The organism is Rhodobacter sp. P2_H5 (assembly GCF_056403335.1).
This window is the reverse complement of the sequence record NZ_JBFUFS010000026.1, coordinates 1-44,148: the sequence shown is the minus strand read 5'-3', so window position 1 is coordinate 44,148 and position 44,148 is coordinate 1. Positions and strand designations below refer to the sequence as shown.

The following is a 44,148-nucleotide window of genomic DNA, read 5'->3' as shown; positions in this document are numbered from 1 at the left end:
CTTCTGGGGCTACGCCAAAACCCGCCTCGCCCGCTTCCGCGGCCTAAGCCCCAAAACCTTCCCCTTGCACCTCAAGGAATGCGAGTTCAGATACAACAATCGCGGCAAGAACCTGACCAGGATCCTGCTCAAAATCTGCCGCGAAAACCCGCTCTCCTAGTCAAGACCCTCTGCGAAAATTCTGAAGGGTTCTTCGCAGAAGAACCGATCTTCCGATTTTTCGCAGAAAAATCGTGCGTCAGAACCGACTCGGCAGATAGGTGGTGATATCCAGCTCCGGCGCGCGCCCCTGGATCAGGTCGGTGACGATCCTTGCCGTGATCGGGGCGAGCGTCAGCCCGATATGGCCGTGGCCATAGGCATGGATGATGTCCGGCCCCGACTTCGAAGGTCCGATCACCGGCAGGCTGTCGGGCATCGAGGGGCGGAACCCCATCCAGCTGGCGGAAGGCTCCGGCAGGTCCGGAAAGATCGCCCGCGCGCCCTGCAAGAGCTTGTCCAACCGATGTTGCGAGGGCGGGGCGGTCAAGCCGCCGAGCTCCACCGTGCCTGCCACCCGCAAGCGGCCGGTCATCGGGCAGAGGTAGAACCCGCGCGAGGTCGGGCAACAAGGCCGGTGCAGCATCGGCGCCGCCATGTCCCATTCCAGGTGATAGCCCCGCTCGGTATCGAGCGGCACCTCATCCCCCGCCATCCTGGCCAGCGGCTTCGAATGGGCACCGGCGGCGAGGATCACCCGCTTGCAATGCATCCGGAACCCCTCGCCATCGAGGATGATCCCGTCGAACTGCCGGGTCAGAGAATCCACCCTCGCGGTCAGATGCCCGGCATATTGCAGCGCCGATTGCGCCAGCCGGTGGACCATGTCGCCCGGATCGGACAGGAAGGACGCGCCGGGGAAGAAGGCAGCGCCCGGCATCTCGGGCAGGTTCGGCTCCAGATGGGCCAGGTCGCGGGTTCCGATCAGATCAACCTCGACCCCGAGGCTGCGGCGGAAGGTGATGTCGGCCTCGGCGGCGCGGAAGGCCTTTTCGGTCTCGTAGATGTAAAGGCAACCGTCCTGCTCCATCAGGTCGAGCCCGCCGATCCGCGTGGCCAGATCATGCCAAAGGTCGCGGGCGCCCGACAGCAGCGCCGCGATGGCGCGGGCATTGCGCTCGGCCGGGCCGGGGAGGGACTGGCGGGCAAAGCGGGTGAGCCAGGGCGCCATGGCCATCATCGCCCCGGGCCGGATCGCCAGCGGCGAATTGCGGTTGAACAGAAGCGAGGGCAGGTTTTTCAGGACAGCGGGCGTGCCGACCGGCAGAACGGCATAATCGGCAATCGTGCCTGCATTGCCGTAACTCGCCCCCGAACCGGGCGCGTTGGGGTCGATGAGGACGACCTCCAGCCCCTCGGCCACAAGGCTCTCGGCAATGGCCAGACCGACGACCCCGGCCCCAATAATCGCGATGTCACTGGAAATATGTTGAATCATTGCGCCTCTTGGTCCTGCTGACCCCCGGTTTCGGGGGGCAGCAGGGTCAGCTTACATGCAGGCGTCAAACAGCGCACGGGTGTTTTCGCGCGTCATCACAATCGGGTTGCCGCCGCAGGAGGGGTCCTCCAGCGCCATCTCGGTCAGCATGTCGAGGTCCTTGAAGAGGACGCCCATATCCTCCAGCCGCGCCGGGATCGCCAGCTTGGCGCGCAGTTCCAGGATCGCCTCGTGGAAGCCCTGGAACCCGCCTTCGATGCCGATATAGGCGGCGGCGGCCTTGATGCGGTCCTCGATCGCGGGGCGGTTGAATTCCAGCACCATGGGCATGACGACGGCATTGGTGGTGCCGTGGTGGGTGCCATAGACAGCACCAATCGGGTGCGACAGCGAATGGATCGCGCCCAGACCCTTCTGGAAGGCGGTCGCGCCCATGGCGGCGGCGGCCATCATATGGGCGCGGGCGTCGAGGTCGTTCGGATTGTCATAGACCTTGGGCAGGTTTTCGAACACCAACCGCATGCCTTCAAGTGCTATGCCCTGCGACATCGGGTGGTAGAAGGGCGAGCAATAGGCTTCGAGGCAGTGGGCGAGGGCATCCATCCCGGTCCCGGCGGTGATGAAACGCGGCATCCCCACGGTCAGGGCCGGGTCGCAGATGGTGACGACCGGCATCAGCTTGGGGTGGAAGATGATCTTCTTCTTGTGGGTGGCCGAGTTGGTCAGAACCCCGGCGCGACCCACTTCCGACCCCGTGCCCGCCGTGGTCGGCACGGCGACGATGGGGGCGATCTTGTCGGCATCGGCGCGGGTGTACCAGTCGTCGATATCCTCAAGGTCCCAGACGCTCAGGTCCTTCTTCTGATGCGCCATCAGCGCGATCATCTTGCCAAGGTCAAGGCCCGAGCCGCCGCCGAACGCGATGACGCCATCATGCCCGCCGGCCAGATAGACGGCGATGCCGTCGGCCATGTTCTTCTCGTTCGGATTGGGGTCCACTTCCGAGAAGATCGCGCGGCCAAGGCCTGCGGCCTCCAGAATGTCCAGGGCCTGCACCGTGATCGGCAGGGAGGCGAGGGCCTTGTCGGTCACGAGCAGCGGCTTTTTCAGGCCGGCGGCTTTGACATGGTCAGCCAGTTCGGCGATGCGACCGACGCCGAATTTGATCGGGGTCGGGTAGCTCCAGTTGCGGTTCGGAACGCTATGGGTGGTCATGGGTCACACCTTCTTGAGATGGTAGGATTTCGGGCGGGTCACCGAATGGAACCCGAGGAAGGAGAGCGAGCCGCCGCGGCCGGTGTCCTTGCAGCCGGTCCAGCAGAGCGCGGGGTCAAGGTAATCGGCGCGGTTCATGAAGACGGTGCCGGTTTCGATCTGCGCGCCGAGGGCGGCCGCGGTGTCGTAATCCTGCGTCCAGATGGAAGCGGTCAGGCCATAGGGGCTGTCGTTCATCAGCGCCAAAGCCTCGGCATCGTCCTTCACCTTCATGATGCCAACGACCGGGCCGAACGATTCCTCGGTCATCACCCGCATGGAGTGATCGACGTTGACGAGGATCTGCGGGGCGAGGTAGGCGCCGCCGTCATCGGCGGGGAAGTTTGCCGGGTCGATCAGCGGCTTGGCACCAGCGGCGACGGCCTCGGCGATCTGGTCGCGCACCACCTTGGCAAAACGCTTGTTGGCCATCGGGCCGAGGGTGCTGTCAGCCTCGAACGGGTTGCCGAGCTTCAGGGCGTTGACCCAGGCCACGGCCTTTTCGACGAAGGCGTCGTAAAGGCTTTCGTGGACATAGATCCGCTCGATCCCGCAGCAGCACTGGCCGGCGTTGAACATCGCGCCATCCATCAGCGTGTCGACGGCGGCATCGAGGTTGGCATCGGCGCGGACATAGCCCGGGTCCTTGCCGCCGAGTTCGAGGCCAAGCGGCGTGAAAGTGCCCGCCGCCGCCCGCTCCATCGCCTGACCGCCGCCGACCGAGCCGGTGAAGTTGACGAAGTTGAAAGCGCGCGACGCGATCAGGCTTTCGGTCGTGGCATGGTCGAGGACGACGTTCTGGAAGACGTCGGCGGGGATGCCCGCGGCATGGAAAGCCTCGGCCAGACGCTCGCCCACCAGCATGGTTTGCGAGGCGTGTTTCAGGACCACGGTGTTACCGGCGATCAGGGCAGGAACCAGGGTGTTGATCGTGGTGAGGTAAGGATAGTTCCAGGGGGCGACGATGAAGACGACGCCGAGCGCTTCGCGGGCGATATAGCGGCGGAACTTGTCGCTGTCCTCGATCACCACCGAGGCGAGGGTCTTGGCCGCGATCTCGGCCATGTAGTCGGTGCGGGCGTTGACGCCGCCGAATTCGCCGCCAAAGCGGGTCGGGCGGCCCATTTGCCAGGCCAGCTCCTCGACCACGCGGGCCGACATCGCGTTGAGGTTGGCGACGCCCTGTTTAACAAGGGCGATGCGTTCGGAAAGCGGGCGGGCGGCCCAGTCCTTCTGGGCGGCTTTCGCCGCGGCGGCCATGGCGCGGGCGGCTTCGGGGGGCAGCGGCATGCGTTCGGCAAAGACCGAGCCGTCGACCGGGGAAATCAGTTGGATGGGTTTCATCACGGGGTCCTCAAAGCTGGGGCAGGCGCCCCTGTCTGGTCTGGCAAGATGGGCAGATTGCTCATCCTACCGTCTGATGTCGCGCAAGGTGGGCAAGACGCCCATCTTCGGCTCAGGAGCGTTCAAAACCGCGTTGCAGTTCGAAATCGGTGACCACGCGGTCGGTCTCCGAAATCTCCCATTCGCAGGCGTGGTGGTAGTGATCGACCACCTCGTCGCCAAAGGCCGCCCGCAGCATGGCGGAGTTCTTCAACAGCTCTGCCGCGTCGCGCAGGTTCTTCGGGATCTCGCGGATGCCGGCGGCCATGTACATGTCGCCCTTCATCTCGGGTTCCAGCTCCATCTTCTGTTCGATCCCGTCCAGACCGGCGGCCAGAAGGGCGGCGCAGGCGAGGTAGGGGTTCACATCCGAGCCCGGGATGCGGCATTCGACGCGGACGGCCTTGGTATGCTCGCCGCAGACGCGGAAACCGGCGGTGCGGTTGTCGGCGCTCCACACCGCTTTCGTGGGCGCGAACATGCCGACGGTGAAGCGTTTGTAGCTGTTGACGTAGGGGGCGAGGAAGGCCGTCAGGTCGCGGGCATGGGCGAGCTGGCCTGCGATATAGTGCTTCATCACCTCGGACATGCCGTGCTTGTCCTTGTCGTCGGCGAAGGAGGGCTTGCCGTCCAGGCTCCACAGGCTTTGGTGGATGTGGGAGGACGAGCCGGCTTTCTTGTGATCATACTTCGCCATGAAGGTGACCGAGCGGCCCTTGGTCCAGGCGATTTCCTTGATGCCGTTCTTGATGATCGTGTGGTTGTCCGCCGTATCCAGCGCGTCGGAGTATTTGTAGTTCAGCTCCTCTTGCCCCGCGTCAGCCTCGCCCTTGGAATTCTCCACCGGGATGCCCGCGCCGTAAAGCCCGTTCCTGACGGCACGCATCACGTCCTCTTCCTTGGTGGTCTGGAAGATGTGGTAATCCTCGTTATAGGCCGAGACCGGGTGCAGCGCCTTGAGCCCGCCATCGCGCAGGTTTTCGTAGGAGTTCTCGAAGAGGTAGAATTCGAGTTCCGAGGCCATCATCGGTTCGAACCCCAGTGCCCGGGCGCGGGCGACTTGTTTCTTGAGGATCGCGCGGGGCGAGATCGCCACTTCCTCATGCGTATGGTGGTCAAGAAGATCGGCCAGAACCAGCGCCGTGCCCGGCAGCCAGGGGATATGGCGCAGCGTCGCCATGTCGGGCTTCATCACGTAATCGCCATAGCCGGTCTGCCAGGAAGAGCTTTTGTAGCCCTGGACCGTGTTCATGTCCTGGTCGACGGTCAGCAGGTAATCGCAGCAATGGGTTTCGTGCCAGCCGCTTTTCACGAAAAAGGCGGAGTGGAAGCGCTTGCCCATCAGGCGGCCCCACATGTCCACCGCGGCCACCAGAACGGTGTCGATGCTGCCGGCGTCCACGGCGCGTTTCAGTTCGTCAAATGTCATATTGCCGGGCATGTCCGGTCTCCCTTGATCTGTTGCGCCCCTTGGGGCTTTGCGCGCGGGGTTGGCCCCGCTTGAGCTTGTGATTGGGGCGTCAGCTGGCCTTGGCCTGCTTCTGGATCTCGACCAGACCCATGTTCAGCACCGGCGCCAGGCTTTCGGCCATGGCCTCGCAGGCCTCGTCCGAGGCGATCAAGTCGTTGCGAATCTCCAGCATCGCGTTGGGCAGGCCGTAGGGTGTCGCGTGCAGGCGGAGCGTGTGGGTCACGTCATCGGCGGCGGAATAGGGGGCGTTGAGTTCGGCTTGCAGTTTGGTCAGCTTGCGGGCGGCGGCGTGGATCGCCACGGCAAGGCCCGGATCGGCGTCATGGATCACGCCGAATTCGACCGCGCGCGGCGCACCGAAATAGACCGGGGTGAAGGAATGGATCGTCACCACCACCGGCCGCAGACCCAGGGCGATGCGGCGGGCAAGCAGGCCATGCAGGGCACTGGCCCAGGGCAGATAGACGGCCTCGGTCCGCGCCAGACGTTCTTCGGGCGTGATCGCGGCATTGCCGGGGATATCAAAGACCTCGGACTTCGCGGGCATGGCGCCCTTCATGTCGGGGGCGCGGTTGCAGTCATAGACCAGACGGCTGACCGGCGCATGGATCAGCACGGCATCAAGGCGTTTCATCAGCCCGCGCGCCACGGCCAGGGCGCCGGGGTCCCAGGCGATATGGGCGCGGCGTTGATCCTCGGTGAGGCCCAGGTCGCCCCAGCGTTCGGGGATCTGGTGTGAGGCATGTTCGCAGACCAACACCAGCCGCCCGCGCGCGGTGGCGTTTTCCACGAAGGGCGCGAACCCGGTTCCGGTCGCTGTTTCGGTCTCTGCCTTCTGGGCCCGCATCTGCGAGTCATCTCCCCTGTTTTCATGACGCTGGCGCTTCGCCGGAAAACTGTCAAGAATGTTTCTGACAGGTATTTCCTGTTACGATGTTTTCTGTTTGGCTGACGTCAGAGTGTGGGCGGTGGAGGAACGATTGGGCGGAGCCATCAAGATGACGCTGGACGATCAGTTGCGCACCGCACTGCCGGACCTGACTCGGGCCGAGCGGCAACTGGCCACGCATATCCTGTCGCATTACCCGGTAGCGGCGCTGGGCTCGATCACCGTGCTGGCCAAGGCGGCGCTGGTCTCGACCCCGACGGTGGTGCGGCTGGCGCAGAAGCTGGGGTACAAGGGCTACCCGGACTTTCAGGCCTCGCTGCGCGGTGAGGTCGAGGCGATGCTGGTCACGCCGCTGACCAAACACGCGACACGCGCCGGGGCGATGCCCGATGGCCATATCCTGACCCGCTTTGCCGAGGCGGTGGTGGCCAACATGCAGGCGACGCTGAACCAGATCGACCCAGCGGAGTTTGACGCCGCCGTCGCCCTGCTGGCCGACCCGGCGCGGCGGGTGTTCACGCTCGGCGGGCGGATCACCCATGCGATGGCGGATTATTTCGCCTCGCTGATGACGGTGATCCGGCCCGATGTGACCCTGCTGTCGGACAATCCGGCGACCTGGCCGCCGGTGCTGCTCGACCTGGGGCCGGGTGATGTGCTGTTGGTCTTTGACATCCGGCGCTATGAAAACGCGGTGTTGCAGGTGGCCGAGATGGCGCGCGAGCAGGGGGCCGAGATCATCCTGATCACCGACCGCTGGGTCTCGCCGGCGGCGACCCATGCCCGCTACACGCTCTGCTGCCATGTCGAGGCGCCTTCGGCCTGGGACAGCAACGCGGTCCTGATGGTGCTGGTCGAGACCCTGCTGGCGGCGGTGCAGAACGCGGCTTTCGCGGTGACCGAGCCGCGGTTGCGGCGGCTGGAAGAGCTTTACGCAAGGACGCGGTTCTTTCGCAGGCACAGGTAGGCTTGCGGCATTCAGGCTGGGAGGGCTGCCCTCCCTTACGAAAAATTGGCCCTCCCAGACCCTCCCGGGGATATTTTCGTCTGGATGAAGGGGGAGGGTCAGTGCGGCTGGCTGGCCGCGGGCTTTGATTTGGGAGCGATGCCGGCCAGGGCGTTCAGGATGACGGCGGTCAGCAGCACCGTGCCGCCGAGGGCGGTGTTGGGCGAGAGGGTCTCGGACAGGACGGCCCAGGCCCAGACCGGGGCGAGGAGCACCTCGACGAGGGAGAGGAGCGTGGCCTGCGCGGCGGGCACCACGCGGCTGCCGCTGGTATAAAGCAGCATGCCGCCGGTCAGGGTCAGGGCGCCCATGGCGAAGGCCAGCGCCGCCTCTTGCGGCGGGATGGCGAGGGTTTGGCCGCTGGCCAGCGCTAGGATGCCGCCCGCCACGGCGGCAAAGACAGCGCCCAGAAGGACGGCGGGCAGCATGTCGGTCAGATGGCCCCAGCGCAGCGCCACGGTGAAGCTGGCAAAGCCCGCCGCCGAGATCAGCGCCGCCGCACTGCCAAAGGCGGTGCCGCCGCCGATCTGACCCACGCCGCCGACCATGATCACGATGCCCACCACCGCCAGCAGGATCGCACCCCAGACCGGCCAGGACACCGGCTCTTTCAAAAGAACCATGCCGAGAAGGGCGGCGAGGAAGGGTGAGGCGGAAAACAGCAGCACCGCATTGGCCACCGTGGTCGATTGCAGCGCCACGATGGCGCCGCCGAAGGCCAGGACAAGGCCGAGGCCGCCGATCGCCCCGGCAAGCCCGGTGCTGCGGACGGCGGGACTGACCCGGCGCGGGCCAAGCCAGAGCGCCAGCACCGGCAACATGCCGAGCGAGCGCCAGAACAGCACGGCCCAGCTGCCAGATTCCTCGATCTGGCGGATCAGTACGCCCTGGACCGACCAGAGCACACCCGCCAGCACGATCAGCCCGGCTCCGGTCAGATATTTCATGGTGGCCCCGATTCCCTGCCCACGGCGCCACGCGCGCCGCCCCGGTTCCGGATGTGCCGGGCGGCGCGGGCTTGCGCTGTTCTGGAAGCGACCGGCGAGGTCGGAGGCGGCGGGCGCGCCGGCTTTCGCGGGCTCAATAGCCCAGGGTGCGGTCGACCAGATGGCGCAGAGGGCGTCCCGCCTCGGCCCGGCGGATGTTGTCGACCAGCACGCGGGCGGCGGAATGCGGGCGGGTGTCGGCGGCGATATGGGGGGTGACGGTGACGCCGGGGTGGCGCCAGAAGGGGTGATCCTGCGGCAGGGGTTCGATGCGGAACACATCCAGCGTCGCATGGGCGACCTGGCCGCTGTCGAGTGCGGCCAGAAGGGCGGTGTCGTCGATCAGGGGCCCGCGTCCGGGGTTCAGAATGAAAGCCCCGTTCGGCAGGTAACCCAGGGTGCGGGCATTCAGGATGTTCTCGGTCTCGGGCGTCCGGGGCAAGAGGGTGACGACGATGCCTGCCGTCGACAGGGCCTCGCGCAGCCCGTCGGCGCCTGAGAGGCAGGGCAGATCATCGAGCGTCTTGGGCGTGCGGCTCCAGCCGGTGACCGGGAAGTTCAGCGCCTGCAACGCGCGGGCGGCGGCGAGGCCGAGGGCGCCCAAACCCAGCATCGCGACCCGGCGTTGCCGGGCCAGCGGCGGGCAGGTCGGGTCCCAGACATGGCCGGGATTGACGATATGGCGGTCCATTCCGAGGTGATGGCGCAGGGCATGGCCCACCACCCATTCCACCATGCCCTCGGTCAGGCCGGGGTCGACCATCCGGGTCAGGGGTTGGGTCAGGGTCTTGTTGCCCACGATCCGCTCTACCCCGGCCCAGAGGCTGAGGACCGCCTTGCAATGGGTGAAGGGGGTGAAGTCCTGCAAGGGGGCCGAGGGCGCGTAGATGATGTAGTCGACGAGGGCAGGATCGGCGGCCTCGGTCACGATGCGGGCGGTGATGCCGGCCTCGGCCAGGGCCTCGGGCAGGATGGTCTCGTATTCCGGCCAGAGGGCGGGCGCCGCGAACAGGATCAGCATGTTACCTCGCATTCATTTCGACAGGGCGTCATTTCGAGAGGGCCAGCGCGGCATTGACCGCGAGCGCCAGGATCACGGTGTTGAAGAAGAAGGAGCCGACCGAATGCACCAGTACCACGCGGCGCAGGCGAGATTCGGTCACCTGCACATCCGACACCTGCGCCGTCATGCCGACGACATATGAAAAATACATGAAATCGCCGATGATCGGCTTGGTGGTCCCGGGAAACTCCAGCCCCGAATCCGGGTCGGGCGCGTAGTAGAGATGCGCATAGCGGAAGGCCGCCAGGGCATGGATCATCGCCCAGCCGAGGGGGGCGGAGGCCAGGGCGAACAGCGCCTCGGGCAAGGCCAGGCTCGGCCGGTTCAGCACCATGAAGATCGCGCCCAGGCTGATGCCGATTGCGGCAACGGCCATCGTGAGGATCACGGCGGCGCCCTCGTCATCGGCCTCGGCATGGCGGCGCAGCGCATCGGGGGTAGAGCCGCGCACGGTGTGCCAGGCCAGCACCAGATAGCAGATGAAGAAGCCGTTCACCCCGGCCAGCGACCGCATCACCCAATCGAGCGGGGTCAGCGAGGTCACGCCGAACAGGACCAGCCCGAAGAGGAAGGCCAAGAGGAACTTGATATGGCGCCGCCAGTTCCGGATCATCAGCGCAACCTGTGTACGATGGCGCTTTGCGCCAGACCAAAAGCCAGAAGCAGAACCAGCGTCGCCGAGCCGCCATAGCTGAGGAAGGGCAGGGGCACGCCGACGACCGGGGCCATCCCCATCACCATGGCCAGATTGACGGCGAGGTACAGGAAGAAATTCGCGGCGATCCCGATCAGGAGGAGCGAGGAGAAGCGGTCCTTGTTCTGCATCGCGGCCCAGAACAGGAAGATCAGGATCATCGCATAAAGCGCCAGAAGCGAGACGGCGCCGACAAAGCCGAACTCCTCGCCCAATGTGGTGAAGATGAAGTCGGTGTGCTTTTCGGGCAGGAAGTTCAGCCGGCTCTGCGTGCCCTGCATGAAACCCTTGCCGGCAAAGCCGCCCGAGCCAAGCGCGATCTTGGCCTGCAGGATGTTGTAACCGGCGCCCAGGGGGTCGGCGGAGGGGTCGAGGAACGTGTCGATCCGCTTGTATTGATAATCGTGGATCAGCTGCCAGGGCGTGCCGCGCAACAGGAAGATCCCCGCCACCCCCGCGCCGATCAACCCGATCACGGCGGCAAAATACCAGAGCGACACCCCGGCCGCGAACATCACCGAGGCGCCGGCAATCACCAGCATCAGGGTGGTGCCGAGGTTCGGCTCCAAGAGCACCAGCACGGCGGGGGTGATGATCAGGAAGACCGGGATCAGCACCCAGAGCGGGCGCGAGACGCGTTTGTCATCGAGCCAGTCGTAATAGGTCGCCAGCATCATGATCAAGCTGACCTTCATGAACTCCGACGGCTGGATGCGGATGAAGCCGAGGTCGATCCAGCGCTGCGCCCCCATGCCGACGGCGCCGAAGAAGTGCACCACGATCAGCAAAAAGAAGGTCAGCACATAGGCCGCCGCCGACATGCTGCGCCAGAACCAGATCGGGGTGAAGCAGATGCCCAGCGACAAGAGCATGCCGACGCCATAACGCTTCATCTGCGGTTCGGCCCAGATGCCGATATTGCCGCCCGCGATCGAATAAAGCATCAGCCAGCCAATCGCCGCCGCCGCCGAGATCAAAAGGTACAGCCCCCAGTTGACGTAGAAGACCTTGGCAAAGCCAGAGGGGGCGAATTTGACGCGGTACTCCAGAAAGCTCATCGCGATCAGGCCTTTATCTCGGGGGGCTGGCTGCCGTCCGGGTTGCGCAGGCGCAATTCGTTCAGCATGGTCTGGATGCGGGCGCGCTGGTTGGCGGGATAATCCTTGGGGTCGGGCAGCTTGCCCGTCATCACCCGCAACAGGGCATCGCGCGCGATGGGCGCCGCCGCGGTCGATCCGCCGCCGCCATGTTCCACCACCACCGCCACCGCATAGCGCGGCGCGTCAAAGGGCGCGAAGGCCACAAACAGCGCATGGTCGCGCTGCTTCCACGGCAGGTCGTTGTTGGAAACCACCCCGGTCTCGCGTTCGGAGGCCGAGATGTTGCGGACCTGGCTGGTGCCGGACTTGCCCGCCATCATCATGCTGTCGGTGACGATGCGCGCCGTGACCGAGGTGCCATGCGCGCCGTTGACCACCTGCTGCATGCCGGACCGGACGGAGTCCAGCTGCGTCGTTTCCATCCCGAGGGGCGGGGCGTCGGGGACCGGAACCTCTTTGCCGCCGATGGCGCGGATCAGGCGGGGCGCCACCAGCCGTCCGGTGGCCACCCGCGCCGTCATCACCGCCAGCTGCAGCGGCGTCGCCAGCACATAGCCCTGGCCGATGGCCGCGTTGATCGTGTCGCCGATCCGCCAATCCTGCTTGTAGCGGGTCTGCTTCCATTCCTTGGTCGGCAGGTTTCCTTCCGAGATCGCCGACATCGGCAGATCGTGGCGCTGGCCCAGCCCCATGGTCTTGCCCATCTCGGCCATCTTGTCGATGCCCACACGCTGGGCCACGTCATAGAAGAAGACGTCGCAGCTTTGCGCCAAAGCATGGGCCAGATCGACCCTGCCATGACCGCCCGATTTCCAGCAGTGGAACTTGCGCCCGCCGAAGTCGAGGTAGCCGGGGCAGTTCACGGTGGTGTTCACATCGATCTTGCCATCGGCCAGCGCCGCCAGCGCCGTGACGATCTTGAAGGTTGAACCGGGCGGATAGGCGCCCTGCACCACCTTGTTGGCCAGCGGGCGGTGGTCGTTCTCGGTCAGGATCGTGTAATCGGCGTTCGAGATGCCGCGCACGAAGAGGTTGGGGTTGAAGCTCGGGGCCGAGGCCGCGCCGATGATGTCGCCGTTCTGCACATCCATCACGATACAGGCCGCCGACTGGTCGCCCAGCCGGACTTGCAGGAAGTTCTGCACATCGGCATCCAGCGTCAGGGTCAGATCGGAGCCGGCCTGACCCTCGGTCCGGTCCAGCTCGCGCATCACGCGGCCGACATGGTTGACCTCGATCTTGCGGTTCCCGGCCGCGCCGCGCAGGATGTCTTCTTCCCACTTCTCGACCCCGATCTTGCCGATCTGGAATTTCGGGATGCGCAGCAGAGGATCAGGGTTCTCCAGTCCGGCGAGGTCCTTTTCGGACACCGGACCGACGTAGCCGACGATATGGGCGAAATCGGTGTCGCGCGGATAGACGCGGCTCAGGCCCACATCCGGCGTAACCCCGGGCAGGGCGGGGGCATTGACCGAGATCCGGCTGAAATCCTCCCAGCTCAGCCGGTCGGCCACCGGGATCGGCACGAAAGAGGGGTTGCGGTCGACATCCTTCATCACGCGCTGCAGATCGGAATCGGCGAGCGGGATCAGGTGGCTCAGCCGGTTCAGCACCATCTGCACATCGCCCGCCCCCTCGCGGGTGATGACGACGCGGTAGTTCTGCTCGTTGCCCGCGATCAGCTTGCCGTTGCGGTCCAGGATCAGCCCGCGTCCCGGCGGGATCAGCTGGATATTGACCCGGTTCTGCTCGGCCAGAAGCGCATATTCGTCGGACTGGTCGACGCCCAGATAGCGCATCCGCCCGGCCAGCACCGCCATGGTCGCGGCCATGCAGCCGCCCATGAACAGAGCGCGCCGGTTGATCTTGCGGGCGGAATCCTCGTTCTCGCGGGCGGGACGTTTCACATCTTCCTCCCATAGGCGTCAATCTCGCCCATCGCGGGCTTGTGCAGATCCAGACCATAGCGCGAGAAGGCCACGACGAAAGGATAGGCCAGCACCGACCAGATGATCTGCACCAGAGCATAGCCGAAAACCGGCTGCGGCAGGAAGGCCAGACCCATGATCAGCCGGTTGCCGAGAAAGACCGCGAACATCACGCCGGCGACCAGCAGCCATTCGACGCCAAAAGACAATTCCCGCGTCAGCGCCGCCCGGGCACGCACGAACTCCGCCCCCATCAGGACCATCGCCGTCCACAGGCCCGGCGGCCGCATCAGGAGAAAGTCCTCGACCAGAACAACGGCCGCAATCATCGGCACCGGCAGATACTCCGGCCGCCGCACGATCCAGGCGAGGATCAGACACAACAGGATATCCGGCCCCGGCAGATGGCCGGCGGTGGTGTCCAAGGGCAGAAGCCGCACGATCGTCAGAAGCACGACCACGCCGAGAAAGATCAGACGGTGCAGCCACAGCGATCCGATCCAGGCCCTAATCACTGCGGCCCCCCGTGGTGCCATCGGGCACGCTCTGGTCGGTGGTGGTATCGGCCCCCGTCACCGGCGCATCACCGCTGACCGGCGGCAGGCCACCGGCGGGCAGAAGCGGGCCCTGAAAGCCCGGCGGCAGCGGGCGCGGCGGTTCGGGCACCAGAAGTGCTCCGGGGTCGCTGATCGGCTGGCTTTCGTAGGAGCGCAGCACGCGCAGGAACTCCAGCCGCTGGTAATCGGCGGCGAGCACCACGCGCAGGCGCTTGTCCGGGCCAAGGGCGACCTGGCCGACCAGCAGACCCGCCGGAAAGACCTCCCCGTCGCCGGTGGTCACCACGCGGTCGCCGGGCTGGACCTGATCGGGATGTTCCAGAAAATCCAGCGGCGGCAGCATCGAGTTGTCGCCCGACAGGATCGCCTTTTGCCCCGAGGGCTGCACCGCCACCGGAATCCGGCTGGAACTGTCGGTCAGCAGGATCACCCGCGCGGTCCGCGCGCCGACGCCCGAGATGCGCCCGACAAGCCCGATGCCGTCCATCGTGGCCCAGCCGTCATGGATGCCGTCGCGGGTGCCGACGTTCAGCAGAACCGATTGCCGGAACGGGCTGCCGCTGTCGGCCAGCACCACGCCGGTGACATGGGTCAGCATCGGGTCAAGCCGCACGTTGTTCAGATCCAGAAGCCGGGCGTTCTTCTGTTCCAGCTGCAGGGCGGCCTCTTTCCAGGCCTTCATCTGCTGCAACTCATCCCGCAGCTGCTGGTTCTGCTGGTAAAGCCGCGTGTAGGACTGAAAGTTCGCGATCATCCCCGAGACGGTCGTCACCGGCACCGTGGCCCAGCTGAGGTCGGGCACCACGCGGTCCACCAAAGCGGTGCGGAACCGCTCGACCCGCGGGCTGTCGATGCGCCACAGGAGGAACAGCCCCAGCATGGCCAAGACCAGAAGTCCCACCAGCACCCGGCGCAGCGGGCGTGAGAAATCGTCAGGCGTATAGGAACGTGACTTGGCCATGGGGCCGCCTTGAGCCGGGATCAGCTATCGTAGTCGATGACGTGACGCAGTTGCTTCTCGTACTCCAAGGCTTTGCCGGTGCCCAGTGCCACGCAGTTCAAAGGTTCGTTGGCCACCGAGATCGACAGCCCGGTCTGTTCCCGCAAGGACAGGTCCAGATCGCCCAGCAAAGCACCACCGCCGGTCAGCATCACGCCGCGGTCGACGATATCGGCGGCGAGGTCGGGGGGCGTCGTCTCGAGCGCCTGCATCACCGCGTCGCAGATCTGCTGGACCGGTTCGGACAGGGCCTCGGCCACCTGGGCCTGGTTGATCTCGGTTTCCTTGGGCACGCCGTTCAGAAGGTCGCGGCCGCGGATCTGGATCGAGGCGCCACGGCCATCGTCGGGCATCCGTGCGGTGCCGATCGTGGTCTTGATGCGCTCGGCGGTGGATTCACCGATCAGCAGGTTCTGATGGCGGCGCAGGTAGTTGATGATCGCCTCGTCCATGCGATCCCCGCCAACGCGGACCGAACGGGCGTAGACGATATCACCCAGGCTCAGGACCGCGACTTCCGTGGTGCCGCCGCCGATATCGACGACCATGTTGCCGGTAGGATCAGTGATCGGCATGCCTGCGCCAATCGCCGCTGCAATCGGTTCGGCGATCAGACCGGCGCGGCGGGCGCCAGCCGAGAGGACCGACTGACGGATGGCGCGCTTTTCCACCGGGGTGGCACCGTAAGGCACGCAGACGATGATCTTGGGTTTGGAGAAGGTCGAGCGTTTGTGGACCTTGCGGATGAAATGTTTGATCATTTCTTCCGCCGTGTCGAAGTCGGCGATGACACCGTCGCGCATCGGGCGGATCGCCTCGATGCTGCCGGGTGTGCGGCCCAGCATCAGCTTGGCATCCTCGCCCACGGCCAGAACCTGCTTCTTGCCGTCCTTGACGTGGTAGGCCACGACCGAGGGTTCATTCAGGATGATGCCCCGGCCTTTGACATAGACCAGAGTATTGGCTGTCCCAAGGTCGATCGCCATGTCTGAAGAAAACAGACCGGAGAAGATGCTGGAGAGTATCGACATGCTGTGGCGCCCCGCTGGCCCGAAAAAGAAAACAGACCCGCGACTCAGGCGAGAAGCGGGCGTCTTCCTATAGGGTCTGGCACAAATGGGCGAAAGGCCCAAGGTCTTTTGACCGCACCTTTCCGCCAAGCCTAGGTCGGTTTTAGATTATGCGATACTTGGTCGGTACTGAGGTCCAATTGCAGCCAATTCCTTTACATTTTCCGATATTTTGCCCTGTTGCCACGGGCAGGCCTATCCTGATGCCTGCCTCTGGCCCTATGCTTTCGATCACCGAGACGTGCGGGGAGCGCAGCAAAAATGGGCGGTTTTGACGGAAGGGTGGCCTTGGTCACCGGGGCGGGCAGCGAGACGGGAATCGGTTTTGCCATCGCGTCCGCGCTGCAAAAGGCCGGGGCGCGGGTTTGCGTGACCTCGACCACCGGGCGGATTTTCGACCGGGCGGCGGAATTGGGCTGCATGGGCCATGTGGCCGACCTGACCGATCCGGGCCAGGTCGCCGGGCTTTTTGCGGCTGTGGCCGCCGCTCTGGGGCCGGTGGAGGTGCTGATCAACAATGCCGGCATGGTGCAAAGCGGCAAGAAGGTGAAACGGTCGAAACTCGGCGGGATTGGCGATGCCGACTGGGCGCATCACATGGCGCTGAACGTGGGCGTGACCTTCCACTGCATCCGCGCGGCCTTGCCCGCGATGCAGGCGGCGGGTTTCGGGCGGATCGTCAACATCGCCTCGGTCACCGGGCCGATGGTCACCATCGACGGATCCTCGGGCTACTCCACCGCCAAGGCCGCGATCACCGGCATGACCCGCTCGGTTGCTTTGGAATACGGGCGCGAGGGGATCACCTGCAACGCGGTCTTGCCGGGCTGGATTGGCACGGCCTCGTCAAGCCCGAAGGAGATCAAGGCGGGAAAAGCCACACCCGCAGGGCGCCCCGGCACGGCGGAGGAGGTGGCGGCCTGTGCGGTCTTCCTCGCCTCGGACGGGGCCTCTTACGTCAACGGGTCGATGCTGGTGGTGGACGGCGGCAATACGCTGGTCGAGATGAAGGGCGCGGGATTCTGACGCAATTGCCGGGTGCAAACCGACTTCGCCCGTGACTCCACAGTCCTGCGGTCTATCGCCCCGTGTCCTCCAAAGCGTGGAGCAGGACGGGGTCAAATCCCAATTCCCGCATCTGCTTCAAGGGAAGGACTACGATATCTCCGCAGTCCTGTGCGACATGCGGCAGACCGAAAGGCATCAGGCCGATACCGCGCTCGGGCTGGTTTAGCCAGACTGCGAACCAGTTGTCTTGCGCACGGATCACCTCTCGACAGTCTTGCGGGAGAGAGGTGGCCAGCGACAGATAAAGCCGGGTTAGCGCTGGGCCGAAATGGAAAGCGTCGGGGAAGGAAGCATCACGCGGGCCTTTAAATTCGGTGGGAAAAAGTGATTGAAGGTCAACTTCTTCGCCCGATGTCAGATCGAAGGTAATGGGCATCAGACTCTCTTCCGGGTGGGCAGAGCCGGTACAGGAGACATCTTCCATTACGAGCAGCGACAAAAAGCGCGGTCCGGCGAAGGCGACCTCGACCCAGCGCGCGAAATCGGAACGCGGCGGATCAGTATTGCAGGCGGCTGCATCCGAGACCGCCTCCTGGTCGAGCGCGGTCAGCCGGTCATTGATGCGAAGGCTGGCCGAATCCGAAGCAGCGAGTCGCGGAAGCGCGGCGATGCCAGATGCCAGATCCGGCGGGAAGATCAGTCCCCTATGCCGGTCCTGAGCCGAGGCGGGCAGGGCAAGCGCGACGAAAATCGCGATCCCTGCCCTTACCATTCTTAATGGTGGTCTTTGTAGGACACGAACTTGGTATCCGCATCCGGCGCCATCTTCTGCCGCCGCACGATCAGCCGGTTCAGTGCGTTCACATAGGCCTTCACCGAAGCCACGACCGTATCGGTATCGGCCGACTGGCCGGTGGCGATGCGGCCGTCTTCCGACAGGCGGACCGAAACCGTGGCCTGCGCATCGGTGCCCTCGGTCACGGCGGAGACCTGGTACAGTTCCAGCGTGGCCTTGTGCGGGAAGAGCTCGTCCACCGCGTTGAAGGCAGCATCGACCGGGCCGTCGCCGGTGGTGTCGGTCGATTTCTCGACGCCGTCGATCAGCAGGGTCAGCTCCGCCTCGCGCGGGCCCTCGGTGCCGCAGACGACGCGCAGGCGCTTGACCTGCAGGAAGTCGTTCTCGTCATTGGTGGCCTCTTCCTTGACCAGGGCGACCAGGTCCTCGTCGTAGACCTCTTTCTTCTGGTCGGCCAAGGTCTTGAAGCGGACGAAGACGTCGTTCAGCTGGTTCTCGGCCAGATCGAAGCCCAGATCCTTCAGCTTGGACCGCAGCGCAGCGCGGCCGGAATGCTTGCCCATCTGGATATTGGTGGCGTTCAGCCCGATATCCTCGGGGCGCATGATCTCGAAGGTCTGGACGTTCTTCAGGACGCCATCCTGATGGATTCCGCTTTCATGCAGAAAAGCGTTCTTGCCGACGATGGCCTTGTTGAACTGGACCGGAAAGCCCGAGACGGCGCTGACGCGGCGCGACAGGTTCATGATCTTGGTGGTGTCGATCTTGGTCTGGTAGGGCAGGATGTCGTTGCGCACGCGCATCGCCATCACGACCTCTTCCAGCGCCGTGTTGCCGGCACGTTCGCCCAACCCGTTGATCGTGCATTCGATCTGGCGCGCCCCCGCCTCGACCGCGGCCAAGGAGTTCGCGGTCGCCATGCCCAGGTCGTTATGGCAATGGGTCGCGAAGATGATCTCATCCGCACCCGGCACGCGTTCCAGCAGCATCGCGATCAGCTTGGCGGATTCAAAGGGATAGGTGTAGCCCACGGTGTCGGGAATGTTGATCGTGGTGGCACCGGCCTTGATGGCAATCTCGACCACCCGGCACAGGTAATCATGCTCGGTCCGCGTCGCATCCATCGGGCTCCACTGGATATTGTCGCAGAGGTTGCGGGCATGGGTCACGGTGTCGTGGATCCGCTCAGCCATCTGGTCCATGTCCAGATTGGGGATGGCGCGGTGCAGGGGCGAGGTGCCGATGAAGGTGTGGATCCGCGGCGAGGGCGCGTATTTCACCGCCTCCCAGCAACGGTCGATATCCTTGAAATTGGCGCGCGCCAGACCGCAGATGGTGGAGTTCTTCGAGCGGCGGGCAATCTCGCTCACGGCCTGAAAGTCGCCATCCGAGGCGATCGGGAAACCGGCCTCGATGATGTCGACGCCCATCTCGTCCAGGAGGCCGGCGATTTCCAGCTTTTCCTCGTGGGTCATGGTGGCGCCGGGGGATTGTTCCCCGTCACGCAGCGTGGTGTCGAAAATCAAGACGCGGGGTTGGGCGTTTTTGTCGGTCATGTCGCTGATCCTTGGGAGAGTTTCTTAGCTGTAGCTTCGGGCGCTGATCACCTCCGAGCGGTCGCACCCAAGGGGCACGCTCAGAGGCGGCTAAGAAGAAGCAGACCCAAGGCAAGGTCGTGCGACGGCAGGGGGTGGGCCCCCGTTGCAGCGCTGGACATGATGCGTTCCTTGGTCATGGGGCGAGACTATAAGGAGGATTGCGGAAAAGGAAAGGGGGCGCGGGGTATTTTTGCGCGCCCGTCCGGCCGGGCCTTTTTCCCGGCGAAAGCGGCGCGGACAGGCCGAATCGTGGTGGTGCGGGGCCACGGCCTGCGCCTTTTCCGCACGGCCCCGACCAAAGTCCGAAAACGGCAGGGCCAAAGGTCGTAAACTGGGGTTTAGGCGGTGTTTTGGCCGGTTTAGGACCACGATCTTAAACCTCAGGTCCATTTCCCTCTGGTGCCGGTGCCGTCATGGTCAGGACATCGCCACCTCGGGCTCTTGCCTTCTTGGGTGGCTTTCCCAACCGACAGGAACCAGACCCAGACACGAGACACCAGAGCAGCGGTATCGCACCTGTTCATCCCCCATATGCCAGGGATGCGATGCGACGCCTGTCCCCAGGCGGCTGCCCTGTTCCACCCTGCCCGCGCCCGCGCTTCCCCCAAGCCTGTCCCACTTGGGGGCGCTACTTCGCGGCGATGATCCCGGGCGTTGGCCGGGCAGGGTGGCTTGATCTTTAAGTCTGGTTCCTGCGGCGGATCTCCCTGTCCCCTTCAAGGAAATAACCATGAAACGCATTCTTCTTCTGTCCGCAGGACTTGTCCTGACCGCCAACATGGCGCTGGCCAGCGTCACCCCCGCGGCACTTGCCGCCGCCTATCAGGCCGAGGGCTATTCCGACGTGCATGTCACCCAGGGTCCGAGCCAGATCAAGGTCGAGGCGGTGCGCGACCATGCGCGGGTCGAGGTCGTCTATGACGCGACCTCGGGTGCCATCCTGAAGCAGGAGGATTCCGTGGCGCGCGGCGCAGGCTCCGGCGTCACGAAAATCGCCGCGACCGACAAGGATTTTCTCGATGACTCGGGGAGCGACCCCGAGGATCTGAACGACGACGCCGGGGACGACAACGGCACCGGCGGCGAGACCGAGCACGAATCGGAGCACGAGTCCGAACATGACGGCGGCGATCATGGCGGTTCAGGCCATGATGGCGGCGAAGGCGGCGGTGAAGACTGAGCCCGCCACCGCCCTAAAATCCGGCGGGCCCGTCAGCGGGGGCCCGCCGTCCCGCGCTTCCCTATCCACAGACAGCCCTTGCCGCAGGAACGTGGATAGCTGATACAGTTCCCAACAGCCGGCAAGACCGGGGTGGACCATGCAAAGACGCCAATTTCTGAGCCAAATCTCCGCGACCCTTGCCCTGTCTGCAGGCGGGCTTGCCGCAGGCCGGGCCTCCGCCTCGCCTTTCGGCGACGAGGTTGCGGCCCAGTTGAAAAGGCAGGGTTTTTCCACCATCTCCAAGGAAACCACCTGGCTCGGGCGCGAGCGCATCCTGGCGGACCGCAAGGATGGCCAGCGCGAGATCATCCTGAACCCGCGCACCGGAGAGATCCTGCGCGACACCTGGATCACCCGCAACGGCGTCGCCTCCGGCCGGCCGATCGTCGATGACGTGGAAGACAGTTCCTCCGGTTCCGGGTCTGGATCCGGCTCTGGCTCGGATGACGGTTCGAGCGGCAATTCCGGTTCGGGCGGTGGGTCTGACGATGGCTCCGGAGACGATTCCGGCGGTGACTCTGGTGGTGATTCTGGCGGCGACTCGGGGGGAGACTCCGGAGGCGGATCTGGCGGCAAGGGCGGCGACAAGGGTGGCGGCAAGGGCAAGGAAGATTGAGCATTTTGCGGCGTGAAGGTTTCGGGGGCAAGGCAATGGCGTGCGGTCATCTCGGCGGCGCGCCTGTCGGCTGCGCATGTGACATTCCCTGCCGCGGAGCGTTTTGATGGGGCGGCTTGCGATCGTCGCCCTGGTGTTTCTGGCGCAGGCGCTCTGCGCGATCCTGTTCGTCTCGGATGTCTTCTCCTCGCTTCTTGGCTTTGAAGCCGCGCCGCTGTCCTGGGAAACCCGCGAACTGCTGGAGATGGGGGCCGCCCTTGGCCTGATCATCGGCGCGGTTCTGGGCGGGCTTGCGATGCGCCGCGCGGTGCAGGACCGCAACAAGGCGCAGGAACGGCTGCGCCGTGCCTCGGGCGCCTTTCTGGATCTGCTGGAGGAGCGTTTCACCGAATGGGGCCTGACCCCCGCCGAACGCGACGTGGCGCTTTTCGCGATCAAGGGCATGTCGACGGCCGAGATTTCGTTGCTGCGCTCCACCTCCGAAGGGACGGTCAAGGCGCAGACCAATGCGATCTACCGCAAGGCCGGCGTCTCGGGGCGCTCGCAGCTCCTCAGCCTGTTCATCGACGACCTGATGCGCGACGACAATACCGTGCGCCCGCCCCTTAAGGCCGTGGCCAACGGCTAGCGCGCGCCCTTTTCCGGCACCGCATTGGCCTGCAAAACCTCCAGCGGCACCACGTCGAGCGTGCGGCGGTGGGTGGCCTTGAGGTTGACCTGCGGCGCCGCCCCCTCGTCATGCGCCTGCAGGAAGCGGTCGGCACACAGACACCAGCAATCTCCCGGCTTCAGCCCGGCAAAGCCGTATTCCGGCCGGGGCGTCGACAGGTCGTTGCCGAGGTATTTCGACATGGCCAGAAATTCCGCCGTCATCACCGCGCAGACCGTGTGCTGGCCGCGATCCGCCGGCCCGGTGTCACAGCAGCCATTGCGGAAAAACCCGGTCAGCGGCTTGGTCGAGCAGGGGGCCAGCGCCTCGCCCAGCACATTGATGGATGGCTCTTTCATCGCGCGTCCTTTGCCCGCTTGATCGGGCAAGATGCCCGACGCAGGTGCAATCTAGCGCGAATTCCAAATTTGAACAGCCAAGGCGCGCGCTTGACAGGTGCAATCGCGCCGTTGCCGGCTATCATCGGCGGCAAACCCCCTTGCCCCACGGACCCAGCATGACGCTCGCCCCCGCCGACCTGACTGCCGCCACCGCCCCCCTGCCGCAGGCCCGGTCGATGCCTGCAGGGTTCTACACCGACCCCGCCCATTTTGCCCGCGAGCGTGAGGCCCTGTTCCTGCGCCACTGGTTCTTTCTCTGCCGCGAGGAGATGCTGCCCGAGCCCGGCGACTACCGCGCCTTCGACAGCCCCGGCGGCCCGATCGTCGCCCTGCGCGGGTCGGACGGCGTCCTGCGCTGCTTTGCCAATTACTGCCGCCACCGCGGCTCGATCCTTCTGGAAGGGCAGGGCAACACTGGCGGCAAGGTCATGTGCCCCTATCACGGCTGGAGCTACCTCGCAGATGGCCGCCTCTACGGCTGCCCCGACATGAAGGACGCCGAAGGCTTTGACCGCCGCGAAAACGGCATGGTGCCGCTGGCGGTGGACAGCTGGGCCGGCTTCGTCTTCGCCCGTTTCGCGGCCGATGGYCCGACGCTCGCCGAACATCTGGGCGACCTGCCGGACCGCTTCGCCTCGCATCGGCCGGAAGAAATGCGATGCACCTGGACCGTGACGCTGGAACCGCAGTGCAACTGGAAACTGATCCTCGAGAACGCGATGGAGACCTATCACACCGGTATCGTCCACCGCGACACCGTGGGGGCGCAGACCTCGCGCACCCTGCCGACCCAGGGCAACTGGATCTGCATCCAGGTGATTTCGGGCCGTTCCATCGCCACCCTGTCCGACACGGTTCCGCCCTTCGATCCGATCCCCGGCCTCGATGATGACGCCCGCTTGGGCACCTATTTCACCGTGGCCCTGCCCACGATGCAATTCGCTGTGGCGCAGGATTGCCTCTGGTGGCTGAACGTCACCCCCATTTCCGCCGACAAATCCCGGCTGGAGATTGGCGGCTGTTTCCCCGCTTCCCGGCTGGAGCAGCCCGATTTCGAGACCCGCGCCGCACCCTATTACGACCGCTGGGAAAGGGTCGGGCGCGAGGATGTCGGTATCCTGGAAAAGCAGCAAAGGGCGCTTTCCTCCGCGCTCTACCGTCCCGGGCCGCTTTCGGGCCGTGATGACATGGTGCAGGCCCTGGGCATCTGGGTGCTGGATCAGATGGGCCTGCATGCCGGGAGTTGAGGTTTTATCTGCACCGCTTCCCCTTTACCGTGCCTCCGGCCTTTTCTATAAGGCCGGCATGGAATTCCTCCGCGTGATCATCGCCCGAATTATCGGCCCGGCGTCCTGACCCCAGACGCCGGGATTTTGGCGCATGCCGCCTGACCGAACCACGCCCCCTTTCAGGCCCTCCTTGAGGGCCCACCCCCCAAAGGACCGCCCCGATGTGCGCTGACACGCCTGCGACCGCCCCCGACTACCGCGACACCGTCTTCCTGCCCGAAACCGACTTTCCGATGCGCGCAGGCCTGCCGCAGCGCGAGCCCGACTGGCTGGCCCGGTGGGAGCGGATCGGCGTCTACGACCGGTTGCGCGCCAAAAAGGCCGCCGATGGCGGCAAGCGCGCCGATTTCACCCTGCACGACGGCCCGCCCTACGCCAACGGCCACCTCCACATCGGCCATGCACTGAACAAGGTGTTGAAGGACATGGTGGTGCGCAGCCAGCAGATGATGGGCAAGGACGCCCGCTATGTGCCGGGCTGGGATTGCCACGGGTTGCCGATCGAATGGAAGATCGAGGAGCAATACCGCGCCAAGGGTCTGAACAAGGACGACGTGGACGTCGTGGCCTTCCGCCAGGAATGCCGCAAGTTCGCCGAGGGCTGGATCGACGTGCAGCGCGCCGAGTTCAAGCGGCTCGGCATCACCGGCAACTGGGACAACCCCTACCTCACGATGAACTTCCACGCCGAGGCGGTCATCGCCGACGAGTTCATGAAGTTCCTGATGAACGGCAGCCTGTATCAGGGCAGCAAGCCGGTGATGTGGTCACCGGTGGAGAAGACCGCGCTGGCCGAAGCGGAGGTCGAGTATCACGACCTGACCAGCCATACGATCTGGGTTAGGTTTAAGGTTTTGGGCCAAGGCGAATTCACTGAGAACGTTGCCGAAATTGGCGAGGAGGAATTCAATAAGGGCGATGTGGAAGGTTTTCATGCAATTGCACAGGCGCTGCACAACGAAGTGCCGCTGTCGGTTGTAATCTGGACCACGACCCCATGGACCATCCCGCAAAACCGCGCCGTCTCATTCAATCCGACGATTGCTTACGGTCTCTATGAAGTCACGCGCACGGCAGAGGACGGCTCCACTTCTCTTGAGCGGGTCATCGTTGCAGATAAGCTGTCTGAGGCGGTCTTTGCGGCAGCAAAGCTCGAACCCTCCGCCGTTCGTCGCCTGTCGCGCTTCAACCCTGAAGCGCTCATCCTCGCTCACCCCTACCGCGGCATCGAAGGCGGCAACGGCGAATGGGACTATGACGTTCCCTTGCTTCCCGGCGACCATGTGACCGACGATACGGGCACCGGTTTTGTCCACACGGCCCCCTCCCACGGCGATGACGACTATCAGATGGGGCTGAAGTTCCAGTTGCCGATGACCTACAACGTCGAGGCCGACGGCAGCTATCGCAAGGATCTGCCGGTCTTCGGCGGTCAGGCGATCCTGACGCCGGAAGGCAAGGAAGGTCCCGCCAATGTCAGCAATATCAAGGCACTGGCGGCGACGGGCACTCTCTTCGCCAAGGGCAAGCTGAAGCACTCCTACCCGCATTCCTGGCGCTCCAAGGCGCCCTTGATCTACCGCAACACGCCGCAATGGTTTGTGGCGATCGACAAGCCGCTGGAAGATGGCCTCTCGACCTATGGCGACACGATCCGCAAGCGGGCGCTGAACTCGATCAACCAGCTGGTGACCTGGACGCCGCAGACCGGGCGCAACCGCCTGCATTCGATGATCGAAGCGCGGCCGGATTGGGTTCTGTCGCGCCAGCGCGCCTGGGGCGTGCCGCTGACCTGCTTCACCAAGGTCGGTGCCAAGCCGACCGACGCCGACTTCCTCTTGCGCAATCCCGACGTGAACGCCCGCATCCGCGAGGCTTTTGAGGCCGAGGGCGCCGATGTCTGGTATGTGGAGGGCTTCAAGGAAAAGATGCTGCATGGCATCGTCGATCCTGCGGCCTACCAACAGGTCTTCGACGTGCTGGACGTCTGGTTTGATAGCGGCTCCACCCATGCTTTCGTGCTGCGCGACCGTGAGGATGGCAGTTCGGACGGCATCGCCGACCTCTATCTGGAGGGCACCGACCAGCACCGCGGCTGGTTCCACTCCTCGATGCTGCAGGCCTGCGGCACCAAGGGGCGCGCACCCTATCGCGGTGTGCTGACCCATGGCTTCACGCTGGACGAGAAGGGCATGAAGATGTCCAAATCGCTTGGCAATACCGTGGCGCCGCAAGCGGTGATCGACGAATACGGCGCCGATATCCTGCGGCTTTGGGTGGCGCAGGCCGATTACACGGTCGATCTGCGCATCGGGAAAGAGATCCTGAAAGGCGTCGCCGACAGCTACCGCCGCCTGCGCAACACGATGCGCTTCCTTCTGGGCAACCTCAAGGACTTCTCGGAAGCCGAGCGGGTCGAGGCCAACGAGATGCCCGAACTGGAGCAATGGGTGCTGCACCGTCTGGCCGAGCTGGATACCGAAGTCCGCGAAGGCTATGCCAAGTACGACTTCCAGGGCGTGTTCCAGAAGCTTTTCACCTTCGCCACCACCGATCTTTCGGCGGTCTATTTCGACATCCGCAAGGACAGCCTCTACTGCGATGCGCCCTCGGCCCTGACCCGGCGGTCGGCGCGGACCGTGCTGGATATCCTGTTCCACCGGTTGACGACCTGGCTGGCGCCGATCCTCGTCTTCACGATGGAGGAGGTCTGGCTCTGCCGCTTCCCCGGCGAGGACTCCTCCCTGCACCTGCAAGACATGCCCGAGACGCCAAAGGCCTGGCTGAACCCGGGACTTGCCGCGAAGTGGGAGGGCATCCGCACCGCTCGCCGCGTGGTCACCGGCGCTTTGGAGGTGCAGCGCACCGCCAAGGTGATCGGCGCGAGCCTGGAGGCGGCCCCGGTGGTCCATGTTGCCGAAACCGCGATCCTTGCGGCGCTGAAATCGGTGGATTTCGCCCAGCTTTGCATCACCTCCGCCATCCAGATGACCGGCGACGACGAACCGCCGGAAGCCTTCCGCTTGCCGGAAGTGCCGGGCATCGGGGTGGTCTTCGAGAAGGCGGATGGGCAGAAATGCGAGCGCTGCTGGCGGGTTCTGCCCGATGTCGGCAGCCACAAGCACCCCGGTACCTGTGAACGGTGCAACGCCGCTTTGGGCTGATCCGGCTCCGGCAAGATGGGCAGATTGCCCATCCTACGGACACGTGCGGGGCGCGGCTTCTGTCGCGAGAAGCTGTTCAAGCTCGTGCCGCGTCAGGCCGATGTCGGCAAGATAGCGGTCATCGGCGCGGCGCAAGAGCCAGCCCATCGAGGCGCGTCTTGCCCGGCGTTGCCGGAGGTTTGTGAGGAATGTCATCAGCATGGCCCCGGTTTGGGCTTTGGATTGACATAAGACAAACGAATATCCATTATGCCTGCTATCGCCCCGATTGATGGCAGACATGATCCCGCTCGACAGTGACCTGATGCGCAGCTTTCTGGAAGTGGCCGAGACCGGATCGGTCACCGCCGCAGCCGATCGGCTGGGGCGGACGCAATCGGCAGTCTCGATGCAGATACGCCGGTTGGAGGACAGCCTCGGCCAGCCCCTGTTCGACCGCCTGCCAAGGGGCGTCGCGCTGACCGCGCGCGGTGCGCAGCTTTTGCCCTATGCGCGGCGGGTCACCGGGTTGTTGGAGGAAGCCGCCACCGCGCTGCGGGAAAAGCCGCTGGATGGGCCGGTGCGGATCGGCATCCCGGATGAATATATCGAAACCGTGCTGCCACGCGCCCTTGCGGCCTTTGGCGCCCGCCATCCGGCGGTGGAGGTGACGGTGCGCTGCGATTTCACCGCCCCGCAACTCCGCGCTTTGGAGGCTGACGAGATCGACCTCGCCGTGGTGTTTGACAGCAGCCACACCGCGGACGGCGAGGTTCTGGGCATCGACCCCACGGTCTGGGTTGCCTCGGTCTCGCATGGGCTGCATCTGCAACGGCCGGTGCCGGTGGCGCTCTATTTCCGCGGCGATTGGTGTCGGGACTTCGCCCTGCGCTCGCTGGACCAGCAGGGGATCGGCTGGCGCAAGGCCTTTGAATGCGACACGGCGGGGTCCTTGCGGATCGCGGCGCGCACCGGACTTGCGATTGCGCCGATCTCGCGCAGCACGATCCCGCCGGATTGCCGGGAGCTGACCGAGGCGGACGGTTTCCCCGTCATCGACCGGTCGCGCGTGGTGCTGCGGCGCAACCCGCGTGGCACCTCGCCGGCCATCGAAGGATTGGTCGACACGCTGCGCGAGGCCTTTCGGCCGCTGGCAGGTGTGACATGACGGCGACTTGGCACAGCCCCCTCGGCCCGATCAGCCTGCGCGAGGCGGAGGGCGTCATCGTCTCTCTCGACTGGCGCGCCAGCGACGAGGAAGCCACGCCCCTGATCCGCGAGGGTCTGGCCCAGCTGCAGGCCTATTTCGTCGGCACCCTGACCCGGTTCGACCTGCCTTTGGCCTTTGGCACCGGCCTGCACGAAAAGGTGCGCCGCGCCATGGCGGCGATCCCCTTTGGCGAGACCCTGACCTATGGCGACATCGCCCGCGCCGTGCAGGCCCCGGCGCAGGCGGTCGGCCAGGCCTGCGGCGCCAATCCGGTGCCGATCCTGATCCCCTGCCACCGGGTCCTGGGGGCCAAGACCCTCGGCGGTTTCTCCGCCAAAGGCGGGGTCGAGACCAAGGTCTGGCTTCTGCGCCACGAGGGCGCGGCGGGTCTTTTGATCTGACGCCTGCGGGGCGGAAGGGCCCTGACGCACCGGCATGTCAAAATTCGTGCAAATCCAAAGCGTCGTCATGGCTTCTCCCCGCTGCGGCCGCCCGGTACAAGGCGCAAAACAGGAGCAGACATGGACAGGCAGGCGATCCGGGGCCGTTGGGCGGTGGCGTCCCTTTTCTTCATCAACGGCTTCAACATGGGGTCCTGGGCGCCGCAGATCCCCCAGATGATGGAGCGGCACGGGCTGCGCACCGGGTTCATGGGGGTCCTGATCCTGGTGATCGGTCTGGGCGCCGTGGTGGCCATGCTGTTCGCCGGCAAGCTGATCGCGGCGCATGGCTCGCGCCGGGTACTTTTGACCTCGGCGGTCCTTTTCATCCCGATCCTGCCCCTGATGGTTCTGGCGCCGACACCCTGGCTCGCCATGCCCTTCCTGTTTCTGTTCGGCGCCTTTGGCGGCTGCATGGATGTGGCGGTCAATGCCAATGCGGTGATGGTGGAGCGGTCATTGGGCCGGGCGATCATGTCCTCCTCGCATGGGTTCTGGAGCCTGGGCGGCTTTATCGGTGGCGCCTTGGGGGGCCAGGCCATCGCGACCTTTGGCTATGGCGCGCAGGCCCTGGGGGTGGCGGCGATCGGCGTGGTTTGCGTCGCTTTGGCCGCCCGCTTCATCGTGAGCGATCCGCCGCATCTGGCGCATGCCAATAAGCCCAAGGCCCGGATGTTCCCGAAGGTGCCGATCCTCTATCTATTGGGGGCGATGGCGCTCTGTTCCATGGTGCCGGAGGGCGCGGTGCTGGATTGGGCGGCGGTCTATGTGAAAGAGCAGCTTGGCGCGGACCTTACGCGGCAGGGGCTGGCCTTCGGGTTGTTTTCCGGCGCCATGGCCCTGGTACGCTTCATGGGCGATGCGGTGCGCAACCGCTTTGGCGCGGTGCAGACGCTGCGCGTTTCGGGTGGGATTGGCGCGGCAGGGCTGATGCTAGCGGCGCTGGCGCCGACCGACCTTGTGGCCATTTCGGGCTTTGCCCTGGCGGGCATCGGGGTTGCCAACATGGTGCCGATCGTGTTCTCGGCTGCCGGGAATTACCCGGGGCTGCCGTCAGGCTCGGGCATCGCCACGACCACGATGATCGGCTATTCGGGCTATATGCTGGCCCCCTCGATCATCGGTTTTGTCGCCCAGCATGTCGGCTTTCGCTTCACCTATGCGGTGGTGGCAGGGCTTTTGTTCACCGCGGCCTGTCTTGCGACCAAGGCCGAGGCGGCGGATGGCGTGACCGCCTAGCCGTCGAACAGGTCGGTCTGGCCGGGCAGGCGCGGCGCCTCCATCCCCAGGTGGCGCCAGGCCTTTTGCCCCAGCATCCGGCCGCGCGGGGTGCGCAGGATCAGGCCCTGCTGCAGAAGGAAGGGTTCGATCACCTCTTCGATCGCATCCCGCGCTTCTGACAGGGCCGCGGCGATGGTCTCGACCCCGACCGGGCCGCCGCCATAATGTTCGGCCAGAAGCGTGAGGTAGCGGCGGTCGTTGCCATCCAGGCCCAGGTGATCGACGCCGAGCCGGGACAGGCTGCTGTCGGCAATCGCCTGAGTCAGGCGGCCATCGCCCTCGACAGTCACGAAATCCACCACGCGGCGCAGCAGGCGGCCGGCGATGCGCGGCGTGCCGCGGGCGCGGCGGGCAATCTCCATCGTGCCTTCGGGGTCGCTTTCCACACCCAGAAGCCGGGCAGCGCGGGTGACGATATGGTCAAGCTCCGCCTCGGTATAGAACTCCAGCCTTGTCGGGATGCCGAAGCGGTCGCGCAGCGGCGTGGTCAGAAGGCCAAGACGGGTGGTGGCCCCGACTAGGGTGAAGGGCTGCAGCTCGATCCGCACGGTGCGGGCGGCGGGGCCTTCGCCGATCACCAAATCGAGGGCGAAGTCTTCAAGGGCCGGATAGAGCACCTCTTCCACAACCGGAGAAAGACGGTGGATCTCGTCGATGAACAGCACATCGCGCGGTTCCAGATTGGTCAGGATCGCGGCCAGATCGCCGGGCTTGGCCAGCACCGGGCCTGAGGTCATCCGGAAGCCCACGCCCAATTCCCGCGCCATGATCTGCGCCAAGGTGGTCTTGCCCAGACCCGGAGGGCCGTGGAACAGCGTATGGTCCATCGCCTCGCCGCGCTGCTTGGCGCTTTGGATGAAGACGCGCAGGTTGGCGCGGGCTTCGGCTTGCCCCACGAAATCGTCAAGGCTCTGCGGGCGCAGCGCCCGGTCCATGTCCTCGGGCTGCTTTTGCGGGCTGATCGGGCGCTTCTCGTCCATTTACTTGGGCGCCAGCAGTTTAAGGCTGGCGCGGATCAGCGTGGCGGTATCGGCCTCGGGCTGTTCGGCCGAGATGGTCATGACGGCCTGCGCCGCCTCGCCCTGGCCATAGCCGAGGTTCACCAGCGCCGAAAGCGCATCGGCGCTGAAGGCGGCGCGGTTCGAGACCGGGGGCGGCGGGGCTGCGGCGCGGCGCTTCGGGGCAGGGGCCTCGGGCGCTTCGATCACCTCATGCGCCGTGGCGGGCATCGTGCCGCCCAGGGTCATCATGCCGGGGGCCTTGGCCTTCAGCTCCAGGATCACGCGCTGCGCCAGTTTCGGGCCGACGCCCTGCGCGGCCTGAATGGCACGGGCATCACCCAAAGCGATGGCGCGGGCCACGCCCTCGGCGCTGAGGGCGCCAAGGATCGACATCGAGGCTTTGGCGCCAACCCCTTGCACCGTCATCAGAAGCTTGTGCCATTCGCGGTCCAAGAGGGTCAGGAAGCCGAAAAGCTGCAACAAATCCTCACGGACCAGAAGGTCGGTGTAAAGGGCCGCAGCCTCACCCACCGGGGGCAGAGCGGCCAGGGTGCGGTCGTTGACATGGACGATATAGCCCACGCCCCGCACATCCAGAAGGACCTGATCCAGACCCTTCCAATCCACCACACCCGAGAGTTTGCCGATCATCCCGCTGCCCTTCTGACCGCAGCCTCCAACCGGCCCGCGCTTTGCAGATGATGCGCGTGGCAGATCGCAATGGCCAGAGCATCCGCCGCATCCGGCCCCGCAATCTCCACCCCGGGCAGCTGCAGGCGCACCATATGGTCGACCTGCGCCTTGGCGGCATGGCCGACACCCACCACGGCCTTCTTCACCGCATTGGGCGCATATTCCCCGATGATGAGACCCGCCTGCGCCGGCACCAGCAAGGCAATCCCGCGCGCCTGACCCAGTTTCAGCGTGGCCACGGCGTCCTTGTTGACGAAGGTATGTTCGACCGCCGCCGCATCGGGCGCATAGCGGCGCAGCACCGCCGTCAGCTGCGTGTGCAGCGAAACCAGCCGTTGCGCCAGTTCGCCGTCGCCCGCATCCGAATGGCAAATACCGTTTGCGACATGTGTGAGTCGCGCCCCTGCCACGTCGATCACGCCCCAGCCAAGGTTTCGCAAGCCCGGATCAATGCCAAGAACCCGCATCCCTACCCCTTTGTTTTTGTTGGGCCAAAGCTAGCACGAAAAGAGAACATCCGCCAAGGGCTTTCCGCCGCGGCACCCCGGGACGAAAGCGCCACTCCGGACGCGAAAAACGACACGATTGCACGTCATTCGAGTTTTAGTTAATAAAAACAACAGGAAAGAACCCGAACCTGTCATGCACGGCACGCAAGGCGGCCTTGCTGAGGCTCATCTTGTCGAATGTTCGCACACCGACTATTTCGTGTGCATCCGAAGCGAATACGCGCTTCCAGCTTATGCAGTTTTTGAAAGGACTACCCGCTATGGCCGCCTATGAGACGTCCCGCGCGGCGCCGTTCGGCGCCATCACCGTTTTCCGCATGGTCCAAACCGTGACCAATGCGCTCGAAGCGATGAAGGCCTGGAATTCGGCCCGCATCACCCGCAAATCGCTCAGCCGTCTGTCGAACCGTGAGCTCGACGATATCGGCCTGTGCCGCGGTGATATCGAGCTTATCGGCCGCTGAGCGCCCGATCAAGATGTTCAAGGCCGCTGCATCCCGCAGCGGCCTTTTGCATTTCCAAAGCTGAAACCTGAACCGAGATCAGGCAAGGCCCGCCCTGAATGTGGCGACATCAGGGCAGGCTCTTTTCATTTGATCTTGAGGAGCAGGGCCTCGATCCGCCCGGCGGTATAGACCGTCAGCGGGTCCGCCTGCATCAGCCAGCCGCCGACCTTCTCCATCCCGTCGCCCGCCATCAGATCGGCCACGCGGTTGTTGAAAGTAACGTCGCCAAGCTGTTGATACATCGTGCCTTTCAGCAGGATGGCACAGAGCGCCAGGAACAGGATCGGCCCGATCAGGGACCTGCGGCGCGGTGCCGGCTTGCGGTAGTGCGAGCGGCCGAGCGTCCCGGCAGCCTCGAACCCATAGCCCTTTGCACGCGCCTTCTCGATACGGGCGACCCGCCCGTAGAAATCAGTCATATTTGGGTTGGCCATGCCAGAACTCCCGAATGCGGCCCCCACCGCAAAGCGGGGTTACGCCGGGATTATGGCAGAAATGAGACTTTTATGGTCAATGCGACCCGGTTTGGGCAGATTGCCTTAGTCTCGCCGCAAGACCAAAGCGGACCATTCGCCGAGATCCTCGCGCGAGACCGGGGTGAAGCCATTGGCGACATAGGCCGCGGTCACCGCCTCGGCCTGAACGACCAGCAGGCCGGAGAGGATGACAAGCCCGCCCGGCGCGGTGTTTTCCGCCATCGGCGGGGCGAGCTCGATCAGCGGGCCTTTCAGGATATTGGCGAAGATCAGATCGAAGGGCGCTGCGGCCTTGATCGCGGGATGCGCGAAACCTGCGGCCTCCAGGCACTCGATCCGGCCTTCCATATGGTTGATCGCCACATTGGCCGCAGCCACATCCACCGCCACCTGGTCGATATCGGAGGCGATCACCCGGGCCTCGGGCAAAACTGCCGCAGCCGCCATCGCAAGAACGGCGGTGCCGCAGCCGATGTCGGCGACCTTGGCCGGGCGGACGCCTTCACTGTAAAGCCGGTCCCAGGCGCGCAGGCAGCCCAGGGTCGTGCCGTGGTGGCCGGTGCCAAAGGCCACCGTCGCCTCGATCTGCAGGGCAATGCGGCCGCCTTGCGCCAGAACCTCGGGCACCTTGTCGGCGTCATGACTGCCATAGACGTAGAAACGCCCGGCCTCGACCGGCGACAGTTCGCGGCGCACCTTGGCGACCCAATCGACTTCGGGCAGTTCGGAAATCGCGAAGGGACGGGCCTCGAAGGCGAGAGCGAAGACCTCGAGCATCACAAGGTCCGGCGGCTCCAGGAAATAGGCGCCCACTTCCCACAGGCCCGAATCGTCCTCGATCTCGAAGACGCCCACGCCGGTCGGCTCGGGGGTCATCTTCTCCATCGCTTCCGCAAGGGCGGTGGCGGCGTCTTCGCCCGCTAGGGTGGTCAGCGCGGTATAGGTTGGCATGGGGCGGCCTTTCAGGCGAATCAAACTGTCGGAAAGGGCGTTAAGCCCCGCCGCGTCTTGCGTCAAGTTGCCAGATTCCACAGTGCCTTATACGCGTTGGAGGTTGACTTGCCGCGCCTCAAGGTTGAGAGAATCCCGTTGTGACGGCTCTGGTCTCGCAGAGCCCTTTGGTGAAGGTGCAACGCAGTTGATGGACTCAGGACGGGAGCCGCCCGACACGCCACTCCCCAAGACCCGCAGGCCGCGAGGCCCCGCGCTGTCCATCAGCCGGATCACCAGGGCCGCCCTGCTCCTGATCGACGAATCCGGGCTGGAGGCCTTCAGCTTTCGCAATCTCGCCCGCGCCCTTGGTTGCCAGGCGATGAGCATCTACCACTATTTCCCGTCCAAGACGCATCTCTTCGAGGCCCTGGTCGATGACCTTCTGGCCGAGGCGATGGTCTTTGGCCGCGCCGGCACCTGGCAAGAGCAATTGCACGCGATTTCGACCGCTTACCGGCAGATGGCGCTGAACCATCCCGGATTCTTCCAGCATTTCGCGACGTTCCGGATGAACAACCGCGCCGGGCTGACCTTTCTGGAGGCGATCGCCACCATCCTCGAAGGGGCCGGGCTGCACGAGGAAGCCCGTGCAAGGCACTTCCGCTTCCTGCGCCACTATCTCGTCGGCGCCTGCCTGTCCGAGACCACCGCCACCATAGCCCGCTATTCCGCGACGGCGCCGGTGCCCTTCGAGATCGCCCGCCGCGACTTTCCCGCGCTGATGGCGATCGGCCCGCATTTCGGGGCCGATCGCAACGCGGCCAGCTTTGCCGAGGGGATCACACTGCTGATCCGCGGCATCGAGGCCGATCTGGCCGGCTGAGCCTCAGGCCGAGACCTTCAGCCCGATCGGGCAGGTGACGCCGGTGCCGCCGATGCCGCAATAGCCGCCGGGATTCTTCTCCAGATATTGCTGATGGTAATCCTCGGCATAGTAGAAGGTCGGTGCCGGCAGGATCTCGGTCGTGATGGCACCAAAGCCCTTGGCGGTCAAAGCGGCCTGATACTCGGCCTTGCTCGCCGCGGCCGCCTGGGCCTGTGCGTCGGAATAGGTATAGATTCCCGAGCGGTAGGTCGAACCCACGTCATTGCCCTGCCGCATGCCCTGGGTCGGGTCATGCCCCTCCCAGAAGGTCTTGAGCAGTTCGGCGTAGGTCACGACCTTCGGGTCATAGATCACCCGCACCACCTCGTTATGACCGGTCAGCTGGGTACAGGTTTCCTTGTAGGTCGGGTTCGGCGTGATGCCGCCAGCATAGCCGGTCATCGTCAGCCAGACGCCCGGGATGTTGTAGAACTTCCGCTCCACGCCCCAGAAACAGCCCATGCCGAACATCGCCTCGTCAAAGCCTGCGGGGACGGCGGATTTGAGCTTGATCCCGCTCAGAAAATGCGTGTCGGCGGTGGGCAGGGGTTCGGCCCGACCCGGCAGCGCCTTGTCGGGGGTGACCATATCCATCTTGCGGCGGTCAAAGAGAAACATCGCGGCTTCCTTGTGTGGGGGGATGCGGGGAATATAGGGGGGCGCACCCCCACTTGGTAGGGGCTTCACGTTCACGTCAACGCTTTTGACCCAAAGCGTCCTCCGCTGCCCCGGATCGGGCAACCGGGGCAGCAAGCCCGGCCAAGCGGCGCCAACTGGTTGCCAGCCCGGGATGGGCTTGGTAGCCTTCTGCCGATCGGTGCTGCGGAGGACGCGTGCATCTGCAAATCGAGGCAAGGTCCAGCGATGAAACCAAATTATGTGATCTTGTCGCATGGCCGCGCCGGGACCAATTTCTGCTCGCAGAACATGCAGGACCATCCTGAAATCGCGGCCTTCATGGAGCCGTTCAACGGCGTTCCCGCCAACCGGACGAAGCTTGCGGGCGAGATCTGGGACGGCACCTCCAGCGCCATGGACTTTGCCCGCCGCCAGTGCTTTGACAACCCGGAGCTGCAAGACAAGGCGCGCGGCTTCAAGCTCTTCTACTTCCACTGCCGCGAGAACCGGGTGACCTCGGACATCTGGCGCGCCCTGCGGCAGGACAAGTCGGTCAAGATCATCTTCCTCAACCGCCGGAATTTCCTGAACAAATTCCTCAGCGACCAGCGGGCCAAGGCCTCGGGCGTCTGGCATCCCAACCGCAAGGACTATCTGTCCAGCCAATATGCCGAGGTGGTGGACCTGCAGGTCGATATCCCGGCCTGCCTGAACATGATGCAGTACCTTTATGCCTCTTATAACCTGATCCGGCGCGAGTTTGCCCAGCACGACCATATCGAATGGTTCTACGAAGATCTGAAGGGCAGGGGCGATGCCTTCATGGCCGATATCTGCCGGCTGCTGAACGTGGCCCCGCACCCGGTGAAGGTGCCATTTCGCGCCGGCACCCTGTCGCCCGCGACGACGCGGATCCTGAACCGCGACCGCGTGCTGGAGGTGATCGGCAGCTCGATCTTCGCCGACCAGATCGCCGATTGCCCGCTGCTGACGCAAGGGTGATGGCCGCAAGGCCCCGCCCGTCCGTTCCGCCGCGCCCTTCTCCCCTCTGGCCAAGGAGCACCTCTTGCCCGCAGTCCTGACCACCCTCCTGCGCCACATCGTCCCGGCCTATCTTTGGGTCTACGACCTCTGCCTGCCGCTCGGCCCCCTGCGCGGGCCAATCGTGCTGGGCTATGGCCCGATCCTCCTGGGCATCGCGGCCTTTCTGGTGAAACCCTGGGCGCTGGACCCCTGGCTCGGCAACGGCGCCGCCACCTTCACCATCTTCGCCGCCTTCGCCCTGATGGGCCCCCTGATGCACATCGGATCGAAGATCCTGGCCGAGGTCCTGCACAAACGCCGCACCGGCCAATGGCCGAGAACCGCGGTGGTGGGGTTCGACACGGGCGGAAGTGCCAGCCCGACGATGGTTTGGGTGGAGATGGTGCGGGATTGGAGCAAAGACCCGGCCTGAGGCGCGGGGACGATCAGGGCAGGTGGCTCGCACCGCAGGCAATACTTGCCGCGTCCCGACACGGGTGCCGCGAACCGGTTGCACCTTGCATCGAAACCTCTGGATGAACGGAAAAGGGCGGGGAAGTCCCCGCCCTTTGTTCCGCCTCGGATTAAGCCGTCACCCCTGCAGGGTCCGCACTCCATAACCCTCACCCCGTGCCTTCATCGCCTCGACCACAGCGATCGCGGCGGCGGCGGTGGTGAAGTAGGGGATCTTGTCCATCAGGGCGACGCGGCGGATATCGCGCGAGTCGCTGATGGCTTGGGTGCCCTCGGTCGTGTTCATCACCAGGGCGATCTCGCCGTCCTTCAAGCGGTCCACGATGTTCGGGCGGCCTTCATAGACCTTGGCGACCGGGGTCGAGGCGACGCCTTGGGTGGAGAGCCAGGCCGAGGTGCCCTTGGTCGCGACAATCTCGAAACCCAAGGAAATCAAGCCCTTCATCGCCTCGGCAAAGGCTTCGGTCTTGTCCATGTCCTTGATCGAGACGAAGGCGCGGCCGGCCTCGGGCAGGATCACGCCAGCGCCCATCTGGGCTTTCAGGAAAGCCAGGGCGAAGGTGCGGTCCCAGCCCATCACCTCGCCGGTCGAACGCATTTCCGGCCCGAGGACGGGGTCCACGCCGGGGAAGCGGGCGAAGGGCAGCACGGCTTCCTTGACCGAGAACCACGGGGTTTTCGGATCGGCGAGCGTCAGCGGGTCCATCAGGGGCAGGGGGGTGTCGGGACCCACACCTGCGGGATAGGCCGGGCGCATCGGGAAGTTGGCCAGCTTTTCCCCGGCCATCAGACGGGCCGCGATGGAGGCAATCGCGCTGTCGGTGGCCTTGGCCACGAAAGGCACGGTGCGCGAGGCCCGCGGGTTGACCTCCAGCACATAGATCACGCCGTCCTTGATCGCGAACTGCACGTTCATCAGGCCGACGACGTTCAGGGCCAGCGCCATCTGGACGGTCTGACGCTTCAGCTCCTCGACCGTGGCATCCGACAGCGAGTGCGGCGGCAGGCAGCAGGCGCTGTCGCCCGAGTGGACGCCAGCTTCCTCGATATGCTCCATGATGCCCGCGACATGGACTTCTTTACCGTCGCTTAACGCATCCACGTCAACCTCGATCGCACCGGAGAGGTAGGAATCAAGGAGGACGGGAGAGGTGCCAGAGACCTGAACCGCCGTCGCGATGTAGCGTTCCAGCTGGGCGTCATCGCGGATGATTTCCATCGCACGGCCACCCAGAACGAAGGAGGGACGGATCACCAGCGGGTAGCCGACATCCTTGGCGACCTTGAACGCCTCGTCCCGCGAGCGCGCCGTGCCGTTGTGCGGCTGCTTCAGGCCCAGCTTGTGCAGAAGCTGCTGGAACCGCTCGCGGTCTTCGGCGAGGTCGATGGCATCGGGCGTGGTGCCGAGGATCGGGATGCCTTCCTTGAAGAGCGCATCCGCCAGCTTCAAGGGCGTCTGCCCGCCGAACTGGACGATGACGCCATGCAGCGTGCCGTTCTCCTGCTCGACCCGCAGGATTTCGAGGACGTGTTCCAGCGTCAGCGGCTCGAAATACAGACGGTCCGAGGTGTCGTAGTCGGTCGAAACCGTCTCCGGGTTGCAGTTGACCATGATGGTTTCATAGCCGGCAGCGGTCAGCGCATAGCAGGCATGGCAGCAGCAATAGTCGAACTCGATGCCCTGACCGATCCGGTTCGGGCCGCCACCAAGGATGACGACCTTTTTCGCCGCGCTCGGACGGGCTTCGCATTCCACATCGCCCATCGCGGGGGCTTCGTAGGTCGAATACATATAGGGCGTCTGCGCCTCGAACTCGGCGGCGCAGGTGTCGATGCGCTTGAAGACGGCCTTCACACCCAGATTGCGGCGGGCGCGGCGGACCTGCGCCTCGTCACGCCCCGTGAGCTTGGCCAGACGGGCATCGGTGAAGCCCATCATCTTCAGCTTGCGGATGCCGTCGGCGGTGACCGGCAGACCCTTGGCGCGGACCACGGCCTCGGCCTCGATGATCTCGCGGATCCGGGCGAGGAACCAGGGGTCAAAGGCGGTGATGGCGTTGATGTCGTCGTCCGACAAGCCGTGGCGCATCGCTTGGGCGATGTTGCGCAACCGGTCGGGGGTGGCTTCCGACAGGGCCTTGGTGATCGCCACACGATCGGGCGCGCCGGGGATGGCGATTTCGTCAAAGCCGCTCAGGCCGGTTTCGAGTGAAGCCAGCGCCTTCTGCATCGATTCGTGGATCGTGCGGCCAATCGCCATGACCTCGCCCACCGATTTCATCGCGGTGGTCAGGTTCGGCAAGGAACCGGGGAATTTCTCGAAGGCAAAGCGCGGGATCTTGGTGACGACATAGTCGATCGACGGCTCGAACGAGGCCGGGGTGACCTTGGTGATGTCGTTGTCCAACTCGTCCAGCGTGTAGCCGACCGCCAGTTTCGCCGCGATCTTGGCAATCGGGAAGCCAGTGGCTTTCGAGGCCAGCGCCGAGGAGCGGCTCACCCGCGGGTTCATCTCGATCACGACCATCCGGCCATCGGCGGGGTTGATCGCCCATTGCACGTTGGACCCGCCGGTCTCCACCCCGATCTCGCGCAGCACGGCAATGCTGCCGTTGCGCATGATCTGGTATTCCTTGTCGGTCAGGGTCAGCGCCGGGGCCACGGTGATCGAGTCGCCGGTGTGGACGCCCATCGGGTCGATATTCTCGATCGAGCAGACGATGATCGCGTTGTCGGCGGTGTCGCGCACCACCTCCATCTCGTATTCCTTCCAGCCGAGCAGCGACTCGTCGACCAGCACCTGCGCCATCGGCGAGGCTTCGAGGCCGGAGCGCACGATGGCCTCATAGTCGTCGCGGTTATAGGCCACGCCGCCGCCGGTGCCGCCGAGGGTAAAGGCGGGGCGGATGATGGCGGGCAGGCCGACATAGTCGAGGGCGGCGACCGCCTCGGCCACGCCAGCGGCGATGTCATATTTGCCGGAAGCGAGTTTCGGGGCGGCGATGATGGTGGCCTTGGGGTTTTCCAACCCGATCCGGTCCATCGCCTCGCGGAACAGCTTGCGGTCTTCGGCCATCTCGATGGCCTCGCGCTTGGCGCCGATCAGTTCGACGTTGAACTTGTCGAGCACGCCCAGGTCGGCCAAGGCCAGTGCGGTGTTCAACCCGGTCTGGCCGCCCATGGTGGGCAGCAGGGCGTCGGGGCGCTCTTTCTCGATGATCTTGGCCACGACTTCCGGGGTGATCGGCTCGATATAGGTCGCATCCGCCAGCCCCGGGTCGGTCATGATCGTGGCGGGGTTGGAGTTGACCAGGATCACCCGGTAGCCCTCTTCCCGCAGGGCCTTGCAGGCTTGCGCGCCCGAGTAATCGAACTCGCAGGCCTGGCCGATGACGATGGGACCGGCTCCGATGATCATGATGGATTTGATATCGGTTCTCTTCGGCATGGCGGCCCCCTTACGGCAAAACTTGCCGGGTTATAGCCATGCCGGACGGGGGCGCAAGGGGATTCCGGGCCTTGGGGCCAGGCATTGCGCGGCGCGGCGAAGGCGGGGTGGTGCGCGCAACGAAAAGGGGCCGGAGGTTTCCCCCCGGCCCCAAATCCGCGCAAAGCGTGCTTACATCTTTTCGCCTACGGCGGCCTCGGCGGCGGCGATCACGGCCTTGCGGGCGGCGATGCGGTCACCGGTCGGCGGACCCTCGAAGCGGCGGTTTTCCACCGCGAACCACAGGATCAGCGCCAGAGCGATAAAGCCCAGCACGATCCACAGCACCACCTCGTTCGGCGGGGCCACGGCGATGAACAGGATCACCGCCATGCCGACCACCGACAGAACGGTGACCAGCTTGTAGACGCCTTCGCTCATCGCCCAGGGGCCGGGGTTCGGCCATTTCTTGGTGCCATAAGCGAAGAAGCCTGCCACCAGCGGCACGGTGAAGGACAGGAACAGGAAGACCAGGGTCGAGTTCACCACGATCACATAGATCGAGGTGCCGCCGACTTTGACCATCATCGCGAGCAGCACATAGAGGATGCAGAGCACGGTCGCCGTCCAGATCGCGGTGACCGGGGTGCGGTACTTGGGCGAAACGGTCGACAGCGCCTTGGAGCCGATCGGCATGCCGTCATCGCGCGAGAAGGCGAAGAGCATCCGCGAGGCCGAGGTGACGGTGGCCAGACCGCAAAGGAACTGCGCGATCAGGATGCCGATGTAGATGGCCAGTTTCAGCCCGGCGGGCAGGATGGCGTCCATCGTGGCGAAGAACACCGAGAAGCCCTGCGAGGCACCGGTCTTCATGTCGGGAATGGCCAGCATGATCGCGCAGATCATGATCCAACCGATCAGCGAGGACCAGAAGACCGAGGTCACGATACCCTTGGGCACCGACATGGCGGCATTCTTGGTCTCTTCCGACGTATGGGCCGAAGCGTCATAACCGGTGATCGTATAGACCGGCAGCAACAGGCACAGAAGGAAGAGGTAGCCCATGTTGTCGGACTGCGGGAAGACATTGCCGCCAGCCTCACCCGAGTAGTTGGTGAAGGTCCAGAGCCGCGAGAGGTCCAGCGAGGGGGCGTAGATCAGGCAGCCCAGAACCAGGGCGGCGGTGGTCACGAAGATGATATAGCCCGAGATATCGGTCAGGAAGCTGGTGATCTTGATCCCGAGGTGGTTGAACAGCGCCTGAATGGCGGTGATCACGGCCACGAAGATCACGATCTGCGGGTCGGTGCCGGTGAAACCGAAATTGGCGCCGAAGGTTCCGGCGAAGTAATAGGCGGTGCCGATGTTGATGGCGCCCAGAACCGTGATCAGCCCCAGAAGGTTCAGCCAGGCGGTCAGCCAGCCGACAAACCGGTTCCCCAGGATCGAACCCCAGTGGTAAAGCCCGCCCGCCGTCGGGAAGGCCGATGCGATCTGCGCCATCGACAGGGCGAACATGGCGGAGAGGGCGCAGCCCACGATCCAGCCGATGCCTGCACCTGCGCCCCCGATCGAACCTATCGCCTGCGCGAAGGAGTTGATCCCCCCCGACAGGATGCAGATGATCGAAAACGAGATGGCGAAGTTCGAGAATTTGGACATGGAGCGCGAAAGCTCCTGGGCGTAGCCCATGCCATGCAGGACTTTGACGTCCTCATGGTGGTCCTTGTCGGTATAGTCGTCCGCTGCCATTGTTATCCCTCTCCGTGCCGTGGTGTTTGAACCATGGTCTTTGCGCCGTGTTCTTGTTGTGGGGCCGCGACTTTCTGTCCGCCCAATGCAAGAGAAGCGCTGATTTTACAGTCTGTCCAGCGCTGAATAGATATTTACAGAAGGGAAACGGAGCTTTGCGGGTCCGCATGTCGCTTTCCTCGAAAAACCGGGCAAAAGCCGGGTGGCATGAGGGGCTTTTCGGCACTAGGTGAAGGGCCAAAGGAGAGATCGGATGATCTTGCTGGAACACGGCCCGAAAGGGCAGGCGGCGCTGTTCGACGGGGCCCTGGGGTTGGTCGTGGCGCGCGAGGCGGCCGAGGTCGCCCCGGCGCTGGCGGCGCTTGACGCGGCGCGCGCGCGCGGGCTCTGGGTGGCGGGCTGGATCGCCTATGAGGCGGGCTATGCGCTGGAGGAGCGTCTGGCGCCTCTGATGCCCGAAGCCGGCGGCCCGCTTCTGGCCTTTGGCCTCTATGACGGGCCGCGCGATGCCGCTCCCCTTCTGGCGCAGGCGGCCGGGGCTGCAGCCGCGGTCCGGGTCGCGCCCGTCACGCCCGCGATCACGCGCGACGATTATGCGGCGGCCTTTGCCCGGGTGAAGGACTATATCGCGGCCGGGGATTGCTACCAGATCAACCTGACCTTTCCGCTGAAAAGCCGCCTGACCGCGGGCACTCCCCTCGGGCTTTACGGCGCGCTGAGGTCGCGGCAGTCGGTGGGCTTCGGCGCTTTCGTCGATCTGGGGGAAGGGCTGCCCGTTCTGGTCTCGCGCTCGCCCGAGCTGTTCCTGCGCACCGAGGCCGGCGGCCGCATCGAAAGCCGCCCGATGAAGGGCACGGCGCTGCGCGATGCCGACCCGGTGCAGGATGCGGAACTGGCCGAAGAGCTGCGCCTGTCCGAGAAGAACCGCGCCGAGAACCTGATGATCGTGGACCTGTTGCGCAACGATATCTCGCGGATCGCCCGGGTCGGTTCGGTCAAGGTGCCGCAGCTCTTCGCGGTGGAAAGCTATGCGACGGTGCATCAGATGGTCAGCCGCGTCGTGGGCCAGCTGGAGGCCGCGCCGGCCATGGCCTGTCTGATGCCGGCGCTTTTCCCCTGCGGCTCGATCACCGGCGCGCCGAAGATCCGGGCGATGCAGATCATCCGCGAGGTCGAACCCTTCGCCCGAGGTGCCTATTGCGGTGCGGTGGGCTGGATGGCCCCCGACGGGGAGAGCTGCTTTTCGGTGGCGATCCGGACGCTGACGCTAAAGGGCGCGCAGATCACGCTCAATGTCGGCGGCGGCGTGGTGCAGGATTCGACCTGTGAAGGCGAATGGGAGGAGGCACATTGGAAAGCGCGCTATCTGACGGGGCTTTCGACCCCGGGCTGAGATTGATCGAGACGATGCTGTGGGACGGCGCTGGGGTGCCGCGGCTGGCGCTGCACGAGGCGCGGCTGACCCGCTCGGCCCGGGCGCTGGGCTGGCCGGCGCCGGGGTCCGTCGCGGACCTATTCACCGGCCTTCCCGCAGAGGCCCTGCGCCTGCGTCTGACACTGGATTGCCAAGGGGGCCTCGCGATGGAACGCGCGCCCCTGCCGCAGGCCAAGGCGGAATGGGTGGTGGGCCTGGCCGCGGCCCGGCTCGACAGTGCCGACCCCTGGCTGCGGGTCAAGACGACGCGGCGGGCGGCCTATGATGCGGCGCGGACCTCGCTGCCGGCGGGGGTGGACGAGGTCGTTTTCCTGAACGAACGCGGCGAGGTCTGTGACGGCACGATCACCACGGTCTTCTTCGACCGCGGGCAGGGGATGCGGACGCCGCCGCTGGCCTCGGGCCTCTTGCCCGGGGTCTTGCGCGCGGCACTTGCCGCGCCGGAAGAGACCTTGCTGGCGCGTGATCTCGGACAGGTGCGGCTCTGGGTGGGCAACAGCCTGCGCGGTTTGATCCGCGCCCGATTTTTCGACGAAAAATCGAAAGGTTAAGGGCGGGCCCCACGATTTTTCTGCGAAAAATCAAGTGTATGGGGCCCGTCGCGACGCGAATTTGATTTTTCGCAGAGGGTCTTGACTAGGAGAGCGGGTTTTCGCGGCAGATTTTGAGCAGGATCCTGGTCAGGTTCTTGCCGCGATTGTTGTATCTGAACTCGCATTCCTTGAGGTGCAAGGGGAAGGTTTTGGGGCTTAGGCCGCGGAAGCGGGCGAGGCGGGTTTTGGCGTAGCCCCAGAAGGCCTCGATGCCGTTGATATGGACCTCGCCACGGGCGAATTCGTCGCGAC

Annotated in this window: 41 protein-coding genes and 2 pseudogenes; 17 read left to right on the top strand and 26 right to left on the bottom strand. The window is 64.9% G+C overall.

Annotated features, from left to right (window positions below; translation table 11 throughout):
- Nucleotides 1-160, top strand: a pseudogene (locus AC1DVR_RS21645) (IS1595 family transposase); the annotation flags it as partial.
- 78 nt (nucleotides 161-238) lie between these two features.
- On the opposite strand, the gene AC1DVR_RS21640 reads toward AC1DVR_RS21645, so the two are convergent.
- The 5 genes from AC1DVR_RS21640 to AC1DVR_RS21620 all read right to left on the bottom strand — a co-directional run bounded on the left by AC1DVR_RS21640 (nucleotide 239) and on the right by AC1DVR_RS21620 (nucleotide 6,432).
- Nucleotides 239-1,477, bottom strand: a complete 1,239-nt coding sequence (locus AC1DVR_RS21640) for an NAD(P)/FAD-dependent oxidoreductase (RefSeq protein WP_478002696.1) — start codon at nucleotides 1,475-1,477, stop codon at nucleotides 239-241.
- Nucleotides 1,478-1,528: 51 nt separating this feature from the next.
- Nucleotides 1,529-2,692, bottom strand: coding sequence for an iron-containing alcohol dehydrogenase (locus AC1DVR_RS21635; RefSeq protein WP_478002695.1), 1,164 nt, complete (start codon nucleotides 2,690-2,692; stop codon nucleotides 1,529-1,531).
- A 3-nt stretch (nucleotides 2,693-2,695) separates the two neighbouring features.
- Nucleotides 2,696-4,078, bottom strand: a complete 1,383-nt coding sequence (locus AC1DVR_RS21630) for an aldehyde dehydrogenase family protein (RefSeq protein WP_478002694.1) — start codon at nucleotides 4,076-4,078, stop codon at nucleotides 2,696-2,698.
- 109 nt (nucleotides 4,079-4,187) lie between these two features.
- Entirely contained in the window at nucleotides 4,188-5,555 is a 1,368-nt protein-coding gene (locus AC1DVR_RS21625) for a glutamine synthetase family protein (protein ID WP_478002693.1), read from the bottom strand.
- Between the two features lie 79 nt (nucleotides 5,556-5,634).
- Nucleotides 5,635-6,432, bottom strand: a complete 798-nt coding sequence (locus AC1DVR_RS21620; RefSeq protein ID WP_478002692.1) for an N-formylglutamate amidohydrolase — start codon at nucleotides 6,430-6,432, stop codon at nucleotides 5,635-5,637.
- A gap of 151 nt (nucleotides 6,433-6,583) precedes the next feature.
- Between AC1DVR_RS21620 and AC1DVR_RS21615 the strand changes: the two genes are divergently transcribed.
- Nucleotides 6,584-7,441, top strand: a complete 858-nt coding sequence (locus tag AC1DVR_RS21615; RefSeq protein WP_478002691.1) for a MurR/RpiR family transcriptional regulator — start codon at nucleotides 6,584-6,586, stop codon at nucleotides 7,439-7,441.
- Between the two features lie 98 nt (nucleotides 7,442-7,539).
- On the opposite strand, the gene AC1DVR_RS21610 is transcribed toward AC1DVR_RS21615, so the two are convergent.
- The 8 genes from AC1DVR_RS21610 to AC1DVR_RS21575 form a co-directional block, all read right to left on the bottom strand.
- Nucleotides 7,540-8,427, bottom strand: a complete 888-nt coding sequence (locus tag AC1DVR_RS21610; RefSeq protein WP_478002690.1) for a DMT family transporter — start codon at nucleotides 8,425-8,427, stop codon at nucleotides 7,540-7,542.
- 133 nt (nucleotides 8,428-8,560) lie between these two features.
- Nucleotides 8,561-9,487, bottom strand: a complete 927-nt coding sequence (locus tag AC1DVR_RS21605; protein WP_478002689.1) for a 2-hydroxyacid dehydrogenase — start codon at nucleotides 9,485-9,487, stop codon at nucleotides 8,561-8,563.
- Between the two features lie 28 nt (nucleotides 9,488-9,515).
- Entirely contained in the window at nucleotides 9,516-10,142 is a 627-nt protein-coding gene (locus tag AC1DVR_RS21600) for a DUF1345 domain-containing protein (protein WP_478002688.1), read from the bottom strand.
- The gene (gene rodA, locus AC1DVR_RS21595) at nucleotides 10,142-11,281 is read right to left on the bottom strand and encodes a rod shape-determining protein RodA (protein WP_478002687.1); all 1,140 of its coding nucleotides are present in this window, start codon (nucleotides 11,279-11,281) and stop codon (nucleotides 10,142-10,144) included. The genes AC1DVR_RS21600 and rodA overlap by 1 nt, the downstream gene beginning before the upstream one ends.
- Nucleotides 11,282-11,286: 5 nt before the next feature.
- Nucleotides 11,287-13,230 carry a penicillin-binding protein 2 gene (gene mrdA / locus AC1DVR_RS21590; protein ID WP_478002686.1) on the bottom strand — a complete coding sequence of 648 codons (1,944 nt, stop codon included), beginning with the start codon at nucleotides 13,228-13,230 and terminating at the stop codon, nucleotides 11,287-11,289.
- On the bottom strand, nucleotides 13,227-13,766 hold the full coding sequence (locus AC1DVR_RS21585) for a rod shape-determining protein MreD (protein WP_478002685.1): 540 nt from the start codon (nucleotides 13,764-13,766) through the stop codon (nucleotides 13,227-13,229). The genes mrdA and AC1DVR_RS21585 overlap by 4 nt, the downstream gene beginning before the upstream one ends.
- Nucleotides 13,759-14,769, bottom strand: coding sequence for a rod shape-determining protein MreC (mreC, locus tag AC1DVR_RS21580; protein WP_478002684.1), 1,011 nt, complete (start codon nucleotides 14,767-14,769; stop codon nucleotides 13,759-13,761). The genes AC1DVR_RS21585 and mreC overlap by 8 nt, the downstream gene beginning before the upstream one ends.
- Before the next feature lie 20 nt (nucleotides 14,770-14,789).
- Nucleotides 14,790-15,839 (bottom strand): rod shape-determining protein, encoded by a 1,050-nt coding sequence (locus AC1DVR_RS21575; RefSeq protein WP_478002683.1) that lies wholly within the window; start codon nucleotides 15,837-15,839, stop codon nucleotides 14,790-14,792.
- Between the two features lie 300 nt (nucleotides 15,840-16,139).
- On the opposite strand from AC1DVR_RS21575, the gene AC1DVR_RS21570 reads away from it, so the two are divergent.
- A complete protein-coding gene (locus tag AC1DVR_RS21570; protein WP_478002682.1) occupies nucleotides 16,140-16,904 on the top strand; it encodes an SDR family NAD(P)-dependent oxidoreductase in 765 nt (254 codons plus the stop codon).
- A gap of 52 nt (nucleotides 16,905-16,956) precedes the next feature.
- Here the strand turns inward: AC1DVR_RS21570 and AC1DVR_RS21565 are convergent, their stop codons facing one another.
- Both AC1DVR_RS21565 and AC1DVR_RS21560 read right to left on the bottom strand, forming a co-directional pair.
- Nucleotides 16,957-17,658, bottom strand: a complete 702-nt coding sequence (locus AC1DVR_RS21565; RefSeq protein WP_478002681.1) for a hypothetical protein — start codon at nucleotides 17,656-17,658, stop codon at nucleotides 16,957-16,959.
- 2 nt (nucleotides 17,659-17,660) lie between these two features.
- Nucleotides 17,661-19,238, bottom strand: coding sequence for a 2-isopropylmalate synthase (locus AC1DVR_RS21560; RefSeq protein ID WP_478002680.1), 1,578 nt, complete (start codon nucleotides 19,236-19,238; stop codon nucleotides 17,661-17,663).
- A 772-nt stretch (nucleotides 19,239-20,010) separates the two neighbouring features.
- On the opposite strand from AC1DVR_RS21560, the gene AC1DVR_RS21555 reads away from it, so the two are divergent.
- The 3 genes from AC1DVR_RS21555 (at nucleotide 20,011) to AC1DVR_RS21545 (ending at nucleotide 21,746) form a co-directional block, all read left to right on the top strand.
- The gene (locus AC1DVR_RS21555) at nucleotides 20,011-20,460 is read left to right on the top strand and encodes a hypothetical protein (protein WP_478002679.1); all 450 of its coding nucleotides are present in this window, start codon (nucleotides 20,011-20,013) and stop codon (nucleotides 20,458-20,460) included.
- A 139-nt stretch (nucleotides 20,461-20,599) separates the two neighbouring features.
- Nucleotides 20,600-21,118: a hypothetical protein gene (locus AC1DVR_RS21550; RefSeq protein WP_478002678.1), complete on the top strand. Its 519-nt coding sequence runs from the start codon at nucleotides 20,600-20,602 to the stop codon at nucleotides 21,116-21,118.
- 106 nt (nucleotides 21,119-21,224) lie between these two features.
- Nucleotides 21,225-21,746 carry a helix-turn-helix transcriptional regulator gene (locus AC1DVR_RS21545; RefSeq protein WP_478002677.1) on the top strand — a complete coding sequence of 174 codons (522 nt, stop codon included), beginning with the start codon at nucleotides 21,225-21,227 and terminating at the stop codon, nucleotides 21,744-21,746.
- Here AC1DVR_RS21545 and AC1DVR_RS21540 read toward each other — a convergent pair.
- Nucleotides 21,743-22,126 (bottom strand): DUF2237 family protein, encoded by a 384-nt coding sequence (locus tag AC1DVR_RS21540; RefSeq protein ID WP_478002676.1) that lies wholly within the window; start codon nucleotides 22,124-22,126, stop codon nucleotides 21,743-21,745. The two genes, AC1DVR_RS21545 and AC1DVR_RS21540, sit on opposite strands and share 4 nt — an antisense overlap.
- A gap of 158 nt (nucleotides 22,127-22,284) precedes the next feature.
- Between AC1DVR_RS21540 and AC1DVR_RS21535 the strand changes: the two genes are divergently transcribed.
- A complete protein-coding gene (locus AC1DVR_RS21535; protein ID WP_478002675.1) occupies nucleotides 22,285-23,415 on the top strand; it encodes an aromatic ring-hydroxylating oxygenase subunit alpha in 1,131 nt (376 codons plus the stop codon).
- A gap of 203 nt (nucleotides 23,416-23,618) precedes the next feature.
- Nucleotides 23,619-26,621, top strand: coding sequence for an isoleucine--tRNA ligase (gene ileS, locus AC1DVR_RS21530; protein ID WP_478002674.1), 3,003 nt, complete (start codon nucleotides 23,619-23,621; stop codon nucleotides 26,619-26,621).
- Between the two features lie 33 nt (nucleotides 26,622-26,654).
- Here ileS and AC1DVR_RS21525 read toward each other — a convergent pair whose 3' ends face one another.
- Nucleotides 26,655-26,816, bottom strand: coding sequence for a hypothetical protein (locus AC1DVR_RS21525; protein ID WP_478002673.1), 162 nt, complete (start codon nucleotides 26,814-26,816; stop codon nucleotides 26,655-26,657).
- A gap of 85 nt (nucleotides 26,817-26,901) precedes the next feature.
- Here AC1DVR_RS21525 and AC1DVR_RS21520 point away from each other — a divergent pair, with 85 nt between their 5' ends.
- The 3 genes from AC1DVR_RS21520 to AC1DVR_RS21510 all read left to right on the top strand — a co-directional run bounded on the left by AC1DVR_RS21520 (nucleotide 26,902) and on the right by AC1DVR_RS21510 (nucleotide 29,489).
- Entirely contained in the window at nucleotides 26,902-27,768 is an 867-nt protein-coding gene (locus tag AC1DVR_RS21520; protein WP_478002672.1) for a LysR family transcriptional regulator, read from the top strand.
- A complete protein-coding gene (locus AC1DVR_RS21515) occupies nucleotides 27,765-28,211 on the top strand; it encodes a methylated-DNA--[protein]-cysteine S-methyltransferase (protein ID WP_478002671.1) in 447 nt (148 codons plus the stop codon). The genes AC1DVR_RS21520 and AC1DVR_RS21515 overlap by 4 nt, the downstream gene beginning before the upstream one ends.
- Nucleotides 28,212-28,331: 120 nt before the next feature.
- A complete protein-coding gene (locus AC1DVR_RS21510; protein WP_478002670.1) occupies nucleotides 28,332-29,489 on the top strand; it encodes an MFS transporter in 1,158 nt (385 codons plus the stop codon).
- On the opposite strand, the gene ruvB is transcribed toward AC1DVR_RS21510, so the two are convergent.
- From ruvB to ruvC, 3 genes are read right to left on the bottom strand one after another with little or no spacing between them, the layout of a single operon-like run.
- Entirely contained in the window at nucleotides 29,486-30,511 is a 1,026-nt protein-coding gene (gene ruvB / locus AC1DVR_RS21505; protein ID WP_478002669.1) for a Holliday junction branch migration DNA helicase RuvB, read from the bottom strand. The two genes, AC1DVR_RS21510 and ruvB, sit on opposite strands and share 4 nt — an antisense overlap.
- Entirely contained in the window at nucleotides 30,512-31,183 is a 672-nt protein-coding gene (gene ruvA, locus AC1DVR_RS21500) for a Holliday junction branch migration protein RuvA (protein ID WP_478002668.1), read from the bottom strand.
- Nucleotides 31,180-31,692, bottom strand: coding sequence for a crossover junction endodeoxyribonuclease RuvC (gene ruvC, locus AC1DVR_RS21495; RefSeq protein ID WP_478002667.1), 513 nt, complete (start codon nucleotides 31,690-31,692; stop codon nucleotides 31,180-31,182). The genes ruvA and ruvC overlap by 4 nt, the downstream gene beginning before the upstream one ends.
- A gap of 302 nt (nucleotides 31,693-31,994) precedes the next feature.
- Between ruvC and AC1DVR_RS21490 the strand changes: the two genes are divergently transcribed.
- Complete coding sequence (locus tag AC1DVR_RS21490; protein ID WP_478002666.1) at nucleotides 31,995-32,198, top strand: DUF1127 domain-containing protein; 204 nt, start codon at nucleotides 31,995-31,997, stop codon at nucleotides 32,196-32,198.
- A 125-nt stretch (nucleotides 32,199-32,323) separates the two neighbouring features.
- On the opposite strand, the gene AC1DVR_RS21485 is transcribed toward AC1DVR_RS21490, so the two are convergent.
- Both AC1DVR_RS21485 and AC1DVR_RS21480 read right to left on the bottom strand, forming a co-directional pair.
- The gene (locus tag AC1DVR_RS21485) at nucleotides 32,324-32,674 is read right to left on the bottom strand and encodes a hypothetical protein (RefSeq protein ID WP_478002665.1); all 351 of its coding nucleotides are present in this window, start codon (nucleotides 32,672-32,674) and stop codon (nucleotides 32,324-32,326) included.
- Nucleotides 32,675-32,779: 105 nt separating this feature from the next.
- A complete protein-coding gene (locus tag AC1DVR_RS21480; protein ID WP_478002664.1) occupies nucleotides 32,780-33,667 on the bottom strand; it encodes a 50S ribosomal protein L11 methyltransferase in 888 nt (295 codons plus the stop codon).
- Nucleotides 33,668-33,857: 190 nt separating this feature from the next.
- Between AC1DVR_RS21480 and AC1DVR_RS21475 the strand changes: the two genes are divergently transcribed.
- Complete coding sequence (locus tag AC1DVR_RS21475; protein ID WP_478002663.1) at nucleotides 33,858-34,532, top strand: TetR/AcrR family transcriptional regulator; 675 nt, start codon at nucleotides 33,858-33,860, stop codon at nucleotides 34,530-34,532.
- 3 nt (nucleotides 34,533-34,535) lie between these two features.
- Here the strand turns inward: AC1DVR_RS21475 and msrA are convergent, their stop codons facing one another.
- Nucleotides 34,536-35,192: a peptide-methionine (S)-S-oxide reductase MsrA gene (msrA, locus tag AC1DVR_RS21470; protein ID WP_478002662.1), complete on the bottom strand. Its 657-nt coding sequence runs from the start codon at nucleotides 35,190-35,192 to the stop codon at nucleotides 34,536-34,538.
- Between the two features lie 246 nt (nucleotides 35,193-35,438).
- Here msrA and AC1DVR_RS21465 point away from each other — a divergent pair, with 246 nt between their 5' ends.
- On the top strand, nucleotides 35,439-36,194 hold the full coding sequence (locus tag AC1DVR_RS21465; RefSeq protein WP_478002661.1) for a hypothetical protein: 756 nt from the start codon (nucleotides 35,439-35,441) through the stop codon (nucleotides 36,192-36,194).
- A gap of 64 nt (nucleotides 36,195-36,258) precedes the next feature.
- Nucleotides 36,259-36,648, top strand: a complete 390-nt coding sequence (locus AC1DVR_RS21460; protein ID WP_478002660.1) for a hypothetical protein — start codon at nucleotides 36,259-36,261, stop codon at nucleotides 36,646-36,648.
- A 159-nt stretch (nucleotides 36,649-36,807) separates the two neighbouring features.
- Here the strand turns inward: AC1DVR_RS21460 and carB are convergent, their stop codons facing one another.
- Entirely contained in the window at nucleotides 36,808-40,137 is a 3,330-nt protein-coding gene (gene carB, locus AC1DVR_RS21455; RefSeq protein ID WP_478002659.1) for a carbamoyl-phosphate synthase large subunit, read from the bottom strand.
- Between the two features lie 171 nt (nucleotides 40,138-40,308).
- The gene (locus AC1DVR_RS21450; protein WP_478002658.1) at nucleotides 40,309-41,868 is read right to left on the bottom strand and encodes an amino acid permease; all 1,560 of its coding nucleotides are present in this window, start codon (nucleotides 41,866-41,868) and stop codon (nucleotides 40,309-40,311) included.
- Between the two features lie 253 nt (nucleotides 41,869-42,121).
- Between AC1DVR_RS21450 and AC1DVR_RS21445 the strand changes: the two genes are divergently transcribed.
- Together AC1DVR_RS21445 and AC1DVR_RS21440 are read left to right on the top strand one after the other, a co-directional pair.
- A complete protein-coding gene (locus tag AC1DVR_RS21445; RefSeq protein WP_478002657.1) occupies nucleotides 42,122-43,261 on the top strand; it encodes an aminodeoxychorismate synthase component I in 1,140 nt (379 codons plus the stop codon).
- Entirely contained in the window at nucleotides 43,219-43,854 is a 636-nt protein-coding gene (locus AC1DVR_RS21440) for an aminotransferase class IV family protein (protein WP_478002656.1), read from the top strand. The genes AC1DVR_RS21445 and AC1DVR_RS21440 overlap by 43 nt, the downstream gene beginning before the upstream one ends.
- Nucleotides 43,855-43,939: 85 nt before the next feature.
- Here AC1DVR_RS21440 and AC1DVR_RS21435 read toward each other — a convergent pair.
- Nucleotides 43,940-44,148 (bottom strand): annotated as a pseudogene (locus tag AC1DVR_RS21435) (hypothetical protein); the annotation flags it as partial.

Excerpts from the sequence above, each read along its gene's own strand:
- AC1DVR_RS21625 (WP_478002693.1), bottom strand. The coding sequence starts at position 5,555 with ATGCCCGGCAATATGACATTTGACGAACTGAAACGCGCCGTGGACGCC.
- AC1DVR_RS21515 (WP_478002671.1), top strand. The coding sequence starts at position 27,765 with ATGACGGCGACTTGGCACAGCCCCCTCGGCCCGATCAGCCTGCGCGAG.
- ileS (WP_478002674.1), top strand. The coding sequence starts at position 23,619 with ATGTGCGCTGACACGCCTGCGACCGCCCCCGACTACCGCGACACCGTC.
- AC1DVR_RS21525 (WP_478002673.1), bottom strand. The coding sequence starts at position 26,816 with ATGACATTCCTCACAAACCTCCGGCAACGCCGGGCAAGACGCGCCTCG.
- AC1DVR_RS21600 (WP_478002688.1), bottom strand. The coding sequence starts at position 10,142 with ATGATCCGGAACTGGCGGCGCCATATCAAGTTCCTCTTGGCCTTCCTC.
- ruvC (WP_478002667.1), bottom strand. The coding sequence starts at position 31,692 with ATGCGGGTTCTTGGCATTGATCCGGGCTTGCGAAACCTTGGCTGGGGC.
- AC1DVR_RS21605 (WP_478002689.1), bottom strand. The coding sequence starts at position 9,487 with ATGCTGATCCTGTTCGCGGCGCCCGCCCTCTGGCCGGAATACGAGACC.
- msrA (WP_478002662.1), bottom strand. The coding sequence starts at position 35,192 with ATGTTTCTCTTTGACCGCCGCAAGATGGATATGGTCACCCCCGACAAG.
- AC1DVR_RS21610 (WP_478002690.1), bottom strand. The coding sequence starts at position 8,427 with ATGAAATATCTGACCGGAGCCGGGCTGATCGTGCTGGCGGGTGTGCTC.
- AC1DVR_RS21570 (WP_478002682.1), top strand. The coding sequence starts at position 16,140 with ATGGGCGGTTTTGACGGAAGGGTGGCCTTGGTCACCGGGGCGGGCAGC.
- carB (WP_478002659.1), bottom strand. The coding sequence starts at position 40,137 with ATGCCGAAGAGAACCGATATCAAATCCATCATGATCATCGGAGCCGGT.
- mreC (WP_478002684.1), bottom strand. The coding sequence starts at position 14,769 with ATGGCCAAGTCACGTTCCTATACGCCTGACGATTTCTCACGCCCGCTG.
- AC1DVR_RS21540 (WP_478002676.1), bottom strand. The coding sequence starts at position 22,126 with ATGAAAGAGCCATCCATCAATGTGCTGGGCGAGGCGCTGGCCCCCTGC.
- AC1DVR_RS21545 (WP_478002677.1), top strand. The coding sequence starts at position 21,225 with ATGGGGCGGCTTGCGATCGTCGCCCTGGTGTTTCTGGCGCAGGCGCTC.
- AC1DVR_RS21615 (WP_478002691.1), top strand. The coding sequence starts at position 6,584 with ATGACGCTGGACGATCAGTTGCGCACCGCACTGCCGGACCTGACTCGG.
- AC1DVR_RS21510 (WP_478002670.1), top strand. The coding sequence starts at position 28,332 with ATGGACAGGCAGGCGATCCGGGGCCGTTGGGCGGTGGCGTCCCTTTTC.
- AC1DVR_RS21445 (WP_478002657.1), top strand. The coding sequence starts at position 42,122 with ATGATCTTGCTGGAACACGGCCCGAAAGGGCAGGCGGCGCTGTTCGAC.
- AC1DVR_RS21640 (WP_478002696.1), bottom strand. The coding sequence starts at position 1,477 with ATGATTCAACATATTTCCAGTGACATCGCGATTATTGGGGCCGGGGTC.
- AC1DVR_RS21575 (WP_478002683.1), bottom strand. The coding sequence starts at position 15,839 with ATGTCGATACTCTCCAGCATCTTCTCCGGTCTGTTTTCTTCAGACATG.
- ruvA (WP_478002668.1), bottom strand. The coding sequence starts at position 31,183 with ATGATCGGCAAACTCTCGGGTGTGGTGGATTGGAAGGGTCTGGATCAG.
- AC1DVR_RS21620 (WP_478002692.1), bottom strand. The coding sequence starts at position 6,432 with ATGCGGGCCCAGAAGGCAGAGACCGAAACAGCGACCGGAACCGGGTTC.
- AC1DVR_RS21520 (WP_478002672.1), top strand. The coding sequence starts at position 26,902 with ATGATCCCGCTCGACAGTGACCTGATGCGCAGCTTTCTGGAAGTGGCC.
- AC1DVR_RS21565 (WP_478002681.1), bottom strand. The coding sequence starts at position 17,658 with ATGGTAAGGGCAGGGATCGCGATTTTCGTCGCGCTTGCCCTGCCCGCC.
- AC1DVR_RS21465 (WP_478002661.1), top strand. The coding sequence starts at position 35,439 with ATGAAACCAAATTATGTGATCTTGTCGCATGGCCGCGCCGGGACCAAT.
- AC1DVR_RS21555 (WP_478002679.1), top strand. The coding sequence starts at position 20,011 with ATGAAACGCATTCTTCTTCTGTCCGCAGGACTTGTCCTGACCGCCAAC.
- AC1DVR_RS21480 (WP_478002664.1), bottom strand. The coding sequence starts at position 33,667 with ATGCCAACCTATACCGCGCTGACCACCCTAGCGGGCGAAGACGCCGCC.
- AC1DVR_RS21490 (WP_478002666.1), top strand. The coding sequence starts at position 31,995 with ATGGCCGCCTATGAGACGTCCCGCGCGGCGCCGTTCGGCGCCATCACC.
- AC1DVR_RS21550 (WP_478002678.1), top strand. The coding sequence starts at position 20,600 with ATGCAAAGACGCCAATTTCTGAGCCAAATCTCCGCGACCCTTGCCCTG.
- rodA (WP_478002687.1), bottom strand. The coding sequence starts at position 11,281 with ATGAGCTTTCTGGAGTACCGCGTCAAATTCGCCCCCTCTGGCTTTGCC.
- AC1DVR_RS21450 (WP_478002658.1), bottom strand. The coding sequence starts at position 41,868 with ATGGCAGCGGACGACTATACCGACAAGGACCACCATGAGGACGTCAAA.
- AC1DVR_RS21485 (WP_478002665.1), bottom strand. The coding sequence starts at position 32,674 with ATGGCCAACCCAAATATGACTGATTTCTACGGGCGGGTCGCCCGTATC.
- AC1DVR_RS21560 (WP_478002680.1), bottom strand. The coding sequence starts at position 19,238 with ATGACCGACAAAAACGCCCAACCCCGCGTCTTGATTTTCGACACCACG.
- AC1DVR_RS21635 (WP_478002695.1), bottom strand. The coding sequence starts at position 2,692 with ATGACCACCCATAGCGTTCCGAACCGCAACTGGAGCTACCCGACCCCG.
- ruvB (WP_478002669.1), bottom strand. The coding sequence starts at position 30,511 with ATGGACGAGAAGCGCCCGATCAGCCCGCAAAAGCAGCCCGAGGACATG.
- AC1DVR_RS21475 (WP_478002663.1), top strand. The coding sequence starts at position 33,858 with ATGGACTCAGGACGGGAGCCGCCCGACACGCCACTCCCCAAGACCCGC.